The sequence below is a fragment of the Nonomuraea deserti genome, assembly GCF_004348685.1.
Lineage (GTDB): Bacteria > Actinomycetota > Actinomycetes > Streptosporangiales > Streptosporangiaceae > Nonomuraea > Nonomuraea deserti.
Genome location: NZ_SMKO01000021.1, coordinates 1 through 55,026, shown reverse-complemented (window position 1 = coordinate 55,026; position 55,026 = coordinate 1). Strand labels below are relative to the sequence as shown.

General features: G+C 72.7%; 57 protein-coding genes and 7 tRNA genes (1 of these 64 only partly in view). 41 read left to right on the top strand and 23 right to left on the bottom strand.

Annotation, left to right across the window (positions count from 1 at the left end):
• The 4 genes from E1292_RS11735 to E1292_RS56085 all read left to right on the top strand — a co-directional run.
• Positions 1-785, top strand: the 3' portion of a protein-coding gene (locus E1292_RS11735) for an ABC transporter substrate-binding protein (RefSeq protein ID WP_132594937.1). It extends 766 nt beyond the left edge of the window; 785 of the gene's 1,551 nt are visible here — the last part of the coding sequence; its start codon lies off the left edge, out of view; the stop codon is at positions 783-785.
• A gap of 51 nt (positions 786-836) precedes the next feature.
• A complete protein-coding gene (locus E1292_RS11730; protein WP_132594935.1) occupies positions 837-1,769 on the top strand; it encodes a dihydrodipicolinate synthase family protein in 933 nt (310 codons plus the stop codon).
• Positions 1,769-3,226: a sulfatase-like hydrolase/transferase gene (locus E1292_RS11725; protein ID WP_132594933.1), complete on the top strand. Its 1,458-nt coding sequence runs from the start codon at positions 1,769-1,771 to the stop codon at positions 3,224-3,226. The genes E1292_RS11730 and E1292_RS11725 overlap by 1 nt, the downstream gene beginning before the upstream one ends.
• 797 nt (positions 3,227-4,023) lie before the next feature.
• Complete coding sequence (locus tag E1292_RS56085; protein ID WP_132594973.1) at positions 4,024-4,278, top strand: MerR family transcriptional regulator; 255 nt, start codon at positions 4,024-4,026, stop codon at positions 4,276-4,278.
• A 32-nt stretch (positions 4,279-4,310) separates the two neighbouring features.
• Here E1292_RS56085 and E1292_RS11715 read toward each other — a convergent pair whose 3' ends face one another.
• Positions 4,311-4,688 (bottom strand): dihydrofolate reductase family protein, encoded by a 378-nt coding sequence (locus tag E1292_RS11715; protein ID WP_246090063.1) that lies wholly within the window; start codon positions 4,686-4,688, stop codon positions 4,311-4,313.
• A gap of 528 nt (positions 4,689-5,216) precedes the next feature.
• Between E1292_RS11715 and E1292_RS11710 the strand changes: the two genes are divergently transcribed.
• Positions 5,217-6,068 (top strand): phosphotransferase enzyme family protein, encoded by an 852-nt coding sequence (locus E1292_RS11710; protein ID WP_132594931.1) that lies wholly within the window; start codon positions 5,217-5,219, stop codon positions 6,066-6,068.
• Between the two features lie 221 nt (positions 6,069-6,289).
• Here the strand turns inward: E1292_RS11710 and E1292_RS11705 are convergent, their stop codons facing one another.
• The 3 genes from E1292_RS11705 to E1292_RS11695 form a co-directional block, all read right to left on the bottom strand.
• Positions 6,290-6,829, bottom strand: a complete 540-nt coding sequence (locus tag E1292_RS11705) for a DUF1062 domain-containing protein (protein ID WP_246090062.1) — start codon at positions 6,827-6,829, stop codon at positions 6,290-6,292.
• A 261-nt stretch (positions 6,830-7,090) separates the two neighbouring features.
• Positions 7,091-7,642, bottom strand: coding sequence for a dihydrofolate reductase family protein (locus E1292_RS11700; RefSeq protein ID WP_132594927.1), 552 nt, complete (start codon positions 7,640-7,642; stop codon positions 7,091-7,093).
• Positions 7,643-7,817: 175 nt separating this feature from the next.
• Complete coding sequence (locus tag E1292_RS11695; protein WP_132594925.1) at positions 7,818-8,708, bottom strand: LysR family transcriptional regulator; 891 nt, start codon at positions 8,706-8,708, stop codon at positions 7,818-7,820.
• Between the two features lie 99 nt (positions 8,709-8,807).
• Here E1292_RS11695 and E1292_RS11690 point away from each other — a divergent pair, with 99 nt between their 5' ends.
• Positions 8,808-9,158: a DoxX family protein gene (locus E1292_RS11690; RefSeq protein ID WP_132594923.1), complete on the top strand. Its 351-nt coding sequence runs from the start codon at positions 8,808-8,810 to the stop codon at positions 9,156-9,158.
• Between the two features lie 64 nt (positions 9,159-9,222).
• Here the strand turns inward: E1292_RS11690 and E1292_RS11685 are convergent, their stop codons facing one another.
• On the bottom strand, positions 9,223-10,701 hold the full coding sequence (locus tag E1292_RS11685; RefSeq protein WP_132594921.1) for an SDR family oxidoreductase: 1,479 nt from the start codon (positions 10,699-10,701) through the stop codon (positions 9,223-9,225).
• Positions 10,702-10,762: 61 nt separating this feature from the next.
• Complete coding sequence (locus E1292_RS11680) at positions 10,763-13,036, bottom strand: xanthine dehydrogenase family protein molybdopterin-binding subunit (protein WP_132594919.1); 2,274 nt, start codon at positions 13,034-13,036, stop codon at positions 10,763-10,765.
• Between the two features lie 74 nt (positions 13,037-13,110).
• On the opposite strand from E1292_RS11680, the gene E1292_RS11675 reads away from it, so the two are divergent.
• Positions 13,111-13,980 (top strand): FAD binding domain-containing protein, encoded by an 870-nt coding sequence (locus E1292_RS11675; RefSeq protein WP_132594917.1) that lies wholly within the window; start codon positions 13,111-13,113, stop codon positions 13,978-13,980.
• A complete protein-coding gene (locus tag E1292_RS11670) occupies positions 13,977-14,471 on the top strand; it encodes a (2Fe-2S)-binding protein (protein WP_132594915.1) in 495 nt (164 codons plus the stop codon). Before E1292_RS11675 ends, E1292_RS11670 begins: the two co-directional genes overlap by 4 nt.
• Positions 14,472-14,603: 132 nt before the next feature.
• Here the strand turns inward: E1292_RS11670 and E1292_RS11665 are convergent, their stop codons facing one another.
• Complete coding sequence (locus E1292_RS11665) at positions 14,604-15,584, bottom strand: LacI family DNA-binding transcriptional regulator (protein ID WP_132594913.1); 981 nt, start codon at positions 15,582-15,584, stop codon at positions 14,604-14,606.
• A 124-nt stretch (positions 15,585-15,708) separates the two neighbouring features.
• Between E1292_RS11665 and E1292_RS11660 the strand changes: the two genes are divergently transcribed.
• Together E1292_RS11660 and E1292_RS11655 are read left to right on the top strand one after the other, a co-directional pair.
• A complete protein-coding gene (locus E1292_RS11660) occupies positions 15,709-17,160 on the top strand; it encodes an FAD-dependent monooxygenase (protein WP_132594911.1) in 1,452 nt (483 codons plus the stop codon).
• Positions 17,147-17,719, top strand: coding sequence for a TetR/AcrR family transcriptional regulator (locus E1292_RS11655; RefSeq protein ID WP_132594909.1), 573 nt, complete (start codon positions 17,147-17,149; stop codon positions 17,717-17,719). The genes E1292_RS11660 and E1292_RS11655 overlap by 14 nt, the downstream gene beginning before the upstream one ends.
• Before the next feature lie 4 nt (positions 17,720-17,723).
• On the opposite strand, the gene E1292_RS11650 is transcribed toward E1292_RS11655, so the two are convergent.
• The 3 genes from E1292_RS11650 to dnaE form a co-directional block, all read right to left on the bottom strand.
• Complete coding sequence (locus E1292_RS11650; RefSeq protein WP_246090061.1) at positions 17,724-18,704, bottom strand: C40 family peptidase; 981 nt, start codon at positions 18,702-18,704, stop codon at positions 17,724-17,726.
• Positions 18,705-18,800: 96 nt separating this feature from the next.
• Positions 18,801-19,739: an oxidoreductase gene (locus tag E1292_RS11645; RefSeq protein WP_132594907.1), complete on the bottom strand. Its 939-nt coding sequence runs from the start codon at positions 19,737-19,739 to the stop codon at positions 18,801-18,803.
• Between the two features lie 130 nt (positions 19,740-19,869).
• On the bottom strand, positions 19,870-23,412 hold the full coding sequence (gene dnaE / locus E1292_RS11640; protein WP_132594905.1) for a DNA polymerase III subunit alpha: 3,543 nt from the start codon (positions 23,410-23,412) through the stop codon (positions 19,870-19,872).
• A 110-nt stretch (positions 23,413-23,522) separates the two neighbouring features.
• Between dnaE and E1292_RS11635 the strand changes: the two genes are divergently transcribed.
• Together E1292_RS11635 and E1292_RS11630 are read left to right on the top strand one after the other, a co-directional pair.
• Positions 23,523-24,464, top strand: coding sequence for a LysR family transcriptional regulator (locus E1292_RS11635; protein WP_132594903.1), 942 nt, complete (start codon positions 23,523-23,525; stop codon positions 24,462-24,464).
• An 81-nt stretch (positions 24,465-24,545) separates the two neighbouring features.
• Complete coding sequence (locus tag E1292_RS11630; RefSeq protein ID WP_132594901.1) at positions 24,546-25,088, top strand: dihydrofolate reductase family protein; 543 nt, start codon at positions 24,546-24,548, stop codon at positions 25,086-25,088.
• Here the strand turns inward: E1292_RS11630 and E1292_RS11625 are convergent.
• From E1292_RS11625 to E1292_RS11605, 5 genes are all read right to left on the bottom strand, one after another.
• Positions 25,069-25,332, bottom strand: coding sequence for a hypothetical protein (locus E1292_RS11625; RefSeq protein WP_132594899.1), 264 nt, complete (start codon positions 25,330-25,332; stop codon positions 25,069-25,071). The genes E1292_RS11630 and E1292_RS11625 overlap by 20 nt on opposite strands.
• Positions 25,332-25,988 carry a maleylpyruvate isomerase N-terminal domain-containing protein gene (locus E1292_RS11620; protein ID WP_132594897.1) on the bottom strand — a complete coding sequence of 219 codons (657 nt, stop codon included), beginning with the start codon at positions 25,986-25,988 and terminating at the stop codon, positions 25,332-25,334. Before E1292_RS11620 ends, E1292_RS11625 begins: the two co-directional genes overlap by 1 nt.
• Before the next feature lie 83 nt (positions 25,989-26,071).
• Positions 26,072-26,497 carry a VOC family protein gene (locus E1292_RS11615; RefSeq protein WP_132594895.1) on the bottom strand — a complete coding sequence of 142 codons (426 nt, stop codon included), beginning with the start codon at positions 26,495-26,497 and terminating at the stop codon, positions 26,072-26,074.
• Between the two features lie 59 nt (positions 26,498-26,556).
• Positions 26,557-27,363 carry an SGNH/GDSL hydrolase family protein gene (locus E1292_RS11610; protein ID WP_132594893.1) on the bottom strand — a complete coding sequence of 269 codons (807 nt, stop codon included), beginning with the start codon at positions 27,361-27,363 and terminating at the stop codon, positions 26,557-26,559.
• Positions 27,350-27,955: a PadR family transcriptional regulator gene (locus E1292_RS11605; RefSeq protein ID WP_246090060.1), complete on the bottom strand. Its 606-nt coding sequence runs from the start codon at positions 27,953-27,955 to the stop codon at positions 27,350-27,352. The genes E1292_RS11610 and E1292_RS11605 overlap by 14 nt, the downstream gene beginning before the upstream one ends.
• Positions 27,956-28,002: 47 nt before the next feature.
• Here E1292_RS11605 and E1292_RS11600 point away from each other — a divergent pair, with 47 nt between their 5' ends.
• On the top strand, positions 28,003-28,425 hold the full coding sequence (locus tag E1292_RS11600; protein ID WP_132594891.1) for a nuclear transport factor 2 family protein: 423 nt from the start codon (positions 28,003-28,005) through the stop codon (positions 28,423-28,425).
• 11 nt (positions 28,426-28,436) lie between these two features.
• On the opposite strand, the gene E1292_RS11595 is transcribed toward E1292_RS11600, so the two are convergent.
• Positions 28,437-29,243, bottom strand: a complete 807-nt coding sequence (locus E1292_RS11595) for a MerR family transcriptional regulator (protein ID WP_132594889.1) — start codon at positions 29,241-29,243, stop codon at positions 28,437-28,439.
• A gap of 360 nt (positions 29,244-29,603) precedes the next feature.
• Between E1292_RS11595 and E1292_RS11590 the strand changes: the two genes are divergently transcribed.
• The 15 genes from E1292_RS11590 (at position 29,604) to E1292_RS11520 (ending at position 37,466) form a co-directional block, all read left to right on the top strand.
• Positions 29,604-29,678: transfer RNA gene (locus E1292_RS11590), tRNA-Gly, on the top strand.
• Between the two features lies 1 nt (position 29,679).
• Positions 29,680-29,752, top strand: a tRNA-Leu gene (locus tag E1292_RS11585).
• A gap of 25 nt (positions 29,753-29,777) precedes the next feature.
• Positions 29,778-29,850: transfer RNA gene (locus E1292_RS11580), tRNA-Glu, on the top strand.
• A gap of 18 nt (positions 29,851-29,868) precedes the next feature.
• Positions 29,869-29,943, top strand: a tRNA-Arg gene (locus E1292_RS11575).
• A 13-nt stretch (positions 29,944-29,956) separates the two neighbouring features.
• Positions 29,957-30,033: transfer RNA gene (locus E1292_RS11570), tRNA-Val, on the top strand.
• 12 nt (positions 30,034-30,045) lie between these two features.
• Positions 30,046-30,125 (top strand) — tRNA-Tyr (locus tag E1292_RS11565).
• A 37-nt stretch (positions 30,126-30,162) separates the two neighbouring features.
• Positions 30,163-30,234: transfer RNA gene (locus tag E1292_RS11560), tRNA-OTHER, on the top strand.
• A 192-nt stretch (positions 30,235-30,426) separates the two neighbouring features.
• Positions 30,427-31,041, top strand: a complete 615-nt coding sequence (locus E1292_RS11555) for a TetR/AcrR family transcriptional regulator (protein WP_132594887.1) — start codon at positions 30,427-30,429, stop codon at positions 31,039-31,041.
• 39 nt (positions 31,042-31,080) lie between these two features.
• A complete protein-coding gene (locus tag E1292_RS11550; protein WP_132594885.1) occupies positions 31,081-32,709 on the top strand; it encodes a carboxylesterase/lipase family protein in 1,629 nt (542 codons plus the stop codon).
• Positions 32,710-32,871: 162 nt separating this feature from the next.
• On the top strand, positions 32,872-33,789 hold the full coding sequence (locus tag E1292_RS11545; RefSeq protein ID WP_132594883.1) for an ABC transporter ATP-binding protein: 918 nt from the start codon (positions 32,872-32,874) through the stop codon (positions 33,787-33,789).
• An 11-nt stretch (positions 33,790-33,800) separates the two neighbouring features.
• On the top strand, positions 33,801-34,505 hold the full coding sequence (locus tag E1292_RS11540) for an ABC transporter permease (protein WP_181958212.1): 705 nt from the start codon (positions 33,801-33,803) through the stop codon (positions 34,503-34,505).
• Between the two features lie 3 nt (positions 34,506-34,508).
• The gene (locus E1292_RS11535; protein ID WP_132594881.1) at positions 34,509-35,744 is read left to right on the top strand and encodes a sensor histidine kinase; all 1,236 of its coding nucleotides are present in this window, start codon (positions 34,509-34,511) and stop codon (positions 35,742-35,744) included.
• On the top strand, positions 35,737-36,372 hold the full coding sequence (locus E1292_RS11530) for a response regulator transcription factor (RefSeq protein ID WP_132594879.1): 636 nt from the start codon (positions 35,737-35,739) through the stop codon (positions 36,370-36,372). Before E1292_RS11535 ends, E1292_RS11530 begins: the two co-directional genes overlap by 8 nt.
• A 135-nt stretch (positions 36,373-36,507) precedes the next feature.
• Complete coding sequence (locus tag E1292_RS11525) at positions 36,508-37,161, top strand: TetR/AcrR family transcriptional regulator (RefSeq protein ID WP_132594877.1); 654 nt, start codon at positions 36,508-36,510, stop codon at positions 37,159-37,161.
• On the top strand, positions 37,149-37,466 hold the full coding sequence (locus tag E1292_RS11520) for a DUF6204 family protein (protein WP_132594875.1): 318 nt from the start codon (positions 37,149-37,151) through the stop codon (positions 37,464-37,466). Before E1292_RS11525 ends, E1292_RS11520 begins: the two co-directional genes overlap by 13 nt.
• Before the next feature lie 101 nt (positions 37,467-37,567).
• Here the strand turns inward: E1292_RS11520 and E1292_RS11515 are convergent, their stop codons facing one another.
• Complete coding sequence (locus E1292_RS11515) at positions 37,568-38,236, bottom strand: GAP family protein (RefSeq protein WP_132594873.1); 669 nt, start codon at positions 38,234-38,236, stop codon at positions 37,568-37,570.
• Positions 38,237-38,331: 95 nt separating this feature from the next.
• Here E1292_RS11515 and E1292_RS11510 point away from each other — a divergent pair, with 95 nt between their 5' ends.
• From E1292_RS11510 to E1292_RS11475, 8 genes are all read left to right on the top strand, one after another.
• Entirely contained in the window at positions 38,332-39,003 is a 672-nt protein-coding gene (locus E1292_RS11510; protein ID WP_165974483.1) for a TetR/AcrR family transcriptional regulator, read from the top strand.
• A 121-nt stretch (positions 39,004-39,124) separates the two neighbouring features.
• On the top strand, positions 39,125-39,730 hold the full coding sequence (locus tag E1292_RS11505; protein ID WP_132594869.1) for a biotin transporter BioY: 606 nt from the start codon (positions 39,125-39,127) through the stop codon (positions 39,728-39,730).
• 7 nt (positions 39,731-39,737) lie between these two features.
• Positions 39,738-41,114, top strand: coding sequence for an AMP-binding protein (locus E1292_RS11500; protein WP_132594867.1), 1,377 nt, complete (start codon positions 39,738-39,740; stop codon positions 41,112-41,114).
• Positions 41,114-42,271 (top strand): thiolase family protein, encoded by a 1,158-nt coding sequence (locus E1292_RS11495; protein ID WP_132594865.1) that lies wholly within the window; start codon positions 41,114-41,116, stop codon positions 42,269-42,271. Before E1292_RS11500 ends, E1292_RS11495 begins: the two co-directional genes overlap by 1 nt.
• A 1-nt stretch (position 42,272) precedes the next feature.
• Positions 42,273-42,947: an energy-coupling factor ABC transporter ATP-binding protein gene (locus E1292_RS11490; RefSeq protein WP_132594863.1), complete on the top strand. Its 675-nt coding sequence runs from the start codon at positions 42,273-42,275 to the stop codon at positions 42,945-42,947.
• Positions 42,944-43,549, top strand: a complete 606-nt coding sequence (locus E1292_RS11485) for an energy-coupling factor transporter transmembrane component T family protein (RefSeq protein ID WP_132594861.1) — start codon at positions 42,944-42,946, stop codon at positions 43,547-43,549. Before E1292_RS11490 ends, E1292_RS11485 begins: the two co-directional genes overlap by 4 nt.
• Positions 43,550-43,597: 48 nt before the next feature.
• Positions 43,598-43,948 (top strand): ArsR/SmtB family transcription factor, encoded by a 351-nt coding sequence (locus E1292_RS11480; protein WP_220446771.1) that lies wholly within the window; start codon positions 43,598-43,600, stop codon positions 43,946-43,948.
• On the top strand, positions 43,948-44,568 hold the full coding sequence (locus tag E1292_RS11475) for an SRPBCC family protein (protein ID WP_132594857.1): 621 nt from the start codon (positions 43,948-43,950) through the stop codon (positions 44,566-44,568). Before E1292_RS11480 ends, E1292_RS11475 begins: the two co-directional genes overlap by 1 nt.
• A gap of 103 nt (positions 44,569-44,671) precedes the next feature.
• Here E1292_RS11475 and E1292_RS11470 read toward each other — a convergent pair whose 3' ends face one another.
• Both E1292_RS11470 and E1292_RS11465 read right to left on the bottom strand, forming a co-directional pair.
• On the bottom strand, positions 44,672-45,925 hold the full coding sequence (locus E1292_RS11470; protein WP_246090059.1) for an SWIM zinc finger family protein: 1,254 nt from the start codon (positions 45,923-45,925) through the stop codon (positions 44,672-44,674).
• Positions 45,922-48,681 carry an SCO1167/SCO6262 family helicase gene (locus E1292_RS11465; protein ID WP_246090058.1) on the bottom strand — a complete coding sequence of 920 codons (2,760 nt, stop codon included), beginning with the start codon at positions 48,679-48,681 and terminating at the stop codon, positions 45,922-45,924. The genes E1292_RS11470 and E1292_RS11465 overlap by 4 nt, the downstream gene beginning before the upstream one ends.
• Before the next feature lie 101 nt (positions 48,682-48,782).
• On the opposite strand from E1292_RS11465, the gene E1292_RS11460 reads away from it, so the two are divergent.
• The 5 genes from E1292_RS11460 to E1292_RS11440 all read left to right on the top strand — a co-directional run bounded on the left by E1292_RS11460 (position 48,783) and on the right by E1292_RS11440 (position 51,845).
• A complete protein-coding gene (locus E1292_RS11460; protein ID WP_132594855.1) occupies positions 48,783-49,400 on the top strand; it encodes a DedA family protein in 618 nt (205 codons plus the stop codon).
• A complete protein-coding gene (locus E1292_RS11455) occupies positions 49,384-50,484 on the top strand; it encodes a sensor histidine kinase (RefSeq protein ID WP_132594853.1) in 1,101 nt (366 codons plus the stop codon). Before E1292_RS11460 ends, E1292_RS11455 begins: the two co-directional genes overlap by 17 nt.
• Positions 50,475-51,119 (top strand): response regulator, encoded by a 645-nt coding sequence (locus E1292_RS11450; RefSeq protein ID WP_132594851.1) that lies wholly within the window; start codon positions 50,475-50,477, stop codon positions 51,117-51,119. The genes E1292_RS11455 and E1292_RS11450 overlap by 10 nt, the downstream gene beginning before the upstream one ends.
• Positions 51,120-51,228: 109 nt before the next feature.
• On the top strand, positions 51,229-51,579 hold the full coding sequence (locus tag E1292_RS11445) for an ArsR/SmtB family transcription factor (RefSeq protein ID WP_132594849.1): 351 nt from the start codon (positions 51,229-51,231) through the stop codon (positions 51,577-51,579).
• Entirely contained in the window at positions 51,579-51,845 is a 267-nt protein-coding gene (locus E1292_RS11440) for a hypothetical protein (protein WP_132594847.1), read from the top strand. Before E1292_RS11445 ends, E1292_RS11440 begins: the two co-directional genes overlap by 1 nt.
• Before the next feature lie 6 nt (positions 51,846-51,851).
• Here E1292_RS11440 and E1292_RS11435 read toward each other — a convergent pair whose 3' ends face one another.
• From E1292_RS11435 to E1292_RS11420, 4 genes are all read right to left on the bottom strand, one after another.
• The gene (locus E1292_RS11435; RefSeq protein ID WP_132594845.1) at positions 51,852-52,280 is read right to left on the bottom strand and encodes an SRPBCC family protein; all 429 of its coding nucleotides are present in this window, start codon (positions 52,278-52,280) and stop codon (positions 51,852-51,854) included.
• Positions 52,281-52,358: 78 nt separating this feature from the next.
• Positions 52,359-52,958: a TetR/AcrR family transcriptional regulator gene (locus tag E1292_RS11430; protein ID WP_220446770.1), complete on the bottom strand. Its 600-nt coding sequence runs from the start codon at positions 52,956-52,958 to the stop codon at positions 52,359-52,361.
• A gap of 112 nt (positions 52,959-53,070) precedes the next feature.
• Positions 53,071-53,967: an RNA polymerase sigma-70 factor gene (locus E1292_RS11425; protein ID WP_132594841.1), complete on the bottom strand. Its 897-nt coding sequence runs from the start codon at positions 53,965-53,967 to the stop codon at positions 53,071-53,073.
• A 296-nt stretch (positions 53,968-54,263) separates the two neighbouring features.
• Positions 54,264-55,026, bottom strand: a 763-nt coding sequence (locus E1292_RS11420; protein WP_132594839.1) for a serine hydrolase domain-containing protein, incomplete at its 5' end; no start/stop codon positions are given.

The window sequence follows — 55,026 nt, the reverse complement described above, 5'->3', positions numbered from 1 at the left end:
GCGCCGCCTACATCGCCTTCCGGCACGCGGACCGGCTGCGGGACCGGTTCTCCCTGGTGGAGGGCAACGGCCGGATGTCGCTGTTCTTCATGAACGCCCTCATCCCGCCCTTCGACAACAAGCTCCTGCGGCAGGCGCTGGCGCGGGCGATCGACCGGGAACGCGTCCTCAAGCAGGTCAACTTCGGCATCGGCGACCCGGTGTACACGGCTTTCATGCCGTCCTCGCCCGCGTTCGACCCGGCGTACCTCGACTCGCACGGGTTCGACCTGGACGCGGCCGCGGCGCTGCTGGAGCAGTCGGGCGGCGCCCGCAAGGCCGTCGCGGGCGTGACCTCGGGCACCCCGGCCGTCTCGACGCTGGAGATCATCCAGGCGGACCTGAAGAAGATCGGGTTCGAGCTGGAGATCGCCCCGCAGGAGGAGGCGGCGTACCTTGAGGCGCTGTTCGCCAGCAAGCTGCAGTGCACCGTCGCGGCGCAGCCCAACAACATGCAGAGCCCGTCGCTGGTCGCCCGGGGCCGGCAGATGCTGACCACCGAGGCGAACACCACGTTCGGCGGCAAGGTGCCGCCCGCGTACGTCGATGCGGTCGACGCGGCCGCCGCCGCCATCAAGCCGGAGGAGCAGAAGGCCGCCTACGCCGCGCTGAACCGCATCCTCGTCGAGGAGGCGTGGGCGATCGGCATCACCACCATGCCGTCGCTGTTCGCACTGGACAAGCGCGTCTCCGGCCTGGTCACGGACGCCCGCGACTTCGTCAACCTCACCGAGACCAAGGCCTGACCTGCCGGTGGGCAGAGCTCGTCCGCCGGCAGGCAACGAGAAAGGATCCGCATGACCGGGTTGCGCTACTCCACCGATGGACCGGACATGGCACTGCTCACCGCCGTGTTCACCCCGTTCACCGAGACCGGTGAGCTCGACCTCGACACGGTGCCGAAGCAGGCGGACGACCTGGTCGCGTGGGGTTCGGCGGCGGCGTACGTCGGAGGTACCGCCGGTGAGGGGGCGTCCCTGTCGACCGCGGAGCGGATGGCGCTGGCCGAGCGGTGGTGCGAGGTCGCGGCGGGCCGGCTGGACGTCATCGTGCACGTGGGACACTCCAGCCTCACCGAGGCGCGCCGGCTGGCCGCGCACGCCGAGTCGGCGGGAGCGCGGGCGATCTCCGCCGTCGCGCCGTACTTCCACCGTCCGGAGACGGTGGACGCGCTGGTCGACGCCTGCGCGGCCATCGCCGACGCCGCACCGGCCCTGCCGTTCACCTACTACCACATCCCCTCGATGACCGGGGTCGGCCTGCGGGCCAGCGACGTGCTGCTGGCCGCCCGGGAGAGGATCCCGACGTTCGCCGGCGTCAAGTTCGCCCACAACGACATGGTCGACCTGCAACGGTGCCTGCACCTCGCCGGCGGGCGGCACGAGGTCTTCGTCGGCGTCGCCAAGCTGGTGCTCGCCGCGTGGCAGTGGGGGGCCCGGGCCGCGATCGGATCGGTGTACAACTTCGCCGGTCCGCTGTTCCGGCAGCTGCTCGACCACGCGGCGCGCGGCGAGCTGGCCGAGGCGCGAGAGTGCCAGATGCTGGCGCAGCAGGTCATCGACGCGGCCGCGCGGCACGGCGGCGAGCTGGCCGGTTTCAAGGCGCTGGGCTCCCTGTCCGGGGTCGACTGCGGAGGCTGCCGGCCGCCGCTGGTGTCACCCGGCCCGGAGCAGGTGGCCGCGCTGGGCGCCGAGGTGACCGGGCTCGGGTTCGCCTGCCGGGGCCGTTGATGGCGACGAACGTGCTGGTCATCCAGGCCGACCAGTTCCGGGCGGACTGCCTCGGCGTGGCAGGGAACCTGGATGTGCGTACCCCCCACCTGGACCGGCTCGCCGGGGACGGCGTGCGCTACCGCAACGCGTACTGCCCCTTCCCGGTCTGCACCCCCTCCCGCTATTCGCTGGTGTCCGGCCTGCACGTCCGCCAGCACGGCGGCTGGACGAACCGCTGCACCCTCGCCCCCGGCATCGACACCTTCCCCCGGGCGCTGCGCCGGGCCGGATACCGGACGGCCGCGGTCGGCAAGATGCACTTCACGCCGACCTACCTCGACGTCGGTTATGACCATCTGGAGCTGGCCGAGCAGGACGGGCCCGGCCGGTACGACGACGACTACCACCGGGAGCTGGCGGCGGCCGGGCTGGCGCCGGTGACCGACCTGGTCGACCAGGAGCGCGAGTTCCGCGCGCTGGCCCCGCAGTCCTACTGGGACACGTACGGCAGCGGCCGGTCGAACCTGCCGGAGGAGTGGCACTCCACCACGTGGATCGGCGAGCGGGCACGACGGGTGCTCGCGGGCTGGTCCGACGCCGGTGGCCAGCTGCTGCACGTGTCATTCGTCAAGCCACACCACCCGTTCGACCCGCCCGCCGGCTGGGACGAGGCCTACGATCCGGCGGCGCTGACCCCGCTACCCGGCTGGACGGAGGCGATCCCGACCGCCGACCAGCGGCACCGGCGGGAGTACTTCGACTACGAGCTGCTGGACCTGCCGCGGCTGCTGCGGGTGATGGCGCACTACTACGCCACCATCACGCACCTGGACCACGAGGTCGGGCGCATGCTCGACCTGCTGCGGCAGCGCGGGCTGTACGACGACACCCTGATCGTCTTCACCGCCGACCACGGTGAATACCTCGGCTTCCACCACCTGCTGCTCAAGGACGGGCCGATGTACGACCCGGTGGTGAAGGTGCCGCTCCTGGTCAAGTTCCCCGGGCGGCAGCGGCCCGGCGAGGCCGCGGACGCGCTGGTCTCGCTGATCGACATCGCCCCGACGGTCCTCTCCGCCTGCGGGCTGTCTCCGGCGACGCCGTTGCCGGGCAAGGACCTGGCCGATCCGGCCGCCGGGCACGGCTGCGTCTTCGCCGAGGACCGCCGGCACGGCATCGCGGGAATGGCCCGTACCGACCGGTACAAACTGCTGTGGTCGGACGTCGCCGGGGAAGCCCTCTTCGACCTGAACGCCGATCCGCACGAGCTGGCGAACGTCGTCGACGACCCGGCGCACGGCGACGCGCTGCGGCGGGTGCGCGAGGCCGTCGCGCGGTGGGCGCTGTACGACGCGACCCCGCCTACCTATCTGGACCCCGCCGCCCCGCAGCGGCGCGCGGTCACCGGCGGCGACCGCGCCGCCCGGCACCGGCTGTTCGCCGGCGCGGTGGACGAGCACCGCCCCGGGGCCTGACCTCCGGCTCCTGACGCTTGACGTGGAGAGGAACGACGATCGTGACCACTCATCGTTCGCCCCGCTATCGCCCGCTGCTGATTGACGGCCACGTCGCCTCGCCTGCGGCGTGCCTGACCGGCTAGGGAATGGTTCCTCTCTCGCGCGCGAAAGAAAATCTGTAGTCGTCACGGTAGACATTCGCGCGAGTGGGGGATAAGGTTTGTGACATCGCAAAGGACGGATCCACGAGGGCAGTGCAGAGTGAGCACCACGACGAACTGCCCGGACGAGCGTGGACAGCAGGTTTGAGGAGAAGGGCAGAAGGTCGGACTGCCGCGGCCAGTGCAGTGGTAACAGGGCCGGGGCGGTGGACGCGCTGCCGTCGCACGAAGTCGGCACCAGCATTCGGGGTGTCGAGGCACGGATAACCGGAAAGGAGTGTTGAACGCCATCAGGATCGCCCGTCGCCGGCCGCACGTCGCCGCACGGGTACCGCAGCTCCACGAACAGGATGGTGGTCTACGGTCACGCTTACGCGATCCCCGCACCCCCGCCCCGGGCGGCTGGTGCGGAAGAAGTGAACCGGCCAGCAGGGCCGGTGGATGGTGTTAAACCTCTGGGCCCCGGCGCATCATGGCGCCGGGGCCCCTGTTCGCATTCAGGAAGGTTGAATGGATCAAACACATCAGGCGTCGGTCACCGCCTCCAGGCGAGAGCCGTCCCGCCCTGCCGGTGCCGACCCGGCCGATGAGCCGGCCACCTCGGCCGGCAGTCCGGAGCAGCGGCTTGATGACGAGGACTACCCCGCCTACAGCATGGGCCGGGCCGCTGAGATCCTCGGCGTCACCCCGGCCTTCCTGCGCAGTCTCGGCGCCGCCAAGCTGATCGAGCCGCTACGCAGCGAGGGCGGTCACCGCCGCTTCTCCCGCTACCAGCTGCGCCTGGCCGCCCGCGCCCGCGAACTCGTCGACGCCGGCACCGCGTTGGAGGCGGCCTGCCGCATCATCATCCTGGAAGACCAGCTCGCCGAGGCGATGCGCATCAACGAAGAGCTCCGCCGGCGCCCTTGACCGCTCCCGGCCCCGGCGACGCCGGCGTCCTGTCAGTCCGAGTCGCCGCGGGCGCGCGCGTAGCGCTCGTAGATCACGCGCGAGCCGAACGTCCTGGTCTCGATCAGGTCCAGCCGAACCTCTTCGGTGACCGGCGGCAGGAAGGGCGTGCCGCCACCGACCACGATCGGATTGCGGAACATGCGCATCTCGTCGACGAGGCCGAGCTCGATCGCTGCCGCGGCCAGGCCGGCGCCACCGATCGAGACGTCCCTGGCGGTCGCGTCGAGCGCCGCGGCGACCTCCTCGGCCACCGACGCCGAGGCGAGCCGGGCGTTGCCCTGGACGCTGTCGAGCGTGCGGCTGAAGACGACTTTCGGGATAGCGCACCAGATGTCGGCGAACACGGCCCCGAGCTCGTGGTAGCGCATCAACGGCCGTCTCCCACGGCAGCATGGTCTCGTAGAGCCTGCGGCCGCAAAGACAGCCGCCGAGTTCGCGGATCTGGGCGATGCTGAAACGAAACTGCTCCTCGTCAGGAGCCGTCCACCCGAACGAGCCCTCGCGGTCGGTGATGAAGCCGTCCACCGAGACGCTCATCGAGTAGATCGGCATGGCTTCGACCTCATCGCACCGGAGCGACGGACGATGATCGCGATGAGCTTCACCTTTGAGCTCGACATCGGGCACTCCTTCCTTCCGCAGGCTGCTCTGCCACAGCTGGTGACCGATCGCGAAACGAAAACTCATCGTCATGGCGGTCCAAGCGATCGGACGGCCATTGCCGACGCCGCACCGGGCCGCCGGAAGCGGACCCCTCACTGGCGCGCTTCTCCGCCCGGCGCGGAGCGGGCGGCCGCGTCGCGCCGACGCGGCCGCCATCGACGCCTTGGTATGGTGCGCGGGTCGCTCCGCTGGGCGAACCGCGGCAGCGATCGACGGAGAGGAGCCAGGCGACGATGGAGGCGTCAGAGGTCGCGCGTGCGGTGGCCGCGGCCATGTCGACGGCCTCATCACTTGGCCTGGCGGCCGACGACGCGATCGTTCTTCACGACTCGAACAAGCTCACCCTGCGTCTACTGCCTTGTGACGTCCTGGCCAGGGTGGCACCTGCAGCGCATCAGGTCGCGCGGTTCGAAGTCGAGCTTGCTCAGCGGCTCGCCGCGTTCGGGTGCCCTGTGGCTGCTCTGGAGCCTCGAGTGGAGCCACGCGTCCACGAGCGTGACGGCTTCGTGGTCACGCTGTGGACCTACCACGAGCCCGTGACCTTTCAGGAGATCTCGCCCGCCGGCTACGCCCATGCGCTCGAGCGGCTGCATGCCGGCATGCGCAAGATCGAGATGCCGACGCCGCACTTCACGGATCGCGTCGAGCAGGCTCAGCGACTCCTGGCGAACCGCGAGCACACTCCGGCGCTCGCCGACGCGGACCGGGAGCTGCTCAGCCACACGTTACGGCGCCTGAGACGAGTGATCGGCGAGCGCGGCGGCGCCGAGCAACTGCTGCACGGCGAGCCGCACCCGGGCAACGTGCTCACCACGAGGAAGGGGCTGCTGTTCATCGACCTTGAGACGTGTTGCCGTGGGCCCGTCGAGTTCGACCTCGCCCATGCGCCCGAAGACGTCAGTGAGCACTATCCGGGTGTCGATCAGGACCTGCTGCGCGAGTGCCGGACCCTCGTGCTGGCGATGGTCACAACGTGGCGCTGGGATCGAGACGACCAGCTGCCGAACGGGCGCCGGCTGGGCACGGAGTGGCTCAGCCAGATCCGGGCGGCGCTCGATCGCGAGGGACTGGACAAGCGTGGCTGATCGCGGGCCATCGAGGCCGTAGCCGGCTCGGACACTTCCTGCCGGACCGGACCACACCGGATCGCGACCGTGGCCCGTGCCGCGCGATCGCCGGGCCCTCGTGGAAGGCGCCCACGAGGGCCCGGCCGCCGGACCCTACCGGTGGCGGTCTGGGAGGCCGGCCGGCCATGATTTATGAGCTGGTCCGGCTGAGGGGATCGCGCGCCGCGGCCACGACCCCGCTAGTGCCCGGCCATCACGGTGAAGGCGAACCCGGCGCTCGTCGTCCGGCGGAGCGGAATCTCGCACTTGATCCGGCGCAGCACCTCGTTCCTGCTGAGGCCGAGCCCCTGCGCGATGAGCCGGTCCGGGCGCACCGGCACCGGATCCTCGAAGACGACCTCCACCCGAACCGGCCACCCCTCGTCGAGCCATGCCGACGGGGCGTCCAGCCGCCAGGCCCCCTTCCAGTCCAGGGTGACGCGGTTGCGCCGGGCGAGCACTGGATCCAGCAGCCTGGAGGCCACCAGCTCCGGATCGTTGGCGTGGTAGCCGTCGAGCTCGGCCGGATCGAAGGATCTGACCGGCGCCCGCTCGTGCACGGTGAGCTTGCTCGTCCGATCGCAGGACACGCAGCGGACCAGCAGCCACACGTCCAGCAGCTTGGCGTTGGCGTTGACGCGGAACCTGCCCTCGCCGGTGGTGGCCGACTCCGACCGGCAGGCCACGCACCGCAACGACAGCAGAGGCAGCCTGGTCCGACGGACGACCCAGGGCAGCACAGTATGAGGTTGTGAAGACATGAACTCTCTAGACCTGACACGAGGCCGATTACGCGCGGCCTCAATCGCTGGAGAACCGGGCGCACACGGGCAGCCCGGCAGAGCCGGCGTTAGGGCCGGCCTGAAGGTGAACGGAAAGACGTGTCAGGTCTGAAGAGCAGGCGGGGTCACGCGGTTCTGTCCTCTGTCCTCACTGCGACGGGTCGCGGGCAACCTACCGGAACGCCTGAGGAAAACTCAACCGGTTTTCCGGCCGTGCCCCTACTGGGTGGCCGAGGTGTAGGTCGCGATGATCACGCCGCTCTTCATCACCTTGGTGGCGGCCAGGTTCAGCGTGGTCCGGACGTCGCTCAGCGGCGCCGAGATCGACGGGCCCCCCACGAACACGGGGGTGATCCAGAACCGCACCTCGTCGACCAGGCCCGCCTTGACCAGGGCGTGGGTGACCGTGCCGTAGCCGTACATGAGGATGTTCCTGCCCTCCTGGGCCTTGAGCCGGGTGACCGCCTCGATGAGGTCGCCCTGCAGCACCTCGCTGTTCTTCCACTCCGGGTCGGTGAGGGTGGTGGAGGCGACGTACTTCTTGACGTTGTTGAAGTAGGCCGCGCCGGTGCTCGGGTCGCTCTCGTCCTGGTTGGGCCAGGCGGCGGCGAAACCCTCGTAGGTACGGCGGCCCATCAGCAGCGCGTCGGCCGAGTCCGTCTGCTCGCCGGCGAAGGCGGAGGCCTCGTCGTCGAAGTACGGCATCGTCCACGCCGGGTCCTCGATGACGCCGTCGAGGCTGATGTAGGTCGAGTTGATGATCTTGCGCATTCCGGGTTCCTCCTGTTGCCAGTACGCGTTCCGCCGATCGTGACGGGAGCCGCTCAGCGCGCCGTCCCGCTTGTGACTCTCATCCTGGGGGGCGCACCTTACGATCCGCTTCAGGTCGCCTTCCGGCAGGGGCCCGCCCGCCGGACACGTTACGGTCGGTTCGGAGCGGCGACCGTCATGGCCTGGTCGCCAGGCAGCAGCGTACGAAGTCCTGGATCACGGGGTCGGCGTCGTCGGCGGGGGACCAGGCGACGCCGACCCGGGTGGGGCTGACGCCGGTGACGGGACGGTAGGTGACGCCGGGCCGGGCGTAGAAGCGGGCGGAGGACGCGGGGGCGAGGGCGATGCCGTATCCGCTGGCGATCGCGTTGAGCCACTCGTCCGGCTGGTCGGTGACGGCCCCGATGCGGACCGGACGGCCCTCGCGTTCGCCGGCGGCCAGCCAGTGGTCCCGCCACTGTCCTGTCGCCGCCGGCGCCGCGACGAACGGCTCGTCCCACAGGTCGCGGAAGGGGATCCGTTCGCAGGCCGCCAGCGGGTGGCTTGACGGCAGCGCCACCCAGCGCGGCTCGGTGAACAGCACCTCCACGCGCAGGCTGTCCTGGCCGGGGAACGGCAGCCGCAGCAGGGCGGCGTCGACGTCGCCGTCCGCGAGCCCGGCCGACGGGTTGGACCAGGCCGCCTGCCGCATCTCGACGCGCCAGCCCGGCCGGCGGCGGGCGAAGTCCGCGATGATGTCCTGGGTGGCCTCGTTGGCGGCGCTGGCCAGAAAGCCGACCCGCAGCACGCGGGCCGCCTGGGCGGACGCGCTGCGGGTGTCCCGCAGCGCACGGTCCCAGCCGGACAGCAGCGCCGGCACCCGTTCCGCCAGGGTCCTGCCCGGGCCGGTGAGGGCCATGCCGGCCTTCGAGCGCGTGAACAACCGCACCCCGAGCTGCGCTTCGAGCTGCTTGATCTGCTTGGTCAGGGCGGGCTGCGACACGAAGAGCCGTTCCGCGGCGCGGGTGAGGGTCCCTTCCTCGGCCACCGCGGTGAAGTAGCGCAGGAGCCGCGTGTCCACATCCATGCCATCAGGTTATAGATACAGGTATTAGACGGCAGAAACGGGCCTGGGCAGGGTGGGAAGCGCACGTACTGACCTGTTCGCTGAAGTGGAGAGATCCACGTGTTCATCGCCTACGCCCTCGTCACCGTCCTCACGATCGCCGTCAACGCATGGGCGGCGACAGCGGACTTCATGAAGGCCGGATTCGTCCTCGCCAATTCGGCCGGACTGGGCATTTCGCAGTCATGGCTGCCGCTGCTCGGCGCGCTCAAGGCCGCCGGAGCCGCGGGGCTGCTGCTCGGGCTGCTGGGCGTCCCGTTCGCCGGCATCGCGGCCGCCGCCGGGCTCGTGCTGTTCTTCGTGGGCGCCGTCGTCGCGCACGTACGCGCCCGCGTGTACGCCAGCATCGTGATCCCCGGCGGCTTCCTGGCGCTGGCCGTCGCCTCGCTCGGCCTCGCCCTCGCGCGCTGACGGGCGGGGTGAACGGTTCGCCGCGCGTGCGGCGAACAGCCCGCCGAGCCCGGTTGGGAAGACCTCACGCGGGGGTCGAAGCCCGCCGTTCCGCCCGGGCCGCCGCGGCGGCGATGTTCACCGGGATCCGCCCGAAGATCAACCCGTGGAACGGCGAGATCCCCCACCAGTACAGGTGCCCGAGCAGCCCGCGCGGATGGAAGATCGCCCGCTGGGTGTAGTAGGTGCGGCCGCCCTCCTCGCGGACGCCGAGTTCCAGCCACGCCAGGCCGGGCAGGCGCATCTCGGCGCGCAGGCGCAGCAGCCGGCCGGGCAGCACCTCCTCCACCCGCCAGAAGTCGACCGCGTCGCCCACCCGCAGCCGGGCGGGGTCGCGCCGCCCGCGCCGCAGCCCCACACCGCCGAACAGCCGGTCGAGCAGGCCCCGCAGCTGCCACGCGACGGGCAGGGAGTACCAGCCGTTCTGGCCGCCGACGGCCTCGATGACCCGCCACAGGGCCTCCGGGCCGGCGTTCACCTGGCTGTCGCGGCGGTCGATGTAGAGGCTGCCGCCGGTCCAGCCGGGGTCTGTGGGCAGGGGGTCGCTCGGCGCGCCGGGCGTGGACGCCGACGACCAGCGGGTGGCCACGTCGGCCTCTTTGATCTTCTGCAGCGCCAGGGAGACGGCCTGCCGGAACCCGGTCAGCCCGCCCTCGGGGTCGGGTACGTGACGGGCGATGTCGTGCTCGTGGCAGACGGCCTCGGTGCGTACGGACTCGACCAGCGGGCGCGCGATGCCCGCGGGCACCGGCGTGACCAGGCCGACCCAGTGGCTGGACAGCTTCGGGGTGAGCACCGGCACCGGCACGATCACCCGGGACGGCAGCCCGGCCACGGACGCGTACCCGTGCATCATGTCGGCGTAGGTGAGCACGTCGGGGCCGCCGATGTCGAAGCTCCGGTTCACCTCGCCGGGCGCGGCCGCCCAGGCCACGAGGTAGTGCAGCACGTCACGGATGGCGATGGGCTGCGTGGCCGTGCGCACCCAGCGCGGCGTCGTCATGACGGGCAACCGTTCGGTGAGGTGGCGCAGCATCTCGAACGACGCCGAGCCCGAGCCGATGATCACGGCGGCGCGCAGCACCACCGCGGGCACGCCCGACCGCAGGAAGATCTCGCCCACCTCCGTGCGGGAGCTCATGTGCGGGGAGAGCCGCTCGTCGGCGGCCAGCCCGCCGAGGTAGACGACGCGCCGCACGCCCGCCCGCTCGGCCGCCGCCGCGAACGTGCGCGCGGCCAGGCGGTCCTGATCGGCGAACCGGCCGGACGTGCCCATCGCGTGGATCAGGTAGTAGGCGACCTCGATGCCGCGCAGTGCCCGGTACGTCTGCTCGGGATCGGTGGCGTCCGCCTCGGCGACCTCGGTCCGGCCCGCCCACGGCAGGTCGCGCAGCCTGGCCGCCGAGCGCACCATGCACCGGACGTCGTGACCGGCGGCCAGCAGCTCGGGGACCAGCCGTCCCCCGATGTAGCCGGTCGCCCCCGTGACCAGGCACTTCACCATCCGACACTCCCTCCCACGGTTGCCCCGTTCCCCGCCGCGCCCTCGTCATGCGGAGGCAGGGTCACGCGCGCGAGCCGTGCCGGGCAGCCGCCGCCCATACCGCGGCGGGCGTCAGCGGCATGTCGATGTGGTCGACGTCGAGGGCGTCGCACACGGCGTTGACCACGGCGGGCGGGATGCCGATGCAGCCGGCCTCGCCCGCGCCCTTGGCGCCCAGCGGCGTGTTGGGGTTGGGCGTCACGGTCTCCAGCAGGGTGACCGGCGGCATGTCGGCGGCGGTGGGCAGGAGATAGTCCAGCAGGGTGCGCGCGTACGGCATGCCGTCGGCGTCGATGACCGCCTGCTCGTAGAGGACCTGCCCGAGACCCTGGGCGATCGAGCCCTGGCCCTGGCCGTCGACGATCATGGGATTGACGACCACCCCGTAGTCGTCCGCGGCGACCAGTCGCAGCACGTGGACCGTGCCGAGATCCGGGTCGATCTCCACGACGGCCACGTGCGCGCCGTACGGGAAGGCCTGCGGCGGGGCGAGGATCTCGTCGGCGCGCAGCGGGCCGGTGCGGGCGACCAGCTCGCCCAGGGTCAGGCCGGTGATCGGGCCCGTGTCGAGACCGGCGCCCGGGGCGTCCCCTGCTCGCGGGCACGGAGGCTCCGAGGCGCCGGCCAGCAGCCGGCCCCCGGCGTAGGAGACGTCGTCCTCCTGCAGGCCGAGCAGGCCGGCGCACCGGCGGCGCGCGGCGGCGACCAGCGACTCGGCGGCTCGCCACAGCGCCGCCCCGCCCACCTGCATGGAACGGCTGCCGAAGGTGGCGAACCCGTAGGGGATCTCGCCGGTGTCGCCTTCGACGACCCGGACCAGGCCGACGTCCACGTCCAGCACCGAGGCCACGACCTGCGCGAACGCCGTCAGGTGGCCCTGCCCGGTGGACGTGGATCCGACGCGGGCGATGAACGTGCCGTCCGCGCAGGCCTCCACGCTGCCGAACTCGTCGCTGTCCGGAGGCCCTCCCGAGCGCTCGACGTACGTGGCGATGCCCACGCCGATCGGCGGCCCGCCCTCCTGGCGGCGCCGGGCCTGCTCGGCGCGGATGTCGTCGTAGCCGGCGGCCGCCAGCGCCTGGTCCAGCGTGGCGGCGTAGTCGCCGGAGTCGTAAGCGCGCCCCGTCGGCGTGAGGTAGGGGAACTGGCCGGGGCGGATGAAGTTGCGGCGGCGCAGCTCGGCGGGGTCCGTGCCGAGCCGCCGGGCGAGCCGGTCCACGGTGCGTTCGAGCGCGTACGCGGCTTCCGGGCGGCCTGCGCCGCGGTACGACGCGGTCGGGGCGGAGGTGGTGAGCACGCACCGGATCCGGGTGTGCACCCGCGGCGTGCGGTAGGCACCGGTGCTCATCGCCCCGGTCATCATGGGGACGAAGGCTCCGGTGTGCGGGTAGCCGCCGACGCCGGCGTCGACCAGCAGCTCGTACGCGAGGAAGGTGCCGTCGTCGTCGGCCGCCAGCCGTACGCGCTGGTTCTGGCCGCGGCCGCGCGGGCCGGCCAGCATGGCCTCGGCGCGGTCCTCGCACCAGCGCACGGGCCTGCCGAGGTGGATCGCGAGCAGGGCGGCGACCACGTACTCGGGGTAGGTCTGGCTCTTGGCGCCGAACGCGCCGCCGGTGGCCGGGACGATGACCCGGATACGTTCCCTGTCGAGGCCGAGCGCCTCGGCGAGGGAGTCGCGCAGGCGGTGCTGGGCCTGGTGGGAGGCCCACACGGTCAGGCCGCCGCCGTCGCCGGGGTCGGCCAGGACGGCCCTCGGCTCCAGGGACGTGGGCAGCAGGAGCTGCTCGCGGTAGGCGGCCTCGACGACCACGGGCGCGGTGGCGAACACGTCGCCGGCCGGCTCGCCGAAGGTGCGCTCGGCGACCACGTTGCCGCGATCGTCGAACAGCGGGGGTGCCTCCTGGGCGGTCATCGGGTCGCAGACGGCGGGCAGCGGTTCAAGGTCCAGCCGGACGGTCTCCGCTGCGTCCTCGGCGCGGGCGCGGGTGTCCGCGGCGGTCACGGCCAGCGCCTCGCCCGGGTAGCGGACGCGCCCGGTGGCGAGCAGCGGCCACGGGGGCGCGTCCTCCGCACCGGGCAGGCCACGGGCGGCGAGGTAGGGGAGCTCGGCGGCGGACCACGCGCCGGCCACCCCTTCCTCCTTGAGCGCGGCGGCGACGTCGACGCCGCGGATCAGCGCGTGCGGCACCGGGCTGCGGGTGAAGGCGAGTTCCAGGGTGCCGGGCAGATCGAGGTCGGCGACCCTGCGGGCCCGCCCGGCGAGCAGGTCGGGGTCCTCGCGCCGCGCGAGCGGCATCCCGATGTACCGCAATGTTTGGACACCCCCGCCTTCGGTACCAACGTGGATATCGGATGCCCGGGATGAGGGACATGAAACCGCCACAATTCGACTACGTAGCGCCCGCTTCCGTGCCGGAGGCGGTGGCCGTGCTGGCCGAGCGAGGGCCGGAGAGCCGGGTGCTCGCCGGCGGTCAGAGCCTGCTCATCGAGCTGCGTTACCGGACCGAGCGCCCGGCCCTCGTGGTCGACGTCAACCGCATCCCCGGGCTGTCGGACATCGCGGTCGAGGACGGCTCCGTGCACATCGGCGCGCTGGTCCGGCACGCCCAGCTGGAGCACGCCCGGTTCGGCGACCCGCTCGCCGAGCTGTTCCGCCAGGTCGCGCCGTACGTCGCCCACCCGCCCATCCGCGCGCGCGGCACCTTCGCCGGGAGCCTGGCCTGGGCGCATCCGGCGTCGGAGTGGTGCGCGCTGGCCATGGCGCTCGACGCCGGGATCGAGCTGGACGGCCCGTCCGGCCGGCGTACGGTGCCCGCCGGCTCGTGGTTCCGCGGCGCCTTCACCACCGCCTGCCTGCCGGAGGAACTCGTCACCGGCGTGCGGCTGCCGCGCCCGCCCGCGGGGGCCGTCGTGGCGTTCGCGGAGCACCGCCGCACCCACGGCAGCTTCGCGCTCGCCGCCGCCCTGGTCATGCTGCGCGTGTCCGAGGGCCGCGTGGCGTGGATCCGTATCGGGCTCGCCAACGCCGCCGACATCCCCTTGCGCGCCGTCGAGGCCGAGCACCTGATGATGGGGGAGCGGCCGGAGCCGGACCTGCGCGCGCAGGCCGCGGCCCGAGCCGCCGCCGAGGCCGACCCGGCCGACGAGCCGCACGCGCCGGCCGCCTACCGCAGGCACGCGCTGGCCACCCTGGTGCGGCGCTGCCTCGCCCGAGCCGTCGAGAACGCGGGAACACCATGAACGTCGAGCTCACCGTCAACGGCAGCACCCACCGGCTCGACGTCGAGCCGCGCACCAGCCTCGCCGACGCGCTGCGCGACGGGCTCAAGCTGACCGGCACGACGCTGGGATGCGAGCACGGGGTCTGCGGCTCGTGCACCGTACTGGTCGACGGCACCGCCATCCGCTCCTGCCTCGTCCTGGCCGTCCAGGCGGACGGCGCCGACGTCCGTACGGTCGAGGGGCTCGCGGGCGACGGCGGGCCGCACCCGCTGCAGGAGGCGTTCGCCGCCGAGCACGCCCTGCAGTGCGGGTTCTGCACGCCCGGGTTCCTCATGCTGCTCGCCGGCGCGCTCGCCGAGGAGCCGGACCTGGACCACGACGAGCGGCGGATGGACGAGGTCCTCGCCTCCAACCTCTGCCGCTGCACCGGGTACGCGGGCATCCGCCGCGCCGCGGCCCGCGCGGCGCGGCGGATGCGCGGGGACGTCGCCCCCGGCAGCCGGTCGTGACCCCGGTTGACCATGCCGTCGACTCCTCTGAGCCGCTCACCTGCTTCTTCACGCTCTCCCGATCCCGTTCCGTCTCACGGTGTACCGCCGGTCGGGGAGGCGGTCCGCGGGCCGGATCGGTGCGGCCCGCGGTCAGGCGGCCAGGCTCGACTCGCGTACGACCAGTTCGGTGGCGAGCTCGACGTGACGGGACTCGATCTCCTCGCCGGCGGCCAGCCGCAGGGCCGTGCGCAGGGCGACCGCCCCCATCTCGCGCAGCGGCTGGCGTACGGTGGTCAGCCGCGGCGAGGACATGTAGGCGACGTCCGTGTCGTCGAAGCCGACGACGCTGAGATCTTCGGGGACGCGCAGGCCACGGGCCCTGGCGGCATGGATCGCGCCGAAGGCGGCCTCGTCGGAGGCCACGAAGACGGCCGTCGGCGCGGGGGACAGGTCGAGCAGGGCGGCGCCTCCCCGCACCCCGTCGGGATAGCAGTAGCCGGGCGTGACCACGTATCCCGGCAGGACGGGCACGTCCGCGGCCTCCATGGCGGCGCGGTAGCCGTACATGCGGGCCTGGTTGGAGGCCGCGGTGGCGGGGCCGCCGAGGTAGGCGATGCGGCGGTGGCCGAGGGCCAGCAGGTGCTGGGTGGCGGACAGGCCGCCGGCGAAGTTCGTGGGGCCCACGCTGGTCACCGAGGCGCCGGGGAGGCCGAGCGGGTCGATGACGACGACCGGCAGGCCGGCCCGTGAGAGCGCGGCGAGCTGCCGCGGGGCAGGCTCCTCGAAGAGGGTGATCACCGCCCGGCGTCCGGCGGTCACGTCGAGGGGCCCGGTGGCCCTTCGGGTGATGACGACCGACACGCCTGACGCGGTGCCCGCCTCCATCACACCCTTGATGATCTCGGACGAGCACGCGCAGAGCTCGTCCACCTGCACCTCGACGGTGCCGGGTTCGGTCCGGCCACGCCGCGGCGGGACGTAGCCGTGCTCCTGCAGCAGGGACCGCACCAAGGCCCGGGTGGCGGGTGCGACGTCGCTGCGGTCGTTGAGCACCTTGGACACGGTGGCCACCGACACGCCGGCCGCGGCGGCAACGGTGGCCAGCGTGGCCCGTCTGCGACTTGCCTGCATCGACCCTCCCGATATCCGGCACTCACCATATCCGGCCCAGAGCTGGACATGCGCGACTTAAATTCCAGCAGCGATCGCATACGCTATAAATGTAGCGATACATTTGTAGCGAAACGAGGACCACATGGACGACGTCGTCATCGTGGGCGCGGGCCCGACCGGGCTGATGGCCGCCTGTGAGCTGGCTCTGGCCGGCGTACGCTGCAGAATCGTCGAGAAGCGGAACGGTGGGACCGGCGTCACCCGGGCGTTCGGCCTGCACGCCCGGGCCCTGGAACTGCTCGACGCCCGGGGCCTGGGAGACGAGCTGGTCGCGCGGGGAAACCCGCTCGGCACGGTGCACCCCGCCTACGCCTCCCGGGTCGACTTCGAGCGGCTCGCCACGCGCTACCCGATGTTGCTGATCGTGCCGCAGAGCGGCACCGAGGAGGTGCTGCGCGAGCGCGCCGCCGAGCTCGGCGTGGAGATCGTCAGGAACGCCGGCGTCGTCGGCCTCTCCCAGGACGCCGGGTCCGTACGGCTCGCGCTGGAGGACGGCACCGAGGTGCCGGCCCGGTACGTCATCGGCGCCGACGGCGCCCACAGCACCGTCCGCGAGCTGCTGGACGTGGGCTTCGCGGGCGAGACCTACAGCCTGCCCATGCTGCTGGCCGACGTCCGCATCCCCGGACCTCACCTGCCGCCCATCACCCAGGTCGGCGCGGCGGGCGCGGTCGTGGCCATCCCGTTCGGCGACGGCTGGTTCCGGGTCGGCGCGTGGCTGCTGGGCGGGGACGACCCGGGCCGGGAGCCGGCCTTCGGGCAGATCCGCCACGCGTTCGAGGACATCGCCGGCACCGACTACCGGATGAGCGAGCCGCGCTGGTTCTCCCGCTTCGCCGCCGAGCGCCGCCAGGCCCGCGCCTACCGGTCGGGACGGGTGTTCCTGGCCGGCGACGCCGCGCACGTGAACTCCCCCATCGGCGGCCAGGGCATGAACACCGGCATCCAGGACGCCGTCAACCTCGGCTGGAAGCTCGCCGCCGACCTGCGCGGATGGGCTCCGCCCTGGCTGCTCGACACCTACCACGCCGAGCGGCATCCGGTGGGCGCCGCCGTGCTGGCGCTGACCGACCATCTCACCCGGCTGGTCCTGACCGGCTCGCGGCTCCGGCTGCGGACGAGCCGGCACGTCATGGCCGCCCTGCTGCACACCGGCCCCGGCCGCCGCCGCATCCTGGGGCTGATGTCCGGGCTGGAGATCGCCTACCCTCCCGGCGACGCGGGTGCCCACCCGCTGGCCGGCCGCCGCGCGCCCGACGGGCCGACCACCGGCGGGCGCCTCTACGAGGTCCTTCGGGAGGGCCGGTTCGTCCTGCTGACCTCCGGCGGCACCACCGCCGCGCGGCCGTGGGCCGACCGGGTCCGGCCGGTGCGCCCGCTCGGTGGTCTGCGGCCGGGGGCGGCGCTGATCCGCCCCGACGGATACGTGGCCTGGGCCGGAGACCGCGACGGCATCCGGCAGGCTCTGGTGAAATGGTGCGGCCCCACAGACCACACCGACCGGGGAGACCGACCCGACCGTGCCACGCCCTAATCCCCAGCGCCGCGACCACCTCGCCGGCGCCGCCATCGCGGTGCTCGCGGAGAAAGGCTCCCGCGGGCTGACCCACCGGGCCGTCGACGCCGCCGCCGGCGTCCCTGACGGCACCACCTCGCGCTACTTCCGCACCCGCGACGCCCTGATGGACGCCATCGTCCAGCGGATCGGCCGGCGCCTGTCCGAACGGGTCGACGCCCACGTGGTGCGCCCGCTCGACCCCGCCCACCTGGAAGAGGCGCTGGTGCAGGTGCTCACCCTGATGGTGGCCGACGAGCGCGGCGAGCCGCTGGCGCTGTTCGAGCTGCACCTGGAGAGCACCCGCAACCCCGCCCTGCGGGGCATGCTGGCCGATGCCCTGCGCGAGCGGCGCGACCTCATCGTGCGCCAGTGCCGCGCCGCCGGCATCACCGTCACGGAACAGGACGCGATGCTGCTGGAGACGAGTGTCCTCGGCATCCTGTTCACCGCGCTGACCACCGGCGTGCCCGACGATCCCGGCCCGTCGATCCGCGCCGCCGCGCGCACCGTCCTCGACCGCTACGTCCGCGCGTGAGCCGTCAGGGCCGGACCGCGCCGGCCAGGCGGCCCCGCCAGTAGTCGTCGAGGTCGACCACCTTGATCACGTCTCCGGTCTGCGGCGCGTGCACCATCTTCCCGCCGCCCGCGTACATCCCCATGTGCCCCAGCCCCTTGCTGAAGAGCAGGTCGCCGGGCTCCACGTCGTCCAGGGGGACGCGGCGGTCGGCGCCCCAGCTCCACTGGCTCCAGGTGGTGCGCGGCAGCTCGACCCCCGCGGCGCGCCAGGCGGCCTGGACGAGACCGGAGCAGTCGAAGGAGCCCGGGCCCGTGCCACCGTACTGGTAGGGCTTGCCGACCTGGGCGAAGGCGAAGTCGAGCGCCTCGCGGGCGTTGCCCGAGGCCGCCCCGGTGTACGGGATGCCGGGGCTGCTCGGGTTGCCCTTGTTGTAGATGCCCAGCCGGCGCAGGAGCTTGGTCTGCTGGTCGACCAGCTTGTCGACCTTCGCCTTCTCGCCGCGCACCTCGTCGCGTGCGGCGTCGGCCTTGCGCAGGACGCTTTTCGCCTGGTCGCGCCGGTCGCGCAGGTCCTTGGTCGCGGCCTCGAAGGCGCGCACCTTCGCAGCCTCGGCCTGCGCGATCTGGTCGAGAGAGGCCATGGAGCCCAGGACCGCCTCGGGGTCGCTCCGGCCGGTCAGCCCGCTCCAGGCGGGAAAGGACCCGAGCCGGTAGTCGCGGGCCGCCAGCGCGGCGAGGTCCCGGCGCAGGCCATCGGCCCTGGCCGACCGGCGCCCGAGTTCGGCGTCGAGGGCGTCGTACGCCTTCTTCGCCTTCTTGTGGGCCTCCGTGGCCTGGTTGTACCGCTCGACCACCTGGTCGGCCTGCTCGTTGAGTTTCACCAGCCTGGCCCTGGCCTTGGCGGGAGACGGATCGGCGGCGGCCGTGCCGGGAGCGCCGAGCAGCGTGGCCGCCGCCAGCGCGACGGCCGTCGCGGTTCGCCCAGTCCCTGCGGGAACGGCCACTGTGGACGCCTCCTCACGATCGGCAGGTCATGAGGAGATACGCGGGCCGCTCCGGAGGTGTTCAGCGATGCCGGTCGCGCGCCCCGGCGTGGCCGGTCAGCCGGATGCCGGCTCAGGCCACCGGTAGTCGACGCCGGTGAGCTTCTCGGACAGGTGCCACAGCCGCCGGGCGGTGGCGGCGTCGTGGAGTCCGGGGGCACGCGTGCACCGGGTGGGGGAGCCGTACGCGTGGAACGGGCCTCGCGGCACGATGAAGCTGCCTCCGGGCAGGTCCGCGGCGGTCGCCGCGTGCAGGGAGGGCTTGGCGCCGCTCTCCGGGGGACGGAAGGCGACCCGCAGCATCATGCGGATCAGCGTCCGGTAGAGCCGGCCCTTGCTGCTGTGGACGCCGGCCATGAACACGTTGGTCCGGCTGAGTTCCGGCACGACGGCCATGCTGCGTAACGGCTGCCCGGCGGCGTCCGCCCGGCGCTGCAGCTCCATGGCGAAGTAGAGGTTGGCCCGCTTGGACCGCATGTAGGCCACGAACGTGTTGTAGCCGCGTTCGGCGTTGAGGTTGTCCAGGTTGAAGGTGCAGAACCGCTGGACCTCGCTGCTGACGGTGACGACGCGCGGCTCGGGCGCGGCCAGCAGGTGTGGCAGCAGCCCGCCGGTGAGGGCGAAGGTGCCCAGATGGTTGGTCCCGAACTGCCGCTCGAAGCCGTCCTCGGTCCTGGTGAACGGCCCGATCGCCACGCCCGCGTTGTTGACCAGCAGGTCGAGCCGGTCGTGGTCCCACCGGGCGGCGAACTCGCGGATGGAGGCCAGGTCGGCCAGGTCCACGCGGCGCAGCTCGGCCTGCGCGCCGGGCACCTCGTCACGGAGGCGGGCGAGGGCGGCCTGCCCGCGTCCGGGGTCGCGGCAGGCCAGCACGACGTGGGCGCCATGACGGGCCAGTTCGCGGGCGGTGACGTAGCCGATGCCGCTGTTGGCGCCGGTGACCAGTGCCAGTCGTCCTGACTGGTCCGGGAGGGAGGGCTCAGCGCTGAAAGTCATGATCATTACCTCGGTGTGATCATGTCAGCACAATTCGGGTAGCGCAACCCTTGGGACACCGGGTCCCGCGCCCGCGCCCGCGCTGCCCACGCTGCCCGCGCCGCTCGGGCCGGGAGCGGGCAGGCAGGGCTCATGGCGCGCCGATCGAGCCGGCACCCAGCAGCGCCTTGACGTCGCCGTAGAACGCCGGCTCCGCGGCGACGCGGAACGGTACGAGGTTGAGCAGCAGGTCCTTGCGGCCCTGGCGGTGCAGGCGCACGTGGACGGGCGCCGGCCCGGGATGGGCGGTCAGGATGTGCTTGAACTCCCGCACCAGGCGCCGGCTCAGGCGCGCCTCCTGGATCGAGATGACGACGGGGGAGGCGGTGTTCGCGGTGGAGACGTCGAGGAGGGCGATCTCCTCGCCGTAGATGCTCATCGTCTCGTCCCGGACGTTGATGCGGCCTCTGACGGAGATCACGCGGTCGTCGGCCAGCAACTCGCCGTACAGCGTGTACGTCTTGGGGAAGATCAGGCACTCCACGGCGGCGTCGTGGTCCTCCAGGGTGACGATCGCCCACGGGTTGCCGTGTTTGGTGACCTTGCGCTGCAAGCCCGAGATGATGCCGCTGACGCGGGTCACGCCCTCCTGCCGCTCGGAGGCGAGCAGGCCCGCGATCGTGACGTCCCGGTGGGCGTCGAGGACACGCTCCGCGCCGTCGAGGGGGTGGCTCGACACGTACAGTCCGAGCATCTCGCGCTCGAACGCGAGCAGGGTGGCCTTGTCCCACTCGCCGTCGGGGATCGCGACCGAGAACGCGCCGGCCTGGCCCGTCTCGCCGAACAGCGAGTCCTGGCCCTGCGCCTCGTTGCGCTTGAGGTCGATGACCGCGTCGATGGCCTGCTCGTGCACCGCGACCAGGGCCGCGCGGTCGTGCCCCAGGCTGTCGAACGCGCCGCTCTTGGCCAGCGACTCGATGACGCGCTTGTTGCAGACGACGGTCGGCACCTTGGAGAGGAAGTCGTTGAAGTCGGTGTAGCGGCCCTTGGCCGCGCGGGTGGTGACGATCGCGTCCACCACGTTCGCCCCGACGTTGCGGACCGCGCCCAGGCCGAAGCGGATGTCGGAGCCGACCGCGGCGAAGTCGAGGCGGCTCTCGTTGACGTCGGGCGGCAGCACCTTGATGCCGAGCCGCCGGCAGTCCGACAGGTAGACGGCCATCTTGTCCTTGTCGTCGCCGACGGAGGTGAGCAGCGCGGCCAGGTACTCGGACGGGTGGTTGGCCTTGAGGTAGGCCGTCCAGTAGGAGACCAGGCCGTAGCCGGCGGTGTGCGACTTGTTGAACCCGTAGCCGCTGAACGGCACCAGGACGTCCCAGACCGCCCTGATCGCCTCGTCGGAGAACCCCCGGTCGCGCATGCCCGCCGAGAACCTGTCCCACTCGGCGTCCAGGACCTCCTTCTTCTTCTTGCCCATGGCCCTGCGCAGCATGTCGGCGCCGCCGAGCGAGTATCCGGCGAGCTGCTGGGCGATCGCCATGACCTGCTCCTGGAAGACCACCAGGTGGTAGGTGTCGCCGAGGATGGGTTCGAGCGCCTCCTCCAGCTCCGGGTGGATGGGCTCGACCCGCTGCTTGCCGGTCTTGCGCAGCGCGTAGTTGGTGTGCGCGTTCATCTCCATCGGGCCGGGCCGGTAGAGCGCGTTCACGGCCGCGATGTCGGTGAAGGTCGTGGGCTGCATCAGCCGCAGCAGGACCCGCATGCCGCCGCTGTCCAGCTGGAACACCCCGAGCGTGTCCCCGCGGGCCAGCAGCTCGTACGTCGTCGGGTCGTCGAGCGGCACGTCGTGGATGTCGATGTCGACGCCCTTGTTGGCGCGCACGTTCGCGACGGCGTCGCCGATGACGGTGAGGTTGCGCAGGCCCAGGAAGTCCATCTTCAGCAGGCCCATGTCCTCGGCCTGCGTGAACGGGAACCCGGTGATGACGGGGCCGTCGGCCTTCGGCTTGACCAGCGGCACCACGTCCATCAGGGGTTCGGACGACAGGATCACGCCGGCGGCGTGGATGCCGGTGCCGCGGGTGAGGTTCTCCACGCCGGTCGCGGTGTCGATCACCCGCTTGACGTCGGGGTCCTGCTCGTACATCTGGCGCAGCTCGGCTGCCTCGCCGTGGCGGGGGTGGCGGTCGTCGTGGATGGCGGCGAGCGGGATCTCCTTGCCGCCGTTCGCCGCGGGGAACGCCTTGGTGATGCGGTCGCCGAGCGCGTACGGCAGGCCCAGCACGCGGCAGGAGTCCTTGATGGCGGCCTTGGCCTTGATGGTGCCGAAGGTGACGATCTGGCAGACGTGCTCCTCGCCGTACTTGCGGGTGACGTAGTCGATCATCTCGTCGCGCCGCCGGTCGTCGAAGTCGAGGTCGACGTCGGGCATGGTGACCCGCTCGGGGTTGAGGAAGCGTTCGAAGATCAGCTTGTGCTCGATGGGGTCGAGCTCGGTGATGCCCGTGCAGTACGCGACCATCGACCCGGTGGCCGAGCCGCGGCCGGGGCCGAGGCCGATGCCGTTCTCGCGGGCGAAGCGGCAGATGTCGGCGACCACCAGGAAGTAGCCGGGGAAGCCCATGGCGTCGATGACGGACAGCTCGTAGTCGATGCGGTCCAGCACGTCTTGGGACGGCTCGCCGTGGTAGCGGCAGCGCGCGCCGTCCAGGGCCTCCTTGCGCAGCCAGCTCGACTCGCTCTCGCCTTCGGGCACGGGGAAGCGCGGTGTCAGGTCGCGGTGGGCGAACACCTCGCCGTAGTCGCCGATCCGCTCGGCGATCAGCAGCGTGTTGTCGCAGGCGCCGGGGATCTCGGCGTCCCAGAGCGCCCGCATCTCCTCGGCGGTCTTGACGTAGTAGCCGCTGCCGCCGAAGCGGAACCGGTCGGCGTCGGCGAGACGTTTCCCGGTGCCGATGCACAGCAGCGCGTCGTGCGCCTGCGCCTGGCTCTCGGTGACGTAGTGGGAGTCGTTGGTGGCCAGCGGCGGCAGGCCGAGCGTCCGGCCGAGCCTGAGGAGGTCGTCGCGGACCCGGCGCTCGATGGCCAGGCCGTGGTCCATGACCTCCAGGAAGTAGTTGTCCTCGCCGAAGACGTCCCGGTAACGGGCGGCGGCCTCGACGGCCTGGTCGTACTGGCCGAGGCGGAGCCGGGTCTGCACCTCTCCGGACGGGCAGCCGGTGGTGGCGATGATGCCCTGGCCGTGCTCGGCGAACAGTTCATCATCCATACGCGGATATTTCTGGACATGCCCTTCCAGCCAGGCCCGCGACTGGAGCCGGAACAGGTTCCGCAGCCCCTTCGCGTCCGCCGCCCACATGGTCATGTGCGTGTACAGGCCGCGCCCCGAGACGTCACCACCCTCGCCGGTGTCGTCGTTCGACCTGCGCAGGGCGAGGTTGTCGCTGTAGAACACCGGCTGCCTGCGGCGCCGGGAGGCGGGGGCGACGTAGGCCTCGATGCCGATGACCGGCTTGACGCCGGCCTTGCGCGCCGCGTGGTAGAACTCGTACGCGCCGTGCACGTTGCCGTGGTCACTCATGGCCACGGCGGGCATGCCCTGCCGCGCCACCTCGTCCATGAGCAGGCCGACCTTGGCGGCTCCGTCGAGCATGCTGTACTCGGTGTGCACGTGCAGATGGACGAAAGACCCCACCGACCAAGACTCCTCGTGGTTGTAAGCTCGTACGCGGACCCGAGCATTCGACCCGAGGGCAGGCAGGGTTGTCCAACAATCGACACGCCGATCCGCCACAACCGCAGGTTGTGGCAGAGCTGGATCTCGGCGCCGTGCGCGCCTTCGTCGCCATCACCGAGGACCGCTCCTTCAGCGAGGCCGCCGTCGGGCTGGGCATCAGCCAGCAGGCCATCTCCAAGCGGATCGCGCGGCTGGAGTCAGGCCTCGGCCTGACCCTGCTCTTCCGCTCGCGCAACGGGGCCGCGCTCACCGAGGACGGCAGGGCGTTCCTCCCGCACGCGCGCGCCCTCGTCGGGCTGGCCGACCAGGCCGTTGAGGCGCTGCGGGGCCGGCGCCGCGCCCTGCGGATCGACGTGCTGGACACCCGGCTGGCGACCTCCGTCGACCTGGTCAGGGCGTTCCACCAGGCCACCGAGAACGCCGACGTCGAGATCATCACCTCCAACGGGCTCAGGTCGGCTCGTGACGCGCTCGCCCGGGGGTCCATCGACGCCGCCTTCGCCCGCGTCGGCGGGCCTCTGGAGGAGCACCTCCGGCACGTGCCTGCCTACCTGGAGCCCGTGCACCTGCTGGTCGGCCGCGACCACCCGCTGGCCGGCCGGCGGGAGGTGGAGATCGAACGGCTGGCCGGCTCGACCGTGTGGATGCCGGGCAACGTCCCCGGCAGCGAGTGGGCCGACTACTACCGCCTCCTGGGCGCCGCGTTCGACATCCCGATCGACGACTCGGGGCCGGACTTCGGCTGGGAGTATTTCGTGGAGGAGATCGCCTCCGCAGGACGGGCCGGCTTCGTGGGGGGAACGTGCCGGATGCCCTGGAACCCGCGCGTCGTCCAGCTCCCTGTCGTCCGTCCCGCCCCCGTCTATCCGTGCTCGCTGCTCTTCCACCGGCAGAATCACCATGCGATGCTGGCCGGGCTCGTCAGCTCCGTGCGCGCCGGCTTCCGCCCGTACGACCCGGGCCGCCAGTGGCTCCCCGAACCCGACCGCGCCGCGTTCTCCCGAAATTGATGTCCTCTTTCGTGTCGATCCCGGGCCATCCCGGTCGACGCGTCAGTAGAGACACCGAATTCCGGTAGAGAGAGGACGACCATGAGGAAGATCATCGAGCAGGGTGTGCTGACGCTGGACGGCCAGATCAGCACCCCGCAGAACTGGCTGGGCACGTTCTGGGCAGGAGAGTTCGAGCAGCGCTCCCGCGACCTGATGTTCTCCGTCGACGCCCTGCTGTACGGGCGGCTCAGCTACGAGGCGCACGCGCCGGTCTGGCCGCAGTTGGAGGAGGAGTTCGGCGACTACGCGGTGCGGCTGAACACCATCCCTAAGTACGTCGCCTCGACCACGCTGAAGGAGACCACCTGGAACGCCACCCTCATCAAAGGGGACGTCGTCGAGGAGGTCGCCAAGCTGAAGGAGCAGCCCGGCGGCGACATCCTGAAGGTCGGCACCGGCGGCTCGCTCAGCCGCACCCTGCTCAAGCACGGGCTGGTCGACGAGTACCTGTTCTGGTTGTTCCCCGTGATCGCGGGCAGCGGCGGACGCCTGTACGACGGCATCGACTCCACCTACCTGAAGCTCGCCGACGTCACGAGGCTGGACAACGGCATCCTCGGCCTCACCTACACCCCGCGGTGAGCCCCGCGGCCGATCGGCATCGCGGCGCGCCGGGAGCCCGCACGCCCCGGCGGCGCCGCCGGACCCGCGGCTCCGCGCCGTCCCCGGCCGGCCCCGGCACCCGGACCTCCCGCCCCGACAGCGGCATCTCGCCGACGTCCCCCGCGGTCGGCGCGAGCCGCGGGTCCACGATGCGCCGCCCGGCCGCCACCTCGCGTACGGCCTGGGCCGGCCTGTCGGAGGGCTGGTCCTTGAGTCGGACCATCATCCGATGACGAACGGGAGCCGCGCGGCCAGGCCGCCCAGTTCGGCCCTCTCCGCGTCGGTCGGGGCCCGCCGTCCCGTGCCGACGAGCAGCGTGTCCTTGTCGGAGAACGACGCGGGGAACGCGGTCCCGGCGATCTGCTCCAGCATCTCGCGGGCCCGGGCGAGCCCTTCCGCGGGGGGTTCCTCCGCGTCCGGCAGGTGCGCGATCAGGTCGAGGTGGTGCAGCGTCCACTCCAGGACGTACGCGGACAGGTAGTCGCCCGCGGTGAGGACCATGTCCTGGGTGGCGACCCGCCGGCGCGGGTCGGCGAGTTCGGCTGCGCGGCCGGCGGCGGAGCCGACGTCGTCGAGGTGGAACTTGAGCAGCCGCGGCTCCTCGTACGCGGCGGCCAGCCGGACGATCAGCGCGTCGAGCGGGTCGTCGCCGGTCGGCGGCGTCGCGCTGACCTTCCAGTAGGTCACCGCGTCGCAGGTCGGTTCCTTGTCCGCGGGCGTCACGAGCGTGATCAGCACGTCCTGAGCGTCGATGATCAGGTGACAGGCGAGGTCTCGCACGAGCCAGCCGGCGCAGCCGGACGGCCGCGCGAAGTCCTCGTCGGGGAGGTCGGCGACCGCCGTGCGCAGCGCCGTCCAGGAGCGGGAGAAGAGGTCCATGCCGCCACCGTAGTGTGGCGCCGCAAAAGCCGGCGAAACGCTCGGCAAAGGCGGCTCGCCCGCCCGGCCGGCCGGGCGAGCGGTCACGGCTTCTTCCTGGAGGCCAGGACCTCAAGGTAGTGCGGGTTGTACATCAGGCCGAGGAGGTTGCCCCACGGGTCGATCACGGAGGCGGTGATGAAGCCTTCGCCACGGTCATGGGGTGCGTCGTGCTCTTTCGCTCCCATGGCCACGAGCCGTTCGAGGGCCGCCGGCACGTCGTCCACGTGCCAGAACGCCACGGCTCCCGCCGGGCCGCCGATCCGGCCGGGGTCCGGGGTCATGGCCAGCTCGGTTCCGGCGTACGAGCTGCTGACGAAGCCGAACTCGTGCCGGTAGTCGCCGACGCGCCACTCCATGTAGGCGGGGGTCTCCAGGTAGGGCGGGATCCCGAACAGCTCGGTGTACCAGTGCTTGGTCGCCTCGAAGTCGGGAGAATAAAAGGTGAGGGTGGTGAGACCACGCAGCATGGGCGGTCCTTTCTCGCGATGTTGCGACCATCCTCCCGCCCAAAGTGCTCATCAACTGACTACTTTGTTCTCGCCTCCCGCAAGGCGACCTGCGCACCGACGGGCAGCAGTTCCGGGCGTTTGGCCGTGCGGTGGTCACCGGAGGAGCGGCCGCGCAGGCGCCTGCCGGCCCAGGGGCCGAGGAAACCGGCGACCCAGCGCAGCTCCGCGCCCGCCGCGCGCCACCCGGACAGGGCCGGCTCGGGCGGCAGGGGATGCGTCCACGCGTCGCTGCTGCCGGGCAACTCCAGCGCGTGGGCGACGGCCGCGGCGATGCGTTCGTGCCCGAGCGGGCCGGCGTGCAGCCGGTCGGGGCTCCACAACCGGGCGTCGGTGACGACCGGGTGGTGGGCGGTCTCGGCGACGACCACCCCGTGGCGGCGGGCCGCGGCGCGGATGCGCTGGTTGAGCGCGGCGGCCCGCGGGCTGAACGGGCGGGCGAGCGGGGTGATCCGCGCCAGGTCGGGGAAGGTGACGGTGGCCACGCGGGCGCCCTGGGCGGCGAGCGCGGCGAACATCGCCTCCAGGTGGCCGCCCACCTCGTCGGCGTCGAACCGGGGCCGGAGCAGGTCGTTGACCCCGGCGACGACGGTGGCCAGGTCGGGGTGGAGAGCGAGAGCCGGTCCGAGTTGTTCGGCGTGGACCTGGGCGGCCACCCGTCCGCGCACGGCCAGGTTGGCGTACTGGAGACCGGGACTGGCGGCCGCGAGCCGCTCGGCGAGCCGGTCGGCCCACCCGCGCAGGCCGTTGACGTCGTCGCCGTCGCCGAGCCCTTCGGTCTGGCTGTCGCCCAGGGCGACGTAACGCAGGTAGTCACCCTCGCGCATGCGCCGTCCGCCTCTCTTCCAGGATCGCCGCGCTCCGGCGGCACCAGTCACGGTTGCCCTGCTCGAACGCGATGCCGCGCAGGCACGTCAGGTAGGGGCCGATGCGTTCGCCGTGGCGCAGGAACTCCTCCTCGCTCATGCCGCCGCGCATCTTCCGCAGCAGGCCGCCGAGCAGCTCGATCTTGGCGTCGGCGAACGCGGCCCGCTCCGCGAGCTGCTCGATGAGCGCGCCGGCGGCGACGTGGTCGGCGGCCTGGACCTTCACGAGCAGGTCGTCGCGGATGAACGAGGGTTTGTTGGCGGTCGCCGCGAACCGCTCCAGCTCGGCCAGGCCGGCGTCGGTCGCCGTGAACAGGCGCTTGTTGGGCCGGGTGTCCTGCACGACCTCCCGGCCGCTGACCAGCCCGTCCCGCTCCAGCCTGGCGAGCTCGGCGTAGAGCTGCTGGGGAAGGGCGTGCCAGAAGTTGGCCACGCCCAGGCCGAACGCCTTGGCCAGCTGGTAACCGCTGAGCTCCTCGTCCAGCAGTGCCGCCAGCACGGCGTGCCGCAGCGCCATCGCGACGTCCTCCACTTCCCGTATGAACGCCGCCATGATACTCAAGAATCTGACTATTCGTCTTTTTTACTAGGAAGGACGCCATGACCGTCGCCGACCGTTTCAGGGCCGCCGTCGAGCGGCGCGACCTCGCCGCGCTGGACGAGCTGTTCACCGACGACGTCCGCCTCTACAGCCCGGTGAAGTTCACCCCCTTCGAGGGCAAACCTGCGGTCCTCGGGCTGTTCGGCGTGCTGCTGCGCGTCTTCGAGGACTTCCGGTACGTCGGCCGGCTCGACGGCGCCGCCCGGCCCACCGCTGACGGCGCCGAGACCCCGGCGATCGTCCTGGTCTTCCAGGCCACCGTGCGCGGCAGGCAGATCCACGGCATCGACCTCATCCACCTGGACGAGGCCGGCCTGATCAAGGAGTTCACGGTGATGGTGCGCCCGAAGTCCGCGGTCGAGGCGCTGGGCGAGGCGGTCCTCGACGGCCTCGTCGCCGACGGCCTCGTACCGGGGCGCTGAGCTTCCTCGCGCTACCCGGCCGTCGCGGAGGTGCCGGCGTCCTTCGCGATATCGCCCGTGATCCCGCCCGCGATGATCGCGATCGCCTGGCGCACGGCCTCGGCCTGCGCCGGGGCCAGCCCGTCGAGGAACGGCTCCAGCAGCGCCGGATCCCACCCGTCCGCGCCCAGCCCGGAATCGGCCAGCAGGTGCTCCATGCTGTAGTCGGCGAGCGACCGGGCCAGCGGCGCAATCCTGGGGTCGCCGGGCTCGGCGTCGGCCAGCTCGTCCAGCCTGCGGTAGAACTCGTGCCCGACGGCCGTCGCCTCCGGATCGGCGGCCAGCGACTCCAGCCGCACGAAGGCGCGCCTCCTGCCGGGCTCGACGGCCACGCCGTCCATCAGCACCAGCAGCTCGCGGTCCCAGGCCGCCGCCTTCGACTCGGGCAGGCCCACCACCCGCAGGAACGCCAGCAGGTCGGGCGAGGCGATGTCGTCGGGGCCCAGCGACCCCGTCTCGGCCCGCCCGATCACCTCCGCCAGCTTCGCCCGCCGCTCCCGGATCTCCCGTTCCTGCCTGGCCAGATCCGCGTCGATGTCGGCCAGGATCTCGGTCAGCTCCCTCGACCGGTCGTCGGCGATCACGTCTCGTGCCTCGTCCAGGCTCAGCCCGAGCTGGACGAGGCGGCGTACGCGGGCCAGGGCGACGGCGTCGCGCATGCCGTAGTGGCGGTAGCCGTTGGCCAGGCGCGGCGGCTCCGGCAGGACGCCCTGTTGGTGGTAGTGGCGCACCGTCCGGGTCGACACCCCGAGCAGCGCGGCCAGCTCTCCGATCCGCATCCCCCTAGTAAAGCCGCTGACGCCGGGCCGCGGCCCACCGGCCCCGGCGGAAACCATATCGGCGGCCGGTACGTCAGAATAAATGAGTGGCACCGCCGGCGACCGCCGGTTAATGTTTACTCCGTCGAGACCGGAAACGTCAGGAAAGGCCAGTCATGCGATACGGGATCACCACTCTGGAGCAGGAACGGCGCAGCTGCCGCCGGCTTGTGGTGCTCGGTCGCGGCCTGGCCGGGCAGGCTTCTGGATAGATTATCGCCACGCGCATCCAGAGGCCGCCGGATCCCATCGGGCGGCCTTTTCTCTTGCCCGTGCCCGCATGTGGGCCGACGCCTTTTGACAATTCCATGAGCGCATCACGCCGCAGAGGCCGAACGGGTAAGGCAGCTGGCTTCCACCCAGCAGGACGGGGTTCGAGCCCCCGCTGCGGCTCCACGCGTCCGTAGCCCAACGGGAGAGGCGCCGGCCTCAGGAGCCGGGTGTTGCGGGTTCGAATCCCGCCGGACGTACGAACCTCGACGCGTTTCGGGGAAGGCCCCGTTGGTCTAGCGGTCAGGACGCCCGGCTTTCACCCGGGAGAACACCGGTTCAAATCCGGTACGGAGTGCTGACACTATTTTTTCACGGCCCTATAGCTCAATGGAGAGAGCGCCGGCCTACGAAGCCGGGTCCGTTGCAGGTTCGAATCCTGCTGGGGCCACGCGGTCGCACCACGGCCTGTAGCTCAGGTGGTCAGAGCGCCGGTCTTACAAACCGGGCGTCGCAGGTTCGACTCCTGCCGGGCCGACCACGATTTCCCCACGCGCGAGCTGGGCATCGGGGAGCCCACCCGGCTGTAAACCGGGCGCTTCGGCTGTGGCGGTTCGACTCCGTCCTCGCGCACGATCCGCCTCGACGGGATGGGGGCCGAGGCGGTTATGGCGCAGTTCGCGGGTGCGGAGGTAGGCCTGCAAAGCCGTCCGTGCGAGTTCGACTCTCGCCTGCGTCTCCACGTGTCACCGCACGCGGCCAACCAGCAGATCATCGACGAGTCCGGCCGGCGGCTCGCCCAGGCACCACTGCCTGCTCGCCGGCGCCGAGGTCACCGTCGAGGACGGCGTCTTCACCCGCCCCGCGAGGCGGTCGTGCTTCGCGGCCGCCACCCCCTTGCGCGCGACTTGCTTACTTAAGCTATGGTTTGCTTATGCGAGCAAATGAGTCGCCGTCCGGGAAGCGTGGCCGGACGTTCACGGAGAGCGCGCGGCGGGCGCAGATCGTGGCCGCCGCGATCGAGACGATCGCCGAGCTGGGATACGCCCGTGCCTCATTCGCTCAGATCGCCAAGCGCGCGGGCCTGTCCAGCACGGGCCTGATCTCCTACCACTTCGCGAGCAAGAGCGAGCTGGTCAAGCAGGCGGTGATCCAGATCTACGGCGAGATCACCGCGTTCATGACCGAGCGGCTGCAAGGCCGGCCGACGGCGTCGGCGGCGCTGCGCGCGTACATCGAGGGGAACGTCGAGTTCTCAGGGGCGCATCCGGTCGAGATGGAGGCGCTGCTCGACATCTTCATCAACGGCGGCATCGATTATGACGAGCCCAAGGAGCGCACCACGCTGTCACCGCTGGAGCAGATCCTCCACTGGGGTCAGGAGACCGGCGAGTTCCGTGCCTTCGACGTCCAGGTGATGGCGACGAGCCTGCAACGTTCCGTCGAGGGGCCGAACTTCCTGCTGGCCGGCGACGCCGCCCTGGATCTGCAGGCCTACGCCCGGGAACTGGTGGCGCTGTTCGAGCGGGCCACCCGCGCGGACACCTGACCGGGCACACACCACACCATCGACAGGGAGACATCCTTCATGAAATCCGTGCACCGCCTGGTGTACCCTGCCGCGTTCCTGCTCACGCTGGGCGCGGCAGCCCCCACACAGACCACCGGCCCGCCCACCGCCGAGCCGAAGCCGACCGCGTCGGCGTCGGCTCAGGCGACCGGCTCGCCGGTCGTGCGCCTGAAGTCCGGGCGCGTCCGCGGCGTCGACAAGGGCGCGGTCCGGACGTTCTCCGGCATCCGTTACGCGCAGCCGCCGGTCGGCCGCCTGCGCTGGGCCCTCCCCAAGCCCGTGCGGCCGTGGAGCGGCGTCGCCGACGCCACCAGGCCCGGCGCCGCGTGCCCCCAGGCCAAGATGCCCGGCGTGCCGCCGACCGCCGAGGACTGCCTGTACGTCAACGTCACCATGCCGCGCCACTCCGGCGGCAAGCCGCTCCCGGTGATGGTCTGGATCCACGGCGGCGGGTTCACCAGCGGCGCCGGCAGCCAGTACGACGCCCAGCGCCTCGCCACCCAGGGCAACGTGATGGTCGTGACGGTGAACTACCGGCTCGGCGCGCTCGGCTACTTCGGGCACGAAGAGCTGACGGGCTCGGGCACGTTCGGGATGGCGGACCAGATCGCCGCGCTGCGCTGGACGCGCCGTAACGCCGCGGCGCTCGGCGGCGACCCGGGCAACGTCACCGTCTTCGGCCAGTCCGCCGGCGGCATGAGCACGTGCGGGCTGCTGACCACCCCCGCCTCGGCCGGCCTGTTCGACAAGGCGATCGTCTCCTCCGGCTCGTGCATGATCGACTGGGCGGAAGGAGGGCTTTTCCCCAGCTCTCCCGCGCACACCCCGTACACGTCCCTGGCGACGACGAAGAAGGACGGCGCCGCGCTCGCCCGGACCCTGAAGTGCGACAAGGGCTCGGCCCGCGAGACCCTCGACTGCCTGCGCAAGCTGCCCGTCGCGGCCTTCCTGCCGCACATGACCAAGTTCAGCGACCACCTCACGTACGGCACGCCGCTGCTGCCCAGGAACCCGGCCGAGGCGCTGCGGAAGGGGACGTTCCAGCGCGTGCCGGTGATCTCCGGCGGCACCCGCGACGAGATGCGCGCCTTCATCGGCGGCGCCGCCATGGCCGGCCAGAAGTTCACCGCCGAGCGCTACCCCGAGCTGCTGCGCACGGCGTTCGGCGACAGGGCCGGCGAGGTGCAGGCCCGCTACCCGCTCTCCGCGTACGACTCGCCGGCGATGGCCTGGGCGGCGGTGAACACCGACCGATCCTGGGCCTGCCCCACTCTGGAGGCCGACCGGCTGCTCGCCCGCCACACCGACGTCTACGCCTACGAGTTCGGTGACCGCGACGCGCCGAACGTCAACGGCATCGACGTCCCCGGCCTTCCCCCGGGCGCGGCCCACGCCAGCGACCTGCCGTCCTTGTTCGACCTGAACGGCGTGTACGCCCTCCCGACCCCGCCGCAGCAGCGGCTCGGCGCGCAGATGGTCGATTACTGGACCGCCTTCGCCCGCAGCGGCGACCCCAACGGGAAGGGTTCGCCGCGCTGGGCCCGGTTCACCGGGCAGGGGCCGGTCCTCGGCCTGGTGCCGGACGCCGTCCGGCCCGTCGGCTACGCCGCCGACCACCAGTGCTCCTTCTGGAACAAGCTCGGCTGACGCCGCCTCGCGGCGGCCGCGCCGACTGCCGCGGGCGCCGCGATCAGGCCTGGGCTGGGCGCGCCATCCACCGATCGGTGGATTCCGCGCTCAGCCCGATCCGCCGCCGAGCATGGCCGGCGGGTCGATCCCCGCCGTGAGCTGCGAAACCATGATGGACGCATGGCAGTCATCGACGTCGCCGGCCTCACCAAGAGGTACGGCGACCACACGGTTCTGGACGGCGTCTCCTTCTCCGTCGAGCAGGGCGAGATCTTCGGCCTGCTCGGCCCCAACGGCACCGGCAAGACCACCACCGTCGAGTGCGTGGAGGGTCTGCGGCGGCCCGACGGCGGCACGATCCGGGTGCTCGGGCTCGACCCGATCGGCGACGGCCGCGCGCTGCGCGAGCGCATCGGGGTGCAGCTCCAGCACACCCAGCTGCCCGAGAACATCAAGGTGTGGGAGGCGCTCGACCTGTACGCCTCCTTCTACGCCGAGCCGCGTGACTGGCGCGAGCTGCTGGAGCAATGGGGGCTGGCCGGCAAGCGCGGCGCCCGCTTCGGCAAGCTGTCGGGCGGCCAGAAGCAGCGGCTGTTCATCGCCCTGGCCCTGGTGGGCAATCCGAAGGTGGCGTTCCTCGACGAGCTGACCAGCGGGCTCGACCCGCAGGCCCGCCGCGCCACCTGGGAGCTGATCAAGCAGGTGCGGGCGTCGGGCGTCACCGTGGTTCTGGTGAGTCACTTCATGGACGAGGTGGAGGAGCTCTGCGACCGCGTCGCGGTCTTCGACCGGGGCGGCATCGTCGCGACCGGCAGCCCGGCGGAGCTGATCGACGGGGTCGACGCCGAGCACCAGATGCGGTTCACGCTGATGGCCGGCGACGCCAGCGACCCGATCGCGCTGCTGAGCGGCCTTCCCGGCATCTCGGGCGTGACCCGCGACGGCGACCGGGTGAGCGTGACGGGCCGGGGCGACTTCGCCACGGCCGTCACCTCGGCCCTGGCCCGCGACCTCATCCCGGTCGCGGACCTGCGCATCGACAAGCGCACGCTCGACGACGCGTTCACCGCCCTGACCGGCCGCTCGTTCCACCTGTGAGGCAGGCCCCCATGACCGTCATCACCAAGCTCACCACCGTCGAGCTCAAGCTGCTGGCCCGCGAGCCCGGCTCGATCTTCACGATCCTCATCCCGCTGTTCATCCTCGTCGTCTTCGGCAGCTCGATCCCACCCGGCGACACGGTGCTCCTGCCGATGACGCTGGCGATCGCCGTGGGCCTCGTCGGCCTGTACCAGCTGCCGACCACCCTGGCCACCTACCGCGAACGGGGGATCCTGCGCCGGCTGTCCACCACCCCGGTCCGGCCGGGGAGCATGCTGGCGGTGCAGCTCATCCTGCAGCTCGTGCTGGCGCTGACCGCCTGCGCGCTGCTGATCGCGGTCGCGGGCGCCGTCCTGGGCGCGCACCTGCCCTCCCAGGCGCTGCCTGTCGCCGCGGTGTTCCTGCTCGGCACGGCCGCGATGTTCGCCATCGGCCTGCTGATCGCGGCCGTGGCGGCGAACGGGCGCACCGCCAACGGGGTGGGCGTGCTGCTGTACTTCCCGCTGGCCTACCTCGCCGGGCTCATGCAGCCGGTTGACCAGATGCCGGATATCCTGGCGCGCATCGGCGCCTTCACCCCTCTGGGCGCTTTCCGGCAGGCCCTTCATGACGTCTGGGCGGGGCTGTCGCCGGACCCGCCGCTGCTGGGCGTCATGGCCGCGTACGCGGTGATCGTCAGCCTCGCCGCGGCCAGGTTCTTCCGCTGGGAGTGAGCGATGACGACAGGGGACATCCCCCGTCTGGATCAGTGGGAGCGGCTGCTGCAGCGGCTGCTCACCGCCGTCCCGTACGTCCTGCTGGCCATCTCCATGGCGCTGTCGTGGCTGGCCGACGACCGGCCGGGAACGTACCATCTCGTCACGCTCGGCCTCGCCGCGCTCGCCGCGGCGTGGATCTGGCTCATGCCCGAGCGCCATCCGGTCGTCTATGTCACGGGCCTGGTGATCCTGATCGCGGTGCTCTGCTCGCGTGGATTGTGGTTCGGCAGTTTCTTCGCCTTCACCGGATACCTCCATTCCTGGCACCTGCTGAAGGGGAAGTGGAGGTTCGCCGGGGTGGCGGCCACGGCGGCCATCTCCATCACGGCCTACAGCGGAGGGTTGCCCGAGCCCACCCTGTCCGCGATCGCCACCCACGTGCTCTTCACCGCCGCGATCGTGGCCGTGGTCAGCCTGTTCAGCTTCGTCGGCGAGGTCACGGCCGAGCGCAGCGCCGAACGCAAACGTATGGTGACGCGGCTGGAGGAGGCGATGCGGGAGAACGCGGGCCTGCACGCCCAGCTCCTCCTGCAGGCCCGCGAGGCCGGCGTGCTCGACGAGCGCCAGCGCATGGCCAGGGAGATCCACGACACGCTCGCCCAGGGCCTGACCGGCATCATCACCCAGCTCCAGGCAGCCGTGCAGACCGAGGCCGACCCGCAGGCGTGGCGGCGGCACCTCGACCACGCCGTGGGGCTGGCCCGCGAGAGCCTGGCCGAGGCCCGCAGATCCGTGCACGCCGTCCAGCCGGGCCCGCTGGAGTCCGCCCCGCTGCCGGCGGCGCTCGCGGAGATCGCCGCCCGGTGGTCGGAGCTGAACGCCGTGCGCGTGGAGGTCGCCACGACCGGCACGGCGCGTCCCCTGCATCCGGAGGTGGAGGCGACCCTGCTCCGCATCGCCCAGGAGGCGCTGGCCAACATCGCCAAGCACGCCGGGGCGTCGCGGGCCGGGCTCACGCTGTCCTACATGGAGGACGTGGTCAGCCTCGACGTCCGCGACGACGGCGCGGGCTTCGACCCGGCGCGCGCGCTCGACGGCGGCGGCTTCGGCCTGGCGTCGATGCGCGACCGGGTGACCCGCCTGGCGGGCGCCTTCGAGATCGAGTCCGAGCCCGGGGCCGGCACCGCCGTCTCCGCCGTCGTCCCCGCCATCACCGCGCCGACCACCACCCCTGAGGAGTCGAGGAGTGCCTGAGAGCCCCGTCCGGCTGCTGATAGCCGACGACCACCCCATCGTCCGCGACGGCATCCGCGGCATGTTCGCCGGCGATCCCGGTTTCGAGGTGGTCGCCGAGGCCGGCGACGGCGCCCAGGCCGTCGACCTGGCGCGGGCACTCGACCCCGACGTGATCCTCATGGACCTGCGGATGCCCAGGATGGACGGGGTGACGGCCATCAGGGAGCTCGCCCGGCTGGGGCTCAAGGCGCGGGTGCTGGTGCTGACCACGTACGACACCGACAGCGACGTGCTGCCCGCGATCGAGGCGGGCGCGACCGGCTACCTCCTCAAGGACGCGCTGAGGGAGGAACTGGCGCGCGCGGTCGCCGCGGCGGCGCGCGGGGAGGCCGCGCTCTCCCCGTCGGTGGCCACCCGCCTGCTCGGCCAGGTACGCGCCCCCGCCGACCCGCTGAGCGGGCGGGAGCTGGAGATCCTCGACCTGATCGCCCAGGGCACCACCAACCGGGAGGCGGCCGCCCGCCTGTTCATCAGCGAGGCCACGGTCAAGACGCACCTGCTGCACATCTACGCCAAGCTGGGCGTCAACGACCGGGCGGCGGCGGTGGCCGCCGCCTTCCAGCGCGGTCTCCTCCCCAGAAAATGACCCCGCACCGCCGACGCCGGCGGGCGGGTGGAATCTCTTGTGCCGCGGCTCCCGCTGCGCCTTCCCGGACCCTGCCGGCAGTTGAGTCCACTGCAAATTTGCAGCGGACTCAACTTTTGCAGTAGATTCCTATTTATGGCGGAAGGGCTGCGGGAGCGGAAGAAGCGGCGGACCAGGCAGCGCATCTCCGAGGCGGCCCTCGGCCTGTTCGTGGCGCGCGGCTTCGACGACGTGACCATCGCCGAGGTCGCCGCGGCCGCCGAGGTGTCGGTCAACACCGTCTACAACTACTTCGAGTCCAAGGAGGACCTCGTCCTGCCGCCGGACGAGGCGTCGCCGCAGCGGCTCGCCGACATCGTGCGGGCGCGCGAGCCGGGCGAGTCGGCGGCGGGGGCCGTGCTGGGGCGGCTGCGCCAGGAGGTGCGCGGGCGCGAGCGCCAGGTGGGCCTCAGCCCGGGGTTCGGGCGGGTCCTGGAGATGATGCTGGCCGCCCCCACGCTGACCGCCCGGCTCGAGGGTCTGGGCCGCCGGATGACGGACACGCTCGCCGCCGCCCTGTCCGAGGAGACCGGCGCGGCCCCGGATGACCCGCTGCCGCGCGTGATGGCCTGGCACATCGGGTCGCTGCACGCGCTGGTCCTGGGCGACATCGCCCGCCGCGCCACCGCGGGGGAGCGGCCGGAGGTGATCGCCGAGCGGGTGCTGGAGCTGCTCGACACCGTGGAGAGCGTGCTAGGCGAGCGGGTTCTCACCTATGCCGTACGAGAGGAACGACCATGTTCAGGGTGACGATCAGGGGCAAGTTCGCAGGGTTGGACGACGCCGGCCGGGCCAGGGTGCTGGCGGCGAGCGGCACCGTCTTCACCGAGGCCGGCACGTTCACCCACGACCAGAGCGTCACGGCGTTCACGTTCCGCTGCCAGGTGCCCGCCGGGCCGGACGACGGCGAGGACGAGGCGGCTCTGGGCGCGATGGCCGCGCTGGAGGCGCACGGGCACCCGTACGAGATCCTGAAGATCGGGGTGACCGACATGCGCGACATCAAGATCCGGCGTGGCGGACGCCGGCCGGGGCTCGCGGGGTCTGCCCCCTGATCAGGGGGCAGAGAGGGCGGCCGGCGGCGACTCCCACGCGTCGGTGACGAGCACCGGCGGCCGGGGGTTGCGGGCCTGTCAGGTGCGGCCGCCGCGGATCGTCACGGACCCGCCGTGATGGTGATCTGGTCGGGTGCCGCGTCCAGCAGGATGAGGACTCCCGCTATCCCGACGATCCAGCGCAATGTGGTGCGGGATCCGGAGTCGAGCCTGCCCTGCCAGCGTTCGAACCGGTCACGCGTCCGCTCGCCGAGGGCGGCCCATGCGGCGAAGAGCAGGACGCCGGGGATCACCATGATGGTCACGTAGGCGCCGAGGAGCGGCGACCACTGGGCGGCGGGCAGGCCGGCGAGGGTCATGATGCCGATCGCGCCGAAGTAGGGGACGGCGGTGGCGAACTCGAACAGCCAGGTCCCCAGCCCCAGCAGCAGCATCGAGCGCATGGTGAAGGACCGTGCCTTGGGGGATGCGCGGTGGGGGTCCCGGTCGGGGATGAAGTAGCTGCCCACCACGAGGGCCGCGCCGAAGGCGGCCTGCCCCCAGGTCCACACGGTGTCGTCGACGCGGGGCACGACGGCGCCCAGGCCGAGCATGAGCAGCACGCCCAGGGTGAAGTACGCGATCGCGACCGTCGCGAGATACGTGCCCAGCAGCGCGCCCATGCGGTGCGGCCGGGACAGCAGCAGATAGAGCGTGATCCCGATCAGCGCGGGGCTCAGCGTGTCGAGCAGGGCCAGCCCCAGCACCGCCGCGATCGTCTGGATCGACAAAGCCTTCTCCTAGGGGGAGTCAACGAGTCTTAGTAACACGCCCGTGTCAACATGCTAGCACGGGCGTGTTAGCACGCGCGTACTAGCATGTGGACGTGCCAAGACTCGTTGATCACGACCGGCGACGGGCCGAGCTCGGGGAGGCGGCCATCCGGATCATCCTGCGCGAAGGGCTGGCCGGCGTGACCGTCCGCGGCGTCGCCGCCGAAGCAGGCTGGTCCACCGGGTCCCTGCGGCACTACTTCAGCAACCAGCACGCGCTGCAGGCCTACGTCGTCCAGGCCACCGCCGACACCCTCCGCCGGCGGGTCCTCCCACGCGCCCAGCGGCCCCGCACCGGAGGATCGGTGGTCGAGCAGGTCGCCACCATCGTGGAGGAGATGCTGCCGCTCGACGACGAGCGGCGCGAGGAATACGCGTTGTGGTCGGCGATCGTCGAATGGGAGCGTCTCCACCCCCAGGAAGAGGGCTCGGTCTCGTGGAACGACCAGCGGGCGCTGCACCGCCAGTGCATCGCCGCCCTGCGCGGGCACGAGCCGGTCCGCGACCCGGGCCAGGCCACGGCCCCGCACCCCGATGCCGAGGTCGAGCTCTGGGCGGCTCTCCTGCACACGTTCGTCGACGGGCTCGCCGCCCAGCTCATGAACACGCCTAGTCAGGTGTCCGCCGGCACCGCCGGGCACCTGCTGCGTTCCCTGCTGAGAGCCGTGCCCCGGCCGGAACAGCCCGCGCACCACACGGAAGTGGAGAGCCCGCCGCAGGGCTGATCCGCGTGGACCGGGACAGCGTTCCGGCCGGCGCCTCGTATCCCGGTGGCAGATGATCGAGTCGAATGTTGTGGGATACCTCCATGAGTGAAGCGTGCCGTTCTGGTGTGAGATCGACCCCATGAAGGATGAAGGGAAGCAGCACAGGTTCCCCACGGGCGACCTGGCGAGAGTGGCCGTGTTCGCCGCGCTGATCGCCGCGCTCGGGTTGCCGGGCTCGTTGAGCCTCTTCGGCAACGCGGTCCCGATCACCCTGCAGACCGCGGGCGTGATGCTGGCTGGCGCGATCCTCGGCTCCTGGCGGGCGGCGCTGGCCGTCGCCGTGCTGCTCGTGCTGGTCGCGGCGGGACTGCCGCTCCTGGCGGGCGGGCGCGGCGGGCTGGGCGTGTTCACCGCGCCGTCGGCGGGATTCCTGCTGGGCTGGCTGCCCGGCGCGGCGGTGACCGGCTGGCTGGTCGAGCGGGCCGGCCGCCGGCCGGGCTGGTTCCAGCTCCTCGTGGCGAGCCTGGTGGGCGGCGTCGGCGTGGTCTACCTGGTCGGGATTCCCGTGCAGGCGATGGTCACCGGCGCGTCGCTGGGCGCGGCGGCGCTGCTCACGCTCGGGTTCCTGCCCGGCGACCTCATCAAGGCGGTCGTGACGGCCTACGTCGCCAGGGGCGTGCAGGTGTCCTACCCCGACGCGGTGCCCGCCGTGCACCGCGAGCGCCTGCGTACCGGGGAGCGTTGATCCCGCGATGCCGGTAGCAGAACACGTGCTGCGGCACGCCGCCGAGCGTCCTGCGCGGCCGGCGGTGTGCGGCCAGGACGGCGAGCTCTCCTACGCCGAGCTCGCCGCGAACATCCAGGGCGCCGCCCGGCACCTGCGCGGCCGGGGGATCGGCCCGGGCACGCTGGTCGGGATGGGGCTGGCCGGTCCGGCCGCGCTGCTGACCGCCGTGCTCGCCGCCGACCTCGCCGGCGCCACGCCGCTGGTGGGCGACCCCGCCTGGGGGCGCGAGCGCTGGGCGCGCGTCACCGGCGCGGTCACGCCCGACCTCCTGGTCGCCGGGCCGCTCCCGACCGCGCCCGGCCCGGCCGTGACCCCGGACGCGGCCCCTGACGACCGGGCGTGGGCCTGCTTCAGCTCCGGCAGTACGGGCCGGCCGCGTGCCGTGGTACGCCGCCGCGCGTCGTGGACGGACTCGTTCGCGCACCTCAGCGACCTGGCCGGGATCGGCGCCGGCGACGCGGTCCTGGTGCCGGGGCCGCTGACCTCCAGCCTGTACGCCTTCGCCGCGGTGCACGCGCTGGCCGTCGGCGCGACCGCCGTCGTGCCCGGCCGCCGCCCCGGCAGGGCGCTGGCCGCCCGGGCGGCGTCGGCCACCGTCGTGCATCTGGTGCCGCACCTGCTGGGCGACGTCCTGCGCCGTCGGCGCCAGTCCGGGGCGCTGCGCACGGCCGTGGTCGGCGGCGCGGCCCTCGCCCCGGGGGCGCGGGCGGCCGCGGCCGAGGCCGGGGTGAACGTGGTGGCCTACTACGGCGCGACCGAGCTGTCGTTCGTGGCCGTCGACGCCGGCGGAGGCGGGCTGCGCCCGTTCCCCGGCGTGGAGATCGAGGTCAGGGCCGAGCCTGGGGCAGCGCTGGGCGAGGTGTGGGTGCGCTCGCCGTGGCTGGCCGACGGCTATCTGGGCGACGTGCCCGGCCCGTTGCGGCGCGACGCGGGCGGCTGGGCCAGTGTGGGCGACGTGGCGTGGCCGTACCGGGAGGGTGAGGTGCTGCGGCTGCGCGGCCGGGGTGGCGGCGCGATCCAGACCGGCGGCGCGACCGTCGTGGCCGAGGACGTCGAAGAGGTGCTCAGGACGGTGCCGGGTGTGGGCGACGTCGTGGTGGTCGGCTCGCCGCACCCGTCGCTGGGCTCGGTGGTCACGGCGATTCTCGAGGCGGAGGGCGCCTCGCCTCCCTCGCGGGCGCTGCTGGAGGCGATGGCCAGGGGCGGGCTGGACGCGGCGCAGCGGCCGCGCCGCTGGTACGCGGTGCCGAGCCTGCCGCGCACGCAGTCGGGCAAACCCGCCCGCGCCCTGGTGGCGGCCCGGCTGGCCGGCGGCGACCCCGGCATCCGGCGGCTGGTCTGATGGCCGTCGTGGTGGCGGCCCGGCGCACGCCCATCGGCACGGCCGGGCACGCGTACAAGGAGCTGACCGTCGACCGGCTGGCCGCCCCCGTGATCGCCGCGGTGGTGGCGGACGTGGCGGGCGACAGGGCGGGCGACAGGATGGGCGACGGGGCCGGGCGGCTGGTGGGCGACGTGGTGCTGGGCAACTGCATGGGCCCTGGCGGCAACGTGGCGCGGGTGTCCGCGCTGGCCGCCGGCCTCGGGCACGCGGTGCCGGGGGTCACGGTCGACCGGCAGTGCGGCAGCGGCCTGGCCGCGATCCTGCTCGCCGCCCAGGCGGTGCGCGCCGGGGAGATGGACCTGGTGATCGCCGGAGGCGTCGAGAGCGCGTCGACCGCGCCGCTGCGTACCCGCCGGGGGGAGGCGGAGCCGTACGCCAGGGCGCCTTTCACCCCCGGCGGCCACCCCGACCCGGACATGGGTCCGGCCGCGGAGGCGCTGGCGGCCTCGTGCGGCGTCAGCAGGGAGCGCCAGGACGCCTACGCCTGCCGTAGCCACGCGGCGGCGCTGGCCGCCCGCGAGGCGGGGCGGTTCGAGGAGGAGATCGTGCCGGTCGGCGGGCGGGCCGACGATCAGCGGCCGCGGCCGCTGCGGGCGTCGTCGCTGGCCCGGCTGCCCGCGGCGTTCGCCGCCGGGGGTACAGTGACGGCCGGCAACGCGTCCCCGGTGAGCGATGGCGCGGCGGCCGTGGCCATCGTGCCCGACCACCTGCGCGCCGGCCTGCCGGGGATGCGGCTGGTGGCCGGGTCCGTCGTCGGGTGCGATCCCGGGTTGCCCGGGTGGGGGCCGGTGCCCGCCGTGCGGCGGGTGCTCGCGCGTGCGGGGGTCGAGATGGAACGGGTGGCGGCGGTGGAGATCGTGGAGGCGTTCGCGGCGCAGGTGCTGGCCGTCACCGACGCGCTCGGGCTCGACCCGCTCGGGGCCGACGGGGAGCGGGTGTGCCCCGACGGGGGCGCGCTGGCGCTGGGGCATCCGTGGGGCGCCACGGGGGCGGTCGTGGTGGCCAGGCTGTTCACCCGGCTCGTCCGCGCCGGCGCCCCGCCGGGCACGCTCGGCCTGGCGACGGCCGCGGTCGGCGGTGGCCTGGGCGTGGCCGCGCTGTTCGAGGTGGTGTGAGGTGATCGGATTCGCGGACGTGCACGTCCGGCTGGGCGGCCGTGACGTGCTGCGCGGCGTCACCGCCCGCCTTCCCGAGCGGCGCGTCGGCGTGGTCGGCGCCAACGGCTCGGGCAAGAGCACGCTGGCCCGGCTGATCAATGGCCTGGCTCTGCCCACCTCGGGCAGCGTCACCGTGCTCGGACTCGACACCCGCCGGCACGCCGCGAAGATCCGGCGCGGGGTCGGATTCCTGTTCACCGATCCCGACGCGCAGATCGTGATGCCGACGGTGGCCGAGGACGTCGCCTTCTCCCTGCGCCGCAAGGGCCTGGAGCGTGAGGAGGTGGCGCGGCGGGTGCACGAGGCGCTGGCCGCGTACGGGCTGGCCGGGCACGCCGACCATCCCGCGCACCATCTGTCGGGCGGCCAGAAGCAGTTGCTCGCCCTGTGCTCGGTGATGGTGCTGCAGCCGGACATCCTGGTGATGGACGAGCCGACCACGCTGCTGGACCTGCGCCATTCCCGTCAGGTCGCCGAGGTGCTGCGCGGGCTGCCGCAGCAGGTGGTGGCGGTCAGCCACGACCTGCCGCTGCTGGCGGACTTCGACCGGGTGCTGGTGCTCGACCAGGGCCGGATCGTGGCCGACGGCAGCCCGGAGGAGGCCATCGGCCACTACAGGAAGATGATGGCGTGAACGGCCTGACCGGCGCCTACGTGCCGGGGTCGTCGCCGCTGCACCGCCTGCCGGCCGGGGCGAAGCTGGCGGGGCTGGCCGTGGCCTGCACGGTGCTGGTGCTGCTGCCCTCGCCGGCGGCGCTGGGCGGGGCGGCGGCCGCCGTGGCCGGGCTCTACGTGGTGTCGCGGGTGGGGCCGGCGGCGGCGTGGGCGCAGGTGCGGCCGGTGCGCTATTTCGTGGTGGCGCTGTTCGGGCTGCAGTGGGTGTTCGTCGGACTGGAGGGGGCGGCGGTCACGACGCTGCGGGTGCTGCTGGCCGTGGCGCTGGCGGGGCTGGTCACGCTGACCACCCGCACGTCGGCCATGATGGCGGCGCTGGAACGGTGCCTGCGGCCGGCGAGGCTGGTCGGGCTCGACCCGTTCCGGCTGTCGTTGCTGCTGTCGCTGACCGTACGCAGCGTGCCCGTCATCGCGGCGCTGGCCGTGCGCGTCCGGGAGGCACAGCGGGCCAGAGGGGTCGAGCGCAGCCTGCGCGCTTTCGCCGTGCCGCTGGTGGTGAGCTCGCTGCGGCACGCCGACGCGCTGGGGGAGGCGCTCAGCGCGCGCGGGCTGGACGACTGATTATCCCCGTGTTGACTTATATAAGCGGAGCCTGAAATAATGGGTGGCGTGCACGCATTCGACGTCCTCGGCGATCCGGTGCGACGCCGGATCCTGGAACTGCTCGCCGAGGGCGAGCGCAGCTCCGGCGAGGTGACCGCGGTCATCCAGCAGGAGTTCGGCATCTCCCAGCCGGCCGTCTCCCAGCACCTGCGGGTGCTGCGCGACAACGGGTTCGCCAGCGTGCGCGCCCAGGGCACCCGGCGGCTCTACGCCGTCGAGCCCGGGCCGCTGCAGGAGGTCGACCTCTGGCTGGAACGATTTCGCGGCTTCTGGAACCAGCGGCTCGACGCGCTGGCCACCGAGCTGGCGCGGGGCAAGCGCGAGCGCCGCATCAAAGACGACAAGAAGGACGCTTGATGACTTTCATCGACGAACTCAACCGAGCCCACCGCGAGGTGGTCAACGGCGAGCGCAAGACCGTCGCGCTGCGGCGCCACTACGACGCGGGCGTGGAGGACGTCTGGGAGGCCTGCACCGACGCCGAGCGGCTGAGCCGCTGGTTCCTGCCGGTCACCGGGGACTTCCGGGTGGGGGGCACGTACCAGCTCAAGGGCAACGCCGGCGGCGAGATCCTGCGCTGCGAGCCGCCGCGCCTGCTCAGGGTCACCTGGCTGTTCGGCCCCGACCCCGGCTTCTCCGAGGTCGAGGTGCGCCTGTCGGCCGAGGACGGCGGCACCCTGTTCGAGCTCGAGCACACCGCCGAGGTGCCGGCCGAGATGTGGTCGCAGTACGGGCCCGGCGCGACCGGCGTGGGCTGGGACCTGGCGCTGCTGGGTCTCGGCCTGCACCTGTCGGGCGGCGTGCAGGTGGACGAGGAGACCTTCCACCTGACCGCCGAGGGCCGGAGCTACATCATCGCGAGCTGCCAAGCGTGGGGGGAGGCGTTCAAGGCCGCGGGCGCCCCGGCCGACCAGGCCGCCGCCACTGTGACCGCCACCACCGCCTTCTACGCTCCCGAGCCGGAATCCCCCGCGTGACCCGGAGCACCGACACGTAGCAGGCCCCTGCCAGAGGGCCTGTCGCCGGACGGGGACGCGCCCACTCCGGCGGCCGGCCGCTTCTCCGGTCCGCGCCACCGGTTCAGTCGCTTCGGTGGCGCGACGGACCGTCCTCCGCTCCCGTGAAGGACGTCGGGGCGGGCGAAGACTCCTCGGTCCTGACACCGTCGTGGGTGGCGGCCCGCTGCGGCTGCGCCATGGCGGCGGCCGACGGGTCGCGTTCCGGCGGGCCGGCGGGCCACCAGCCGCCGTCGCGTTCGGTGAAGGGGTACCACCGCCCGTCGCGCCCGTAGCGCAGCTGCAGCGGGCCGAGCGTCCAGCGGTTGCGCCACGCCTCGACGCGCGGCGGACCCGCGCCCTCCCAGCCCGCCTCCAGCAGGGTCCGTGCCCTGGCCAGGTCCTGGCGGGGCGGCGTCCAGGGGGTTTCGAGCACGTCGAGGCCGTCGGCGCCGCCGTACCTCCAGGCCTGGACGGCGGCTTCGAGCCCCAGGTCAAGGTTGTGTTCGGCGGCCAGCCGTACGCAATCCTGGTGTTCGGTGAGGCGGGGCAGCCGCCCGCGCAGCAGCAGCTCGCGCGCCCGGGAGGCGGCGGAGGCGGCCAGCACGCCCAGTGCGGCGACGTCGATGTCGACGCCGGGGCCGGGGCCGGGCTCCAGCGCGGGCGGGGTGAAGGCGACGTCGTCCGGCGGGGGTCCGGGCAGCGGCGGTGTCCCGAGCGCGAACGCCTCGGCGGCCGGCACGCCCCCGGGCCCGCCGGCGGACCCACTGCCGGACGCATGGGCGGGCGCGTCGCGCTGCTGGAGCGCCTCGATCAGCTCGTCCTGACCGCGCCCGCGCATGAGCAGCAGCACGAACGGGTCGGCGTCCAGCAACCACGAGGCCTGGTAGCACAGGGCGGCGGCGTGCTTGCACGGGTGGCCCCAGTCGGGGCAGGAGCATTCGGGCTCCAGGTCGCCGACGGCGGGCAGCAGCGGCACGGCGGCGTCCTGGGCGGCCTCGACCAGGTCGTGCGGCATGTCGCGGTCGAGGAGCGCGGCGATGTGCCCGGCTTTGGCGGCCACCTGGCCGAGGAAACGTTCCCATGCGGCGCCGGTGAGCTGCTCGACGCGTACGACGGTGTCGTATTCGTTCTCGGCGACGGCGGCGATGCGGCCGGGGCTGACGGTGATGGGGCCGAGCTGCCCGGTCTTGGCGTACGCGCGGCCCTTGCGCAGCAGGCCGTGGTCGAGGGAGGTGTCCTCCATGGCCTTGAGCCAGGCGCGGCCCCACCAGGAGGTGGCGAAGCGGGCGCCGGCGCTCTGGGGGGCGAAGGCGGGGAACCCGCGAGCGGCGTTCACCTCAGCTCCACGAGGGCGGCGAGGTCGGCGTCGGTCAGTTCGGTGAAGGCGGCCTCGCCGGAGGAGAGCACGGCGTCGGCGAGCGTACGTTTTGCGGCGAGCATGCCGGCGATGCGGTCCTCGATCGTGCCCTCGGTGATCAGGCGGTGCACCTGGACGGGGCGGGTCTGGCCGATGCGGTAGGCGCGGTCGGTGGCCTGGTCCTCGACGGCGGGGTTCCACCAGCGGTCGTAGTGGATGACGTGGTCGGCGCGGGTGAGGTTGAGGCCGGTGCCGGCCGCCTTGAGCGACAGCAGGAACACCGGCGCCACGCCGTCCTGGAAGCGGCGGACCATCTCCTCGCGGCGGGCGACGGGGGTGCCGCCGTGCAGCAGCTGGGTGACCACGCCCCGGTCGGCGAGGTGGCGTTCCAGCAGGCGGGCCATGGCGACGTACTGGGTGAAGACCAGTACCGCGCCGTCCTCGGCCGTGATGGTGTCGACCAGCTCGTCGAGCAGTTCGAGCTTGCCGGAGCGGCCGGGCAGGCGCGGGTCCGCCTCGTGCAGGTAGTGGGCGGGGTGGTTGCAGATCTGCTTGAGCCCGGTGAGCAGCTTGACGATGAGGCCGCGCCTGGCCATGCCCTGGGCGTCCCTGATCTGGGCCATGATCTCGCGTACGGCGGCTTCGTACAGGCCGGCCTGCTCGGTGGTGAGCGCGACGGGACGGTCGGTCTCGGTCTTGGGCGGCAGCTCGGGCGCGATACCGGGGTCGCTCTTGCGGCGGCGCAGCAGGAACGGGCCGACCAGCCGCGCCAGGCGTTCGGCCGCCCGACGGTCGCCGGACTCGACGGGTTTGGCCCATCGCGCCCTGAACCTGCTCAGCGGGCCGAGCAGTCCCGGCGTGGTCCAGTCGAGGATGGCCCACAGCTCCGACAGGTTGTTCTCCACGGGCGTGCCGGTCAGCGCGACGCGGGCGGCGGCGGGGATCTCGCGCAGCGCTCTGGCGGTCCCGGATGCGGGGTTCTTGACGTGCTGGGCCTCGTCGGCCACCAGCAGGCCCCACGGGTGTTCGGCCAGCCGGGCCGCGTCGAGCCGCATGGTGCTGTACGTGGTCAGCACGAACCCCTCGTCGGCGGGCGTGCGGGCGGCGCCGTGGTAGCGGCGCACGGGCACGCCGGGCGCGAATTTGGTGATCTCCCGCTCCCAGTTGCCCAGCAGCGAGGCCGGGCACACCACGAGCGTCGGGCCGGTGCCGGCGCGGTGCAGGTGGAGCGCGATCACGGTGATCGTCTTGCCGAGGCCCATGTCGTCGGCCAGGCATCCGCCGAGGCCGAGGGAGGTCATCCTGGCCAGCCAGCGCAGCCCGGCCAGCTGGTAGTCGCGCAGGGTGGCGGCCAGCCCGGGCGGCGGGCCGGCGTCGGCGGGCTCTGTGAGGCGTTCGCGCAGCTCGCGCAGCCAGGTCGTGGGCTCGGCCTCGATCTGCTCGCCGTCGAGCTCGACCGTCCCGGTCAGCGCGGCGCCGAGCGCCTCGAGCCCGGTCAGGGGCTTGAGGTCGCGCCGCCGGGCCTTGCGGGCCAGGTCGGGGTCGACGAGCACCCATTGCTCACGCAGCCGTACGACGGGGCGGTGGGCCTCGGCGAGCCGGTCCATCTCCGCGGGTGTCAGGCGTTCGCCGCCGAGGGCGAGCTGCCAGTCGAAGCTGGTCAGCTGGTGGCCGCCGAGGAACGACGGCATGTCGGAGGGCGCGCTGTCGTGGTCGCCGATGACGGCGCGGGCGCTCAGGCCGCGTACGAGGGACTTGGGCCAGTGCACCTCGACGCCGATGGCAGCCAGGCGATCGGCGGCAGCGGCGAGCAGGTCCTCGACGTCGCCGTCGGAGAGGGTGAGCTCGTCGGGGACGGCGCTGTCGAGCAGGCGTTCCAGGCGCGGCCAGGCGCGGGCGGCGCGGCGCACGGCCAGGGTGGTCTCGATCCTGGCGCGGACGCCGAGACCGTGGCCGCCGCCCTGCCACAGGGCGGCGGCGTCGACGACGAGCGAGGGGTCGGCCAGGCTGTGCACCTGGACGACGGCGCGGAACTCGGCGGCGGCGAGGTCGCCGTCCGGGTCGCCGTCCGGGTCGCCGTCCGGGTCGCCGGCCTCCAGGCGCAGCGACAGGCGCACGCCGGCGTCGAGCCCGGCCGACACCTCCTCGGCCCATCCGCGCAGGTGCGGCACCTTGACCGGCTTCATGGCGGCGTACGCGGTGGTGCCGGTGGCCCTGACGGCGCCGGGGGAGCGCGGCATGGTGTCGGCGACCGCGTCCAGGAAGGCGCGTACGAGCGGCTCGGCGTCGGGCAGCCTGATCCCGGCGTCCCGCGGGTTTCGCAGGGGTACGGCGCGGGCAGTGGCGGGCATGGCATCGGCCAGGTCGCGTACGCGCTGGACGTCGGCGGCGTCCAGCGGCCCCGCGCGCCAGGAGTCGTGCTCGCCCGCCGTCACCCCCGGCAGCACGCGCCCCCGCGTGACGAGCTGGAGCGCCACGAGAGCCACCGCGCCCCAGAATCGTGTGGCAGGGTGGACGTCGGGGCCGGTGCGGGCCCGGGCCAGTGTGGCCACCGCTTCGTTCACCGGCACGACGGTCGCCGCGACCTGCTGGGTGCGCACCTCGCCGCCGTTCTGCTCGGCCACCGTCATGGTGGACTCACCGTCCGGATCGAGAAAGGCGACCACCCCCGACCTGGGGGGATCGCCGGGTTGGAAGACTGCCGCGTGTCGTACCAGATCCGTCAAGGGGCTCACGGCCGTACAGTGTACGGTACGTCAGGGCTGTGGTTTACCACAGTCGGGGACGGCCACCTGCCGCATTACCGTCATGTCCGATCTTGCCTAGCGTTGATCCCATGACTGACTGGCTGGTTGGACTGATGGAGAGCCTCGGGGCGCCCGGGGCGGGCCTCGCGATCGCGCTGGAAAACATCTTCCCGCCCCTGCCGAGCGAGGTGATCCTGCCGCTGTCGGGCTTCACCGCGAGCAGGGGCGAACTGGGCCTGGTCGAAGTGCTGGTGTGCACGACGCTCGGCTCGGTGCTGGGGGCCCTGGCGCTCTACGGGGTGGGCGCGGCGCTGGGCCGCGAACGCACCCTGGCGCTGGCCGCCAAGCTGCCCCTGGTGAAGACGTCCGACATCGAGAAGACCGAGGCCTGGTTCGGGCGCCACGGCCGCAAGACCGTCTTCTTCGGCCGGATGATCCCCGTCTTCCGCAGCCTGATCTCCATCCCCGCGGGCGTGGAGCGTATGCCGCTGCCGACGTTCACGGCGCTGACCACGGCCGGCAGCCTCATCTGGAACACGATCTTCGTGATGGCCGGCTATCTCCTGGGCGAGCAGTGGTCGGTCGTGGAAACGTACGTGGGGGCCGGCAGCTACGTGGTGATCGGCCTGGTCGTGCTGGCGATCGTGGTCTTCATCGGCGTCCGGCTGGCCGAACGGCGCAAGGGCAGGCATGCGTCTGGCCGGTGAGGGCCTGCGGCTGCTCGGCGCGGTGACGCTCGGGGCCCTGACGGCGCTGTGCGGGCTCGTGTTCCTGCTGGCGGCGCTGCCGTTCCTGGCCAACCCGAACGTCGTCGCCGCCGCCCGGCGCCTGGCCCGGCTCGAAGCGCGTCGCCTGCGCCTGGACGCCGCCGGCCTCACCGCGCTCACGGAGAGCGACCTGCGGGCCTCGCTCTACCTCGCCGCGCGCGTCCCGCTCGGGCTGCTGGGCGGGATGGTGATCATGCTGCTCGTGTACGGCGGGGGCGCGGCGGTGCTCGTCGTCGTGCTGTGGGGACAGGGCAAGCCGTTCGACGGCATGCTGCCGTCGGTGCCCCTGCTGGCCTACACCGTCGTGGCCGGGACCGTGCTGCTGTTCCTCGACCTGTCGGGCGTCGTGGGGGTGCACGCGCTGGAGCGCCTGCTGATCGTGCGGATGCTGGGCCCCGACCGTACCGAAGCGCTGGAGCGCAGGATCGCCGAGCTGGCCGAGAGCCGGGCCGGCATCGTGGCCGCCGTCGACTCCGAGCGGCGCAGGATCGAGCGTGACTTGCACGACGGACTGCAGCAGCGGCTGGTGGCGCTGTCGATGCTGATCGGACGCTCGAAGCGGGGCCGCACCGAGCTGCTGGAGCAGGCGCACCAGGAGGCGCAGGAGGCGCTCGCGGAGCTGCGCGAGGTGGCCTGGCGGGTCTATCCGAGCGGCCTGGACTCCCTCGGGCTGGGCGAGGCGCTGGCGGGCGTGGCCGAGCGGTCCAACGTGCCCGTCAAGGTGGCCTGCGAGCTGCGGCGACGGCCGCCGATGGCGGTGGAGACGGCGGCCTACTTCGTGGTCAGCGAGGCGGTGACCAACGCCGCCAAGCACGCCGCCGCCACGCTTATCAGGGTCGAGGTGCACGAGGAGGACGCCCGGGTGGTCGTACGGGTGCGCGACGACGGCCGCGGCGGTGCCAGCCTGGCGGGCGGCGGCCTGTCCGGGCTGGCCAGGCGAGTGGCGGCGCTGGACGGCACGTTCGAGCTGACCAGCCCGCCGGGCGGGCCGACGTCGATCACGGCGGTGCTGCCGTGCGGGTGATCCTGGCCGAGGACTCCACGCTGCTGCGCGAGGGCCTGGTCCGGCTGCTGCTGGAGGAGGGCCACGAGGTTCCCGCGGCGGTGGCCGACGCCGAGTCGCTGGTGTCGGCGGTGGCGGCGTACGAGCCGGACATCGCGGTGGTGGACGTGCGCATGCCGCCGACCCACACCGACGAGGGGCTGCGGGCCGCGCTGGAGATCAGGACGCGCTGGCCGGCGGTGAAGGTGCTGGTGCTGTCGCAGTACGTCGAGAAGAGGTACGCCGCCGAGCTGATGAGCGCGGACGTCGAAGGGGTCGGCTACCTGCTGAAGGACCGGGTGGCGCAGGTCGGCGACTTCCTGGACGCGCTGGAGCGGGTGGGGGCCGGGGGAGCGGCGTTCGACCCTGAGGTGGTGCGCCAGCTGCTGGCCCGCACCACCCAGGTCGATCCCCTGGCCCGGCTCACCGCGCGCGAGCGCGAGGTGCTGGAGCGGATGGCGCAGGGGCTGACCAACGCCTCGATCGCGCAGGCGCTGCACGTGTCGCAGAGCGCGGTGGAGAAGCACGTAAACTCGCTGTTCGACAAGCTCGGCCTGTCACACACGACCGGCTACAGCCGCCGGGTGCTGGCCGTGCTGCACTTCCTGGAGTCGTGAGCCGGCTCGGTCCGCGTACGCGCAGCTCCCACCGGGGCCGCTCGTTGCCCGTACGACGATCAACCCGCTACGGTTACACCTGTAACCAAATGTTTACGGATGGGATGTCATGACGGCGGCCGAGCCGACCGGCGACGAGCTCGTGGAGATGCTGGCCGCGCTGGCCAACCCGCTGCGGCTGCGCATCGTCGCCACCCTGGCCGGCGGGCGCGACTACGTCAGCCATCTCGCCCGCGAGATCGGCGTGAGCCGCCCGCTGCTGCACATGCACCTGCGCCGGCTGGAGGCCGCCGGCCTGATCACCGGCACTCTGGAGCTGTCCGAGGACGGCAAGGCCATGAAGTACTACGAGGTCACCGGTTTCGACCTGCATCTGACGGCGCCCGCGCTGGCCGAGGCGGCCAAGACCCTCACCAGGCCGGACCCGGACCGGGGTCCAGGACCCAAGGAGCACTCCTGATGGACATCTCGTGGCCCGTGGCGATCCTGCTCATCGCCGTGCTGCTGGTGGCCGGCTTCCTGATCGCCGTGGTCATCGTGGGCCTGTTCGACTCCCGCAAGACCAGGGCCGCCGCCGGCCAGGCCGACGACCTGCGGTGGCTCGTGCACCGTTTCGAGCAGCTGGCCGAGAACACCCTCGACGCCCAGCAGCGGGTGGCCGCGGACCTGGCCGAGCTGCGCGCCCGTACGGCGTCGATCGAGCAGATCTTACGGACCGTCGAGTAGGCGGGATCAGCGCGTACGGCGCAGCAGCGCGCCCAGCCTGCGCAGGGAGTGACGGGCGAGGGCGCGGACGAGCGGGCGGGCCAGCGGCCACAGGGCCCGGCCCAGCGGCCCGAACGGCGGGCGCAGCTCCTCGGCCCAGACGACCCGGCTGCCGCCGTCGTGCGGCCGCACCCGGATCGCGCCGCGGCCGCGCACCATGCGCCCGGTGTGGTTCATGATCACCAGCGTGGGAGGCTCCCAGCGGGTGATCGTCATCGTGTCGAGGAAGCCGAACGGCCGCACGCCGGTGTAGGCCTCGACGGCGTGCTCACCCACCTGGCGGGCGGTGGTCATGAACATCCACTCCCGGTGCCTGGGCCAGTCGGTGATCAGCGCGAACACCCGTTCCGGCGGCGCGGGCACGTGGACGGCGACGGCCGTATACACGGGTTTCATCCGGTTCCCTCTGCGCGTGACCACATGGTCTCCTTCCCGCTCGGACCCTACCCGCGCCCGCAGGCCTGTCCCGGCAGGTCAATCCCGCGGGTCGGGCAGGGAGTCGAGCCAGTCGGTGAGGCGCCGGCCCTCGCGGGTCATGACACCGGGCTCGCGCAGCGCGTTGGCCAGCAGCGACATGCCCTGGTAGGCGCTCACCAGCGTCAGGGCGAGCCCGTCGGGGTCGGGCAGGCCGAGCTGGCGGAACTGGTGTCCGGCCCAGTCGAGCAGCAGCCGGATGACCTTGCCGGCCTCCTCGGCGAGGCCGCCCTCGTCGCGCTTGCCGAGCTCGGAGGCGAGGGTGCCGGTGGGGCAGCCGTAGCGGGCGGCGAGCTCGCGCTCGCCGACCCAGGCCGCGACGAGGCCTTTGAGCCGCTGCCTGGGGTCGGGGAGGCGGTCGAGACGGGTGGTGAGGGTCTGCAGCCCGTGGGCGTGCTCGCTGAGGGCGGCCGCGACGAGGTCGTCCTTGGTCTTGAAGTAGTAGTAGACGTTGCCCACGGGGACGTCGGCGGCGCGGGCGATGTCGGCGATGGTGGTGCGCTCGACGCCCTGCTGGTGCACGACCCGGGCGGCGGCGGCCGTCAGCCGCTGCCGTTTGGCGGTCGCCGTCCTGGCCCGCGAACCCTTAGAGTCAGCCACCTGACTCACTATAGGCGGCGGCCGGGGGAATCAGCCCGCCGCGCCGCCCCGGTAGGCCGGCGCGGCCATCGAGATGCGGGTGACGACGCGCCGGCGCCCGCCGGGGCAGGCCTCATGCGGCCATCGCGGCGAGCTTCGACGGGTTCATCATCCACAACACCCGGTCGATGCCGTCGGAGGTGACGCTCACGGTGACGACGGCGACCACCCTGCCTTCGTGGGACAGCCGGACCGAGGCGTGCCCGTTGGCCTCGACCGGCTCGACCGTCACGCCGTCCCAGAACGTGCCGGCGAACGCGTGCACGTACCTGGCCACGCGGCGGCGGCCGACGACCGGGAACTTCGACGCGCGCACGGCGCCGCCGCCGTCGGAGTAGGAGACGACGTCCTCGGCGAGGAGTGCCTCAAGCCCGGCGATCTCCCCTGACCGGGCGGCCGCCACGAACGCGGTCAGCAGCCGCCGCTGCTCGGAGGCGGCGACGCTGGCGCGTTTCTCCGCGGCCAGGTGCTTGCGCGCGCGGCTGACCAGCTGGCGCACGTTCGCCGGGGTGTGCCCGATGATCTCGGCGATCCGCTCGTAGGAGTGGTCGAACGCCTCGCGCAGCACGTACGACGCGCGTTCGGTGGGCGTGAGCCTCTCCAGCAGCATCAGCACCGCGACTTCCAGGGCCTCGGCGCGTTCGGCGCCCAGCGCCGGGTCGGCGGCGGTGTCGACGGGTTCGGGCAGCCACGGGCCGACGTAGGTCTCGCGGCGTGCCCGCGCCGATCGCAGCACGTTGATGGCCAGCCGGGTGGTCGTGGTGGCGAGGAACGCCTCGGCGTTGCGCACGTTGCGCCGGTCGCTCGTCTGCCAGCGGATCCACACCTCCTGGAGCAGGTCGTCGGCCTCGCTCACGCTGCCCAGCATGCGGTACGCGATCCCGAACAGGCGCCCGCGTACCGCCTGGAACGCCTGTTCGGCCTCCAGCAGGCTGCCGGAGCTGGCCGCCAGGTCTTTGTTCGACTGCATCGTTGCCGGTCCTCGCTACTCGACGAGCTCTTCCTGCCGGGGAGATCTCCCGCGTCAGCGCGGTGGTCTCTCCGTGAACCGGGGGGATCGTTTCCGCTCCACCTGCCCAGGACCGGGCCAAACATGGTTGACCTGCGGCGAAGGGCCGGGGGACGGCCATGACGCCGTTTCCGCGGCGCCGGCCGCGCTCGGTTCCGGCCCGGTGGTCGCGGCGAGCGCGGCCGGGTGCCTGCCGCCGCTCGCCGCCCCTCCGTGGCCGGGTGGCCGCCGGGGGAGACGGCCACCCGGTCGCGCGCTCAGGCGTGCCAGCCGGTCACGCCGCCCGGCACCGGCGCCCCGGGGTCGTACGGTTCGCGGGTGAAGATGAAGGTGTTGAGGTCGAGGTGGTCGGGCGCCACCCGCAGCGTCTCCCCGGCGTAGTAGCCGTCCAGGCCCAGCCACGTGCCGTCGTCCTGCGGCACGAACCGGGAGGCCCGCCCGCCGCCGCCGACCGGTTCCAGCGACAGCCCGCGCTCGGGCAGCAGCCGCAGCGCGTACGGTTTCGGCCCCCAGTGCCACAACCCGGTCAGCTCCAGCAGCCGCGGGTCGGCGGCGACCGGCCGCCATTCGTCGGGCAGCCGCGGTTCGTACTCCTCCAGGATGTCCAGCAGGTCGGTCGCCAGCCTGCCGCTGAGCCCGGAGGTGGTGTTGGCCATGAACAGCACCCCCACGCCGCCCGCGGGGTCGGCCCACACGGTGGCCAGGAAGCCGGGCATCGACCCGGTGTGGCCGGCCAGGCGGCGGGCGCCTGGCCTGGCCAGCTGCAGGCCGAGCCCGAACCCGCCGGTCCAGGTGTCGCCGTCGTCGACGCCGGCCGGCTCGCGCATCTCGGCGAGGGTGCCGGGGCACAGCACGCCTGCGGTGTCGCCGCCGAGGAAGGCCGCCCAGCGGGCCAGGTCGTGCGGGGTGGACCACAGTTGTCCCGCGGGGCCCATGGCGTCGGCGTCGTGCTCGGGCTCGGCCAGCACCACGTCGGCCCACGGGTGCACGGCGTAGCCGGTGGCGTGGGGGGCGCGGGGC

Coding starts and splice junctions, on each gene's coding strand:
- E1292_RS11730 (WP_132594935.1), top strand. CDS start 837: ATGACCGGGTTGCGCTACTCCACCGATGGACCGGACATGGCACTGCTC.
- E1292_RS11725 (WP_132594933.1), top strand. CDS start 1,769: ATGGCGACGAACGTGCTGGTCATCCAGGCCGACCAGTTCCGGGCGGAC.
- E1292_RS56085 (WP_132594973.1), top strand. CDS start 4,024: ATGGGCCGGGCCGCTGAGATCCTCGGCGTCACCCCGGCCTTCCTGCGC.
- E1292_RS11715 (WP_246090063.1), bottom strand. CDS start 4,688: ATGCGCTACCACGAGCTCGGGGCCGTGTTCGCCGACATCTGGTGCGCT.
- E1292_RS11710 (WP_132594931.1), top strand. CDS start 5,217: ATGGAGGCGTCAGAGGTCGCGCGTGCGGTGGCCGCGGCCATGTCGACG.
- E1292_RS11700 (WP_132594927.1), bottom strand. CDS start 7,642: ATGCGCAAGATCATCAACTCGACCTACATCAGCCTCGACGGCGTCATC.
- E1292_RS11695 (WP_132594925.1), bottom strand. CDS start 8,708: ATGGATGTGGACACGCGGCTCCTGCGCTACTTCACCGCGGTGGCCGAG.
- E1292_RS11685 (WP_132594921.1), bottom strand. CDS start 10,701: ATGGTGAAGTGCCTGGTCACGGGGGCGACCGGCTACATCGGGGGACGG.
- E1292_RS11680 (WP_132594919.1), bottom strand. CDS start 13,036: ATGCCGCTCGCGCGGCGCGAGGACCCCGACCTGCTCGCCGGGCGGGCC.
- E1292_RS11675 (WP_132594917.1), top strand. CDS start 13,111: ATGAAACCGCCACAATTCGACTACGTAGCGCCCGCTTCCGTGCCGGAG.
- E1292_RS11670 (WP_132594915.1), top strand. CDS start 13,977: ATGAACGTCGAGCTCACCGTCAACGGCAGCACCCACCGGCTCGACGTC.
- E1292_RS11665 (WP_132594913.1), bottom strand. CDS start 15,584: ATGCAGGCAAGTCGCAGACGGGCCACGCTGGCCACCGTTGCCGCCGCG.
- E1292_RS11660 (WP_132594911.1), top strand. CDS start 15,709: ATGGACGACGTCGTCATCGTGGGCGCGGGCCCGACCGGGCTGATGGCC.
- E1292_RS11645 (WP_132594907.1), bottom strand. CDS start 19,739: ATGACTTTCAGCGCTGAGCCCTCCCTCCCGGACCAGTCAGGACGACTG.
- E1292_RS11630 (WP_132594901.1), top strand. CDS start 24,546: ATGAGGAAGATCATCGAGCAGGGTGTGCTGACGCTGGACGGCCAGATC.
- E1292_RS11625 (WP_132594899.1), bottom strand. CDS start 25,332: ATGGTCCGACTCAAGGACCAGCCCTCCGACAGGCCGGCCCAGGCCGTA.
- E1292_RS11620 (WP_132594897.1), bottom strand. CDS start 25,988: ATGGACCTCTTCTCCCGCTCCTGGACGGCGCTGCGCACGGCGGTCGCC.
- E1292_RS11615 (WP_132594895.1), bottom strand. CDS start 26,497: ATGCTGCGTGGTCTCACCACCCTCACCTTTTATTCTCCCGACTTCGAG.
- E1292_RS11610 (WP_132594893.1), bottom strand. CDS start 27,363: ATGCGCGAGGGTGACTACCTGCGTTACGTCGCCCTGGGCGACAGCCAG.
- E1292_RS11605 (WP_246090060.1), bottom strand. CDS start 27,955: ATGGCGGCGTTCATACGGGAAGTGGAGGACGTCGCGATGGCGCTGCGG.
- E1292_RS11600 (WP_132594891.1), top strand. CDS start 28,003: ATGACCGTCGCCGACCGTTTCAGGGCCGCCGTCGAGCGGCGCGACCTC.
- E1292_RS11595 (WP_132594889.1), bottom strand. CDS start 29,243: ATGCGGATCGGAGAGCTGGCCGCGCTGCTCGGGGTGTCGACCCGGACG.
- E1292_RS11555 (WP_132594887.1), top strand. CDS start 30,427: ATGCGAGCAAATGAGTCGCCGTCCGGGAAGCGTGGCCGGACGTTCACG.
- E1292_RS11550 (WP_132594885.1), top strand. CDS start 31,081: ATGAAATCCGTGCACCGCCTGGTGTACCCTGCCGCGTTCCTGCTCACG.
- E1292_RS11545 (WP_132594883.1), top strand. CDS start 32,872: ATGGCAGTCATCGACGTCGCCGGCCTCACCAAGAGGTACGGCGACCAC.
- E1292_RS11540 (WP_181958212.1), top strand. CDS start 33,801: ATGACCGTCATCACCAAGCTCACCACCGTCGAGCTCAAGCTGCTGGCC.
- E1292_RS11535 (WP_132594881.1), top strand. CDS start 34,509: ATGACGACAGGGGACATCCCCCGTCTGGATCAGTGGGAGCGGCTGCTG.
- E1292_RS11525 (WP_132594877.1), top strand. CDS start 36,508: ATGGCGGAAGGGCTGCGGGAGCGGAAGAAGCGGCGGACCAGGCAGCGC.
- E1292_RS11520 (WP_132594875.1), top strand. CDS start 37,149: ATGTTCAGGGTGACGATCAGGGGCAAGTTCGCAGGGTTGGACGACGCC.
- E1292_RS11505 (WP_132594869.1), top strand. CDS start 39,125: ATGAAGGATGAAGGGAAGCAGCACAGGTTCCCCACGGGCGACCTGGCG.
- E1292_RS11500 (WP_132594867.1), top strand. CDS start 39,738: ATGCCGGTAGCAGAACACGTGCTGCGGCACGCCGCCGAGCGTCCTGCG.
- E1292_RS11495 (WP_132594865.1), top strand. CDS start 41,114: ATGGCCGTCGTGGTGGCGGCCCGGCGCACGCCCATCGGCACGGCCGGG.
- E1292_RS11475 (WP_132594857.1), top strand. CDS start 43,948: ATGACTTTCATCGACGAACTCAACCGAGCCCACCGCGAGGTGGTCAAC.
- E1292_RS11460 (WP_132594855.1), top strand. CDS start 48,783: ATGACTGACTGGCTGGTTGGACTGATGGAGAGCCTCGGGGCGCCCGGG.
- E1292_RS11455 (WP_132594853.1), top strand. CDS start 49,384: ATGCGTCTGGCCGGTGAGGGCCTGCGGCTGCTCGGCGCGGTGACGCTC.
- E1292_RS11445 (WP_132594849.1), top strand. CDS start 51,229: ATGACGGCGGCCGAGCCGACCGGCGACGAGCTCGTGGAGATGCTGGCC.
- E1292_RS11440 (WP_132594847.1), top strand. CDS start 51,579: ATGGACATCTCGTGGCCCGTGGCGATCCTGCTCATCGCCGTGCTGCTG.
- E1292_RS11435 (WP_132594845.1), bottom strand. CDS start 52,280: ATGAAACCCGTGTATACGGCCGTCGCCGTCCACGTGCCCGCGCCGCCG.
- E1292_RS11425 (WP_132594841.1), bottom strand. CDS start 53,967: ATGCAGTCGAACAAAGACCTGGCGGCCAGCTCCGGCAGCCTGCTGGAG.